This is a genomic window from Streptomyces sp. WAC06614, from assembly GCF_003949795.1.
Taxonomy (GTDB): domain Bacteria; phylum Actinomycetota; class Actinomycetes; order Streptomycetales; family Streptomycetaceae; genus Streptomyces.
The window spans coordinates 1-42,637 of record NZ_RPRY01000028.1; the positions used below are offsets into that span (position 1 = coordinate 1).

Genomic DNA, 42,637 nt, shown 5'->3' on the forward strand with positions numbered 1-42,637 from the left:
ATCCCGGGGCGCGGGCCCCGGACCCCGCTCCTCGCCGGGATTCCGGGGCCCGCGCCCCGGGATTCCGCGGCCCGCGCCCCGGGATTCCGCGGCCCGCGCCCCGGAGGGGCCTCCGGCGTCGGCGCGGGGGCCTCGGGCGGGCGGCCGGCCCCTTCCTATGGCCGTCGCGGACAAGGACACGTCGGCACCACTCCCGAACGGAGCATGCCGGAGGCCCCCCGCCGGGCCTAGCCTGCGGACAAAGACAACAAGTGCGTCCGAAAACGGCCCGCTAACCCCCAGGGAGCCCCCATGACCGCTGTCCCGCAGTCGCGCCACCTCGCCACCGCGATCCCCGGCCCGAAGTCGCAGGAGCTGCAGGCCCGCCGCCTCGACGCGGTCGCCGGCGGTGTGGGCTCCGTGCTGCCCGTGTTCACGACCCGGGCCGGCGGCGGCATCATCGAGGACGTCGACGGCAACCGTCTGATCGACTTCGGTTCCGGTATCGCCGTGACCTCCGTCGGCGCCTCCGCCGAGGCCGTCGTGCGCCGGGCGAGCGCCCAGCTGGCCGACTTCACGCACACCTGTTTCATGGTCACGCCGTACGAGGGCTACGTCGAGGTCTGCGAGGCGCTCGCCGAGCTGACCCCGGGCGACCACGCCAAGAAGTCCGCGCTGTTCAACTCGGGCGCCGAGGCCGTCGAGAACGCCGTCAAGATCGCCCGTTCGTACACCAAGCGCCAGGCCGTCGTCGTCTTCGACCACGGCTACCACGGCCGTACCAACCTCACCATGGCGCTGACGGCGAAGAACATGCCGTACAAGCACGGCTTCGGTCCGTTCGCCCCCGAGGTCTACCGCGTCCCGGTCGCCTACGGCTACCGCTGGCCCACCGGTGCCGAGAACTGCGGCCCCGAGGCCGCCGCCCAGGCGATCGACCAGATCACCAAGCAGATCGGCGCCGAGAACGTCGCCGCGATCATCATCGAGCCGGTCCTCGGCGAGGGCGGCTTCATCGAGCCGGCCAAGGGCTTCCTCCCGGCGATCGTGAAGTTCGCCAACGACAACGGCATCGTCTTCGTCGCCGACGAGATCCAGTCCGGCTTCTGCCGCACCGGCCAGTGGTTCGCGTGCGAGGACGAGGGCATCGTCCCGGACCTGATCACCACCGCCAAGGGCATCGCGGGCGGTCTGCCGCTCGCCGCCGTGACCGGCCGCGCCGAGATCATGGACGCCGCGCACGCGGGTGGCCTGGGCGGCACCTACGGCGGTAACCCGGTGGCCTGCGCCGGCGCCCTGGGCTCCATCGAGACGATGAAGGAGCTCGACCTCAACGCCAAGGCGAAGAAGATCGAGTCCGTCATGAAGGCCCGTCTGACGGCCATGCAGGAGAAGTACGAGATCATCGGCGACATCCGCGGCCGCGGTGCGATGATCGCGGTCGAGCTGGTCAAGGACCCGGCCACCAAGGAGCCGAACCCGGAGGCCGCCGGCGCCCTGGCCAAGGCCTGCCACGCCGAGGGCCTGGTCGTCCTCACCTGTGGCACCTACGGCAACGTGCTGCGCTTCCTGCCCCCGATCGTCATCGGCGAGGACCTGCTGAACGAGGGCCTGGACATCATCGAGGCTGCTTTCGCGGGCATCTGAGCGAGTGTCGGAACGGCGTGCTGATCGATACCACGGGTAACGGTCGGGCGTTGTGAAGAAGCTGTGGGGGGCCGATGGCAGGAGCGCGTTCCTGCTGTCGGTCCCCTTCTCGCTGCCGTACGGTTTCTGCAGATGAGTGAGAGACCCCGTCCTCGGGAGACCGGGGGCGACACCGGTGCCGGGCTTCCCCAGCTCCGTACCGGGCATGCGTTCGCGCACACTCCTCACCGATCGGACGGCCGCCCGCCCCAAACCCCCCGGGGCGCACGGCCCGCCGATCCGGGCGGCCGCCCCGGAACCATCCCCCCTGTTCCTGGGCGGCCGGCCACTTCCCGCCCCCTGGCCTTCCTGCTGTACGCGGTGCTGCTGCCGCTGCTCGGGCTCGCGCTGACGACCTGGCAGGTGCTGGCCGACGGGCCCCTGCTGGTGCCGGACGAGGCCCTCAGCCGCGCCGTGGTCCGTGCGGTCCCGGACGCCGTCACCGAACGCCTCGCCGACCTGGGCAACGTCCCGGTGGCCGTGCCGGTGCTGGTGCTGGCGATCGCCTTCGCGGTACGGCGCTCGGGCCGCTGGGGCCCGGCGCTGACGGCGGCCGCGGCCATGGCCCTGGTGCCCGCGGTGATCGTGCCGCTGAAGGAGTGGACCGCCCGCCCGGGCCCGTTGGAGCCCTGGGCGGCCGGCTACTTCCCCTCGGGCCACACCGCCACCGCCGCGGTGGCGTACCTGGCCGCGGCCCTGCTGGTCCGTCCGTACGTCCGCCACCCGGCCCGGGTGACGGCGGCGGCCGCGGTGCTCGCGGTGGCCACCGCCGTCGGTCTGGTGCTGCGCGGCTTCCACTGGCCGCTGGACGTGCTGGCCAGCGCGTTCCTGTGCGTGCCGCTGCTGGCGGCGGTCGGCCGGGCCGTCAGCCCTCCCCCGCCCCGGCGCGCTCGCGCAGGACGGTGGCCACGGCCTCGTGCATGGCGAGCTCCAGCACGGCCGGGTCCGTGAGGGTCCCCCGGCCGTCGGGGAGGACCAGCCAGCGCACCCCGCCGGTGGCCCGGCCGGGGTAGGGCACTACGATCCAGCTCCCGTGCCCGGCGCCCCGGACGCCCGTGCCGAGCCAGCGGGCGGCGGTGCCCGCGGGCACGAAGAAGCCCAGCCGGGCGGAGCCGAAGTCGGCGAGCACCGGACCGGGCCGTTCCAGCAGGCGGTGCAGCACGTCGAGGGTGGCCGTGCCCAGGTCGCCGGGGAGCACCAGGACGTCCCAGTGCCGGCCGGCGGGCAGCAGCGCCACCCCGAGGGGGCTGCGCTCCCATTCCCACCGGCAGGCGTCGGGGTCGGGCGCCACCGACACCAGCCACTCCACCGCGGTCTTGATCTCCGAGCCCTGCATCGCCCGGCCTCCGTTCCCCTGTTGGTGAGACGTCTCACCGGAGGGGAGCGGGGCGGGGGGCGATCATGACGCGGGTTCGGGCACCCCGTGGTGGTGAACCGGCTCGTACCGCCCCTGACGATGTGCGCCGGGGCGTACGTACGGGACCGGTCCCGTGGGCCGGTCCCGTGGGCCGGTCGCGGCTCAGCTGTCGAAGCCCAGGCCGAACTTGTCGAGGGTCTTCAGCCACAGGTTGCGCCGGCCGCCGCGGGCGTCGGCGCGGGCCAGCGACCACTTGGTGAGGGTGATGCCGGTCCAGGCGAACGGCTCCGGCGGGAACGGCATCGGCCGGGACCTGACCATCTCCAGCTCGGTCCGCTCGGTGCGGGCGCCGTCGAGCAGGTCCAGCATCACGTCCGCGCCGAACCGGGTCGCGCCGACGCCGAGCCCGGTGTAGCCGGCGGCGTAGGCCACCTTGCCGGAGTGCGCGGTGCCGAAGAAGGCGGAGAAGCGCGAGCAGGTGTCGATCGCGCCGCCCCAGGCGTGGCTGAAGCCCACCCCCTCAAGCTGCGGGAACGCCGTGAAGAAGTGCTGCGCCAGCTTCAGGTAGGTCTCGGGCCGGTGGTCGTACTCGGAGTCGAGCTTGCCGCGGTAGGGGTAGATGGCGTCGTAGCCGCCCCACAGGATGCGGTGGTCGGGGGTGATGCGGAAGTAGTGGAACTGGTTGGCGCTGTCGCCCAGGCCCTGCCGCTTCTTCCAGCCGATGGCGGCGAGCTGGTCGGCCGTCAGGGGCTCGGTCATCAGCGCGTAGTCGTAGACCGGGACCGTGAACGGACGGATCCGCTTGACCAGGGAGGGGAAGATGTTGGTGCCGAGCGCCACCCGGCGGGCGAAGATCCGGCCGTACGGGGTGCGCACGGCCATGCCGGCCCCGGACGAGGTGAGGGACAGGCCCCGGGTGTTCTCGTAGATCCGTACGCCCAGGCCCAGGCAGGCCTGCTTCAGGCCCCACGCGAGCCGGGCCGGGTTCAGCATGGCGACGCCGTCGGTGTCCCACAGGCCCGCGAGGAAGGTGGGCGAGTCGACCTCGGCCCGCATCTCGTCGCGGTCCAGCCAGCGCGCGCCGGAGGCCAGGCCCAGCTTCTGCGCCTGCTCGTACAGCTCGCGCAGTTCCTCGACCTGGTGCGGCTCGGTGGCCACGTCGATCTCGCCGGTGCGCTCGAAGTCGCAGTCGATGCCGTACCGGGCGACCGCCTCCTCGATGGCGTCGAGGTTGCGGGCGCCCAGCTCCTCCAGCTTGGCGAGCTCGCCGGGCCAGCGGGCCAGGCCGTTGGCGAGGCCGTGGGTGAGGGAGGCGGCGCAGAAGCCGCCGTTGCGGCCGGAGGCGGCCCAGCCCGCCTCCTTGCTCTCGATCAGGACGACGTCCCGGGCGGGGTCCCGCTCCTTGGCGATCAGGGCCGTCCACAGGCCGCTGTACCCGCCGCCGATGACCAGCAGGTCGCAGGCCTCGTCGGAGGTGAGGGCCGGCTGTGCCGCCGGCTTGCCGGGGTCGTCGAGCCAGTACGAGACCGGCAGCGCTTCGGAAAGGGATTTTGCAACACTACGCATGGCGACTGGGGCCATGGCTTCCAACTCCCTACAGAGTTCTTTCGGGGTTACTTGCGCTGGGCTTTCTTGCGGCGGGTGCCGACCGTCTGGCCGACGACCACCACCAGCACCGCGATGACGAACATCGCCGTGCCGATGACGTTGATCTGCACAGGCGTACCGCGCTGGGCCGATCCCCACACGAACATGGGGAAGGTCACGGTGTTGCCCGAGTTGAAGTTGGTGATGATGAAGTCGTCGAAGGAGAGCGCGAACGACAGCAGCGCACCGGCGGCGATGCCGGGGGCCGCGATCGGCAGGGTGACGCGCAGGAAGGTCTGCACGGGCCCGGCGTACAGGTCGCGGGCGGCCTCCTCCAGCCGCGGGTCCATGGACAGCACCCGCGCCTTGACGGCGGCGACGACGAAGCTGAGGCAGAACATGATGTGGGCGATGAGGATCGTCCAGAAGCCGAGCTGGACGCCCATGTTGAGGAAGAGGGCGAGCAGCGAGGCCGCCATCACGATCTCGGGCATGGCCATCGGCAGGAAGATCAGCGAGTTCACCGCGCCGCGCGCCCGGAACCGGTAGCGCACCAGGGCGAAGGCGATCATGGTGCCGAGGACGGTCGCGCCGATGGTGGCCCACAGGGCGATCTGGAGCGAGAGCGCGAGGGAGCCGCACAGGTCGGCGACCCCGCAGGGGTCCTTCCAGGCGTCGAGGGAGAACTCCTGCCAGGCGTAGTTGAACCGGCCGGTGGGGTTGTTGAAGGAGAACACCGTCACGACGACGTTCGGGAGGATCAGGTACGCCAGCGTGCACAGGCCCGCGATGACGACGAAGTTGCGGCGCAGCCACTGCATCAGACCAGGTCCTCCGTCCCCGCTCGGCGGATGTAGATGGTGACCATGACCAGCACCACGGCCATGAGGATGAACGACAGGGCGGCGGCCGTCGGGTAGTCCAGGATCCGCAGGTACTGCGACTGGATGACGTTGCCGATCATGCGGGTGTCGGTGGAGCCGAGCAGTTCGGCGTTGACGTAGTCGCCGCTTGCCGGGATGAAGGTGAGCAGGGTCCCGGAGACCACGCCCGGCATCGACAGCGGGAAGGTGACCTTGCGGAAGACCGTGACGGGCGTCGCGTACAGGTCGCCGGCCGCCTCGTGCAGACGGGTGTCGATGCGCTCCAGCGAGGTGTAGAGCGGCAGGATCATGAACGGCAGGAAGTTGTACGTCAGACCGCAGACCACGGCGAGCGGCGTGGCCAGCACCCGGTCGCCCTCGGTCATCCCGAGCCAGGCGGTGACGTCGAGGAAGCCGATCTTGTTCAGCACGGCGACCACGGGCCCGCCGTCGGCCAGGATCGTCTTCCAGGCCAGGGTGCGGATCAGGAAGCTGGTGAAGAACGGCGCGATGACGAGCACCAGCAGCAGGTTGCGCCAGCGGCCCGCGCGGAAGGCGATCAGGTAGGCCAGCGGGTAGCCCAGCAGCAGGCACAGCGCGGTGGCGGTACCGGCGTAGAGCAGGGAGCGCAGGAACTGCGGGTAGTACTCGGTGAAGGCGTCCCAGTAGGTCCCGAAGTGCCAGGTGACCTCGAAGCCCTCCTCGAGGGACCCGGTCTGCACCGAGGTCGAGGCCTGGTAGACCATCGGCAGCACGAAGAAGACCAGCAGCCACAGGATGCCCGGCAGCAGCAGCCAGTACGGGACGAGCTTCTTGCGGGTGGACGGCCGGTGGATCGGCGGTTCGGCGGGGGCGGGCGCCTGCGGGGGCGCGGCGGTGGCGCTCACGCGGACTCCTCGACCGTCTCGACCCCGGCGTCGCCCATCGTCCCTGCAAGCATGGACTGGGCGGCGTCGAGGCCGAAGGTGTGCTCCGGGTTCCAGTGCAGGATCACCCGGGCGCCGGGCACCAGGCGGGCGTCGCGCTCGATGTTCTGCACGTACACCTCCAGCTCCGGGCAGACCGCGCTGTCGATGACGAACTGGGTGGAGACGCCGATGAAGGAAGAGGCGACGACGGTGCCGGCGATCTTGTTGCGGCCGGTGCCGACGGTGTGCTCCTCCTCGGCCGGGACCAGCGAGATCTTCTCGGGCCGCACGCCCACCAGGAGCTTGCCGCCGCTGCGCGGCGTGGTCGAACATCGGGACGCGGGCAGCCGCAGCGTGGTGCCGGCGGCCGCGACGACCACGTCGTCGCCGGCGGCCTCCACGGAGGCCTCGATGAGGTTGGAGGTGCCGAGGAAGTTGGCCACGAAGGTGGTGCGCGGGTTCTCGTAGAGCTCGGCGGGCGCGCCGAGCTGCTCGACCCGGCCGGCGTTCATCACGGCGACGGTGTCGGCCATGGTCATGGCCTCCTCCTGGTCGTGCGTGACGTGCACGAAGGTGATGCCGACCTCCGTCTGGATGCGCTTGAGCTCCAGCTGCATCTGGCGGCGCAGCTTCAGGTCGAGGGCGCCGAGCGGCTCGTCGAGGAGCAGCACCTGGGGGTGGTTGATGAGCGCGCGGGCCACGGCCACGCGCTGCTGCTGGCCGCCGGAGAGCTGGTGGGGCTTCTTGCGGGCGTGCTCGCCGAGCTGGACGAGGTCGATCATCTCGTCGACCTGCTTGTCCACGGACTTGATGCCGCGCCGGCGCAGGCCGAAGGCGATGTTCTCGAAGATGTCCATGTGCGGGAAGAGCGCGTAGCTCTGGAAGACGGTGTTCACCGGCCGCTTGTACGGGGGCAGCTGGGTCACGTCCCGGTCGCCCAGGCTGACCGTACCGGTGGAGGGCTCCTCCAGGCCGGCGATCATCCGCAGCGTGGTGGTCTTGCCGCAGCCCGAGGCGCCGAGCAGGGCGAAGAACGAGCCCTGGGGGATGGTGAGGTCCAGCGGCTGCACGGCGGTGAAGGTGCCGTAGTGCTTGCTGATCCCGGCGAGGCGGACGTCGCCGCCCGCGGTGTTGTCAGTCATGGGTTCGAAGGTCCCGGGGGTGAGAGGGGTGGGCGGAGGGGCTGCGGCGGTCAGGAGCCGATGAGCTTGGCGAACTTCTCCTCGTACGCCGTCTCTTCCTCGGCGCTGAGCGAACGGAAGGCGTGCGCCTTGGCGGCCATCGCCTTGTCCGGGACGATCAGGGGGTTGTCCGCGAGCGCGGGGTCGATCTTCGCAAGCTCGTCCTTGACGCCCTCGACCGGGCACACGTAGCTGATGAACGCGGCGAGCTGGGCGGCGATCGCGGGCTCGTAGTAGAAGTCGATGAGCTTCTCGGCGTTGGTCTTGTGCCGGGCCTTGGCGGGGACCAGGAGGTTGTCGCTGGAGGTGATGTAGCCGGCGGCGGGGATGGCGTACTGGATGTCGGGGTTGCCCGCCTGGAGCTGGATGACGTCACCGGCCCAGGCCAGACAGGCGGCGAGGTCGCCCTTGTCCAGGTCCGAGGTGTAGTCGTTGCCGGTGAAGCGGCGGATCTGCTTCTTGTCCACGCCCTTCTGGAGCCGGCCGACGGCCTCGTCGTAGTCGGCGGTGGTGAAGGTGGCCGGGTCCTTGCCGAGGTCGAGCAGGGTCATGCCGACGGTGTCGCGCATCTCGGTGAGGAAGCCCACCCGGCCCTTGAGCGAGGGGTCGTCGAGCAGTTGGGTGACCGAGTCGACCTTCTTGCCGCCGGTGGCCTTCGCGTTGTACGCGATGACGGTGTCGATGCCGGTCCAGGGGTAGCTGTGGGCCCGGCCCGGGTCCCAGTCGGGGTTGCGGTACTGGGGGATGAGGTTGGCGTAGGCGTGCGGCAGGTTGGCCGGGTCCAGCTTCTGCGCCCAGCCCAGGCGGATGATGCGGGCGGCCAGCCAGTCGGTGACGACGATCAGGTCGCGGCCGATGTCCTGGCCGGCGGCGAGCTGGGGGCGGATCTTGCCGAAGAACTCGACGTTGTCGTTGATGTCCTCGGTGTAGTCGACCGTGATCCCGGTCCGCTTCTTGAACTCCTCCAGCGTGGGGTGGGTCTTCTCGTCGTCGCTGACGTCCATGTACTCGGTCCAGTTGGAGAAGGTGATCTGCTTCTCCTGGGCCGAGTGGTCGTCGGAGGCCGCCGCCGTCCCGCCCTCGCGCTTGGCCGGGGGGATGCCGCAGGAGGTGAGGGCGGACAGGCCACCGACGGTGAGCGCGCCGACGCCGGAGGCGCGCAGCAGCGAACGGCGGGTGAGGGCGCCGCGCCCGCTGAGGATGCTGCGCCGCATCGCGGCGGCCTGTGCGGCGGACAGGCGCTCGGGCTCGTTCTGCTCCATGGGCTGTGCCTTTCGGGAGGGAGGTGGCCGCTGGTCGGGCGGCGGGGCGGACGGGGACGCGGCGACGGGCCGCGTCCGGTCAGCTGCGGTCCCCGAAAATCGTGCGGTGCCAGTCCTTCGCGGCGACCGCCGTGTTGTCGTACATCACGTGCTTGACCTGCGTGTACTCCTCGAAGGAGTAGGCGCTCATGTCCTTGCCGTAGCCGCTCGCCTTGTAGCCTCCGTGGGGCATCTCGCTGATGATCGGGATGTGGTCGTTGACCCACACGCAGCCCGCCTTGATCTCCCGGGTGGCCCGGCCCGCGCGGTAGACGTCGCGGGTCCAGGCGGAGGCGGCCAGTCCGTACGGGGTGTCGTTGGCCAGGGCCAGGGCCTCGTCGTCGGTGTCGAAGGGCAGGGCGACCAGGACCGGTCCGAAGATCTCGGACTGGACGATCTCGCTGTCCTGGGCGGCGTCGGTGACCAGGGTCGGGGCGTAGTACGCGCCGTCGGCGAGGGGGCCGCCGGGGATCTCGCCGCCGGTGACGACGGTGGCGTAGCCGCGGGCCCGCTCGACGAAGCCGGCGACGCGGTCGCGCTGGGCGTGGGAGACGAGCGGGCCGAGGTCGGTGGCGGGGTCGAAGGGGTCACCGAGGCGGACCGTGCGCATCAGCTCGGCGACACGGGCGACGAAGGCGTCGTACAGCGGGCGCTGGACGTACGCGCGGGTGGCGGCGGTGCAGTCCTGGCCGCTGTTGATGAGGGAGGCGGCGACGGCGCCCTGGGCGGCCGCCTCCAGGTCGGCGTCGGCGAAGACGACGAACGGGGCCTTGCCGCCGAGCTCCAGGTGGAGCCGCTTGACGGTGGCGGTGGCCAGTTCGGCGACCCGCTTGCCGACCGCGGTGGAGCCGGTGAAGGAGGTCATGGCCACGTCCGGGTGGCCGACCAGGTGCTCGCCGGCCTCGCGGCCGGCGCCCGTCACGATGTTGATCACGCCGTCGGGGATGCCGGCCGCGGTGGCCGCCTGGGCGAACATCAGGGAGGTCAGCGGGGTCAGCTCGGCGGGCTTGAGGACGATGGTGTTGCCCGCGGCCACGGCCGGGAGGATCTTCCAGGCGGCCATCTGGAGCGGGTAGTTCCAGGGGGCGATGGAGCCCACGACGCCGATGGCCTCGCGGCGTACGTAGGAGGTGTGGTCGCCCGAGTACTCGCCGGCGGCCTGGCCCTGGAGGTGCCGGGCGGCGCCCGCGAAGAACGCCGTGTTGTCGATGGTGCCGGGCACGTCGAACTCGGTGGTCAGCTTGACCGGCTTGCCGCACTGCAGCGACTCGGCGTGCGCGAAGTCCTCGGCCTGCTCGGTGAGGACGGCCGCCAGCCGGTGCAGGGCGTCCGACCGCTCGCCGGGGGTGGCCGCGGACCAGGCCGGGAAGGCCCGGCGGGCGGCGGCGACGGCCGCGTCGACATCGGCGGTGGAGGCCAGCCGGTAGGTCAGGACCTCCTCGCCCGTGGCCGGGTCGACGACGGTGTGTGACGCGTCGGAGGTGCCCTGCACGAGCCGCCCGTCGATGTACTGCGCACCGTCCGCGAAGCGGTCCTTGGCCTGAAAGCGGTTACCCATCGCGCTCTCCGTTGCTCCAGCTCGAATTGAGTGCCGATCCTGACAGAGGTGCGGTACTCCGCCAAGTGATTCCGTTGTTGCCTTTTGATTACGCGACGGAATCGGTCGACCATGTGTCGAGGCGGACCGTAAATCCCGTACGAAGTGTCAGTGGCGGCTGTCAGACTCGCGTGCATGGACAAGATCGACGCACTGATCGAGCAGGTCAGCCGGGGTGAGCGGGTGAAGTTCCTGCCCTTCTGGGGGCACCGGCCGAGGGCGGACGGATCACTGGGCCCCAGCTGTCTCAGCCAGTGGTGGCCCGCACCCTTCACGGTGAGTGACACCCACTATGCCACCGCCGAACACTGGATGATGGCCGAGAAGGCACGGTTGTTCGGTGACGCCGAGGCCGAACGGGCCGCGCTGGAGGCCAGGACCCCGGCCGAGGCGAAGAAGGCCGGGCGGCTGGTGGGCCGCTGGGGTCAGACGTGTTCGGTCGGAGCCGGGTAGCCGGGGCCGTCCGGGTCCGGGAGCGGGCCGAGGTCCGCCAGCAGCCCGAACAGGGCGAGCACCGTGAGCAGGCCGAGCACCACGCCGACGATGCCCAGGATCAGCCCGGCGAGCGCCACGCCACCGTTGTCGGCCTCGCCCCGGTTCGCCTTGCCGCGGCCCAGGGCGCCGAAGATGATCGCCAGGGCGCCGGCCAGGACGCTGAAGAAGCTGAGGAAGCAGCCGACGACCGAGATGATGCCGAGCACCAGCGAGGCCACGCCGAGGCCGTTGTTCCGCGGGGCACCGGGGTACGCGCCGTACGGCGGGTACCCGCCGGGCTGCCCCGGGTAGCCGGGGTACGGGGTCGGCCCGGGCTGCGCCGGCTGCCCCGGGTATCCGGGGTACGCGGTCGGCCCGGGCCCGGGCGCCTGGTGTCCCGGCTGCCCCGGACAGCCGTACCCGGCCGGCGGCTGCGCGGCTGCTGCCGGGCCACCGGGGTAGGCCGGCCCCGGGTAGCCGTAGTGGGCGGAGGCCTGCGGGCCGGCCGGTGCCTCACCGGCCCCCGGCATCCCGGCGAGCGTCGCCTGCTCGTGCACGGACCCCGTCCCGTCCGCCTTCCCGAAGGACACCCCGCTCCGCCAGGCACCGTCGGCACCACCGGCACCACCGGCACCACCGGACCCGGCACCGGCCGGAGCCCCCGGCCCGGGCGCGGCCCACGCGTCCGGCACGGCGTCCGAGGGCGCGGCCTCGGCCGGCACGGCCTCGGCCGGCACGGCGTCCGGTGGCACGGCGTCGGACGGCACGGCCCCGGACGACGCACCCGGCGCGCCCGCCGCACCGGCGTGCGCCGGCCCGCCCTTGGTCAGGTCCACCGCCGGAGGCACCGGCGCGGCCCACGGGTCGTGGGGCTCGGGATTCTGGTCGGACATGATCGGCTCCCCCCTCGTACGGCCATGCTACGGGCCGCCTCCGGCCGCTCCCGCTCTGCCTACGATGAAGCCCGACCTGCCCGCAACCGCGTCACCCGGAGGCCCACCCCATGCCCGACCTGCACTCGTTCATCGCGGGGCTGCCCAAGGCGGAGCTCCACGTCCACCACGTCGGCTCGGCCTCACCCCGTATCGTCGCCGAACTGGCGGCCAGGCACCCGGACTCCAAGGTCCCCACCGACCCCGAGGCGCTGGCCGACTACTTCACCTTCACCGACTTCGCCCACTTCATCGAGGTCTACCTCTCCGTCGTGGACCTCGTCCGCACCCCGGAGGACGTCCGGCTGCTGACCTTCGAGGTCGCCCGCGACATGGCCCGGCAGAACATCCGCTACGCCGAGCTGACCATCACCCCGTACTCCTCCACCCGCCGCGGCATCGACGAGAAGGCCTTCATGGAGGCCATCGAGGACGCCCGCAGGGCCGCCGAGACCGAGCTCGGCGTCATCCTGCGCTGGTGCTTCGACATCCCCGGCGAGGCCGGCCTGGAGGCCGCCGCCGAGACGGCCCGGCTCGCGGTCGACCTGCGCCCGGAGGGCCTGGTCTCCTTCGGCCTCGGCGGCCCCGAGATCGGCGTGCCGCGCCCGCAGTTCAAGCCGTACTTCGACCGCGCCCGCGCCGCCGGCCTGCACAGCGTGCCCCACGCAGGCGAGACCACCGGCCCGCAGACGATCTGGGACGCGATCCACGAGCTGGGCGCGGAGCGCATCGGCCACGGCACCAGCGCCACCCAGGACCCGCAGCTGCTGGCGTACCTCGCGGAGCACCGCATCGCCCTGGAGGTCTGCCCGACCTCCAACATCGCCACCCGCGCCGTCACCGACCTGGACCAGCACCCCGTCAAGGAGATGGTGCAGGCCGGCGTGCTCGTGACCATCAACAGCGACGACCCGCCGATGTTCGGCAGCGACCTCAACAACGAGTACGCGGTCGCGGCCCGGCTGCTGGACCTCGACGAGCGGGGCCTGGCCCAGCTCGCCAAGAACGCCGTGGAGGCCTCCTTCCTCGACGCGGCCGGCAAGGCCCGGCTGACGGAGGAGATCGACACGTACACCGGGACCTGGCTGGCCCGCTGACGCCCACGGACAATGGGATCATGCGCACCCTGACGGCCGTCGGCCACCGCGGCGATCCCTACCGGTTCCGTGAGAACACCCTCGACTCCCTCCGTTCGGCGTTCGCGCGCGGGGCGGACGCCGTCGAGATCGACGTACGGCTGACCCGGGACGGCGTCCCGGTGCTGCTGCACGACGACACGCTGGAGCGGCTGTGGGGCCATGACGTACGGCTGGACGCCGTCACGGCCCCACAGCTGCGCGAACTGGCGGAGGGCAGGATCCCGACCCTGCGCGAGGCGCTGGCGGCGGCCGGCGCCGGCCGGGTCATGATCGACCTGCCGGGCGCCACGGCCGAGTCGGTGCGCACCGTGGTGGACGTGGTGCGGGAGTGCGGGGCGCGCGAGCGTACGTTCTACAGCGCGGGCCCCGCCACCATGCTCGCGGTCCGGGCCGCCGACCCCGGCGCGGAGATCGCCCTCACCTGGACCACGCTGAGCCCGCCGCGCCGGGTCCTGATCGACGCGGTCGCCCCGGCCTGGCTCAACTACCGCTTCGGGCTGGTCGACCGGGAGCTCGTGGACGCCCTGCACGCCGACGGCCTGCGGGTGTCTGCCTGGACGGCGGACACCCGGTGGTCGGTGCGCCGGCTGCTGGCGGCCGGGGTGGACTCGATCACCACCAACCGGATCGACGTCCTGACCGCCGAACGGGCCCGGGCCGGGCAGTGACGGGCACGCCGGTACGCGCCCGGCTCGCGGACCTGGGGCTGGCGCTGCGGGTGCAGGTGGGCGACGACGATCCCGTTCGTGGTGCCCCTCGACCCGGGCGAGCCGGCCGCGACCGGCATGGCGTACCTGCTGACCTCGCTGGGCGACGTCCCGCCGGTGTGGCGGCGGGCGCCGGTGCCTCGTCCTGCTCGCGGTGATCGTGGCGGGGACCGGCCACCGGCTCGCGCTCGACGGGCCGGGGCGCCGCTGCCGTACGCCGGACTGATCGCGTTCTGATCCTCGGGGTGCAGGACGACATCGAGGTGGGCGCGGAGGCGTTGCACGCGGGGGCGAGCACACGGTCAAGACGCACGTGGGAACGTGCCGGCGAAGCTGGGTCTGCGGGACCGGATCCAGGCCGTGATCCGCGCGTACGAGACCGGTCTGATCGAGGCGGGAGCGGGGGGCATGGGCGCCCGCCCGGCACTCGGCGGGGATGACCCGCTTCGACCACCCCGACGGCACGGTGGCCTGGGACCGGTCGCGCTGAAGCTGGTGCCGGCCGCGTTCGCCGAGCAGCCCGGCGGGCTAGAGGCCGACGAGGGAGTTCCAGCGGCTGGCCAGGGAGCGGCGTTCGGCCGAGGAGATGTCGCGGGCGACCGCGAGGCGCTTGCGCATCTCGTCGTCCGGGAAGATCAGCGGGTTCTCGGCGAGCTCGGCGGTCTCCCTGTCCTGCGAGCCGGCCAGCACCTCGCGGGCGGCCGGGACCGGGCAGACGTAGTTGACCGAGGCGGCGAGCTCGGCGGCGACCTGCGGGTCGTAGTAGTGGTCGATCAGTGCTTCCGCGTTGGCCTTGTGGCGGGCCAGGTTGGGGATCAGCAGGCTCTCGGCCCACAGTTCGGCGCCCTCTTCCGGCACCACGAACTGGATGTCGGGGTTGTCGGCCTGGAGCTGGACGGCGTCGCCCGAGTACGCCTGGCAGGCCAGGACGTCGCCCTTGCTCAGGTCGGAGGTGTAGTCGTTGCCGGTGAAGCGGCGGATGTGCTTCTTGCGCACCAGTTCCTCCACCTGGTCGCACATGCGGTGGAAGTCGGCCTCGGTCCACCGGGTGACGTCCACGCCGTTGCCCTGCATGAGGAGGGAGAAGGATTCGTCCAGGCCGGAGAAGAGGGTGACCTTGCCCTTGAGGTCCGGGTGCCACAGGTCCGCCGTGGAGCGGATCTCGCGGCCGAGCGCCTTGCGGTTGTAGGCGATGCCGGTGATGCCGGACTGCCAGGGCACGGTGTGCCGGCGGCCCTCGTCGAAGGCGGGCGAGCGGAGCTGGGGGTCGAGGTTGCGCGCGACGTTCGGCTGGGCGGGGCGGTCCATGGCCTGGGCCCAGCCCAGGTGGACGAAGTGGGCGGCCATCCAGTCGCTGACCACCACGAGGTCGTGGCCGGTGTCCTGGTGGTTCATCAGGCCGGGGCTGACCTTGCCGAAGAACTCGTCGTTGTCGTTGATCTCTTCGCTGTACCGGACGTCGATGCCGGTCCGCTCCGTGAAGGCCTCCAGCGTGGGGCGCCGGGTCTCGTCCTCGTCGTCGGTGTCGATGTACAGCGGCCAGTTGGAGAAGGACACCGTGCGGTCGCGCTCGGACCGGTCCGCCGCGCCACGGCGCTCCTCCGGGACGTAGGCGGCGGGGACCCCGCAGCCGGCGAGGGAGGCCAGCAGGCCGGCGGCGCCGAGTCCGCGCAGGGCGGTACGGCGGGAGAAGAGGGGTTCAGGCATGATCCTCAGACTGGGCGAAGGCGAAGAGGCGGGCAATAGACATGTTGTCTACCACCCGCCCCTTCAGCGATCGCTCGTGGCCCTGGGGCCGACGGCTCAGCCCAGGGAGGTCATCACGTGCTTGATGCGCGTGTAGTCCTCGAAGCCGTAGGCGGAGAGGTCCTTGCCGTAGCCGGACTTCTTGTAGCCGCCGTGCGGCATCTCGGCGACCAGCGGGATGTGGGTGTTGATCCACACGCAGCCGAAGTCGAGGTTCTTGGACATGCGCATCGCGCGGCCGTGGTCCTTGGTCCACACCGAGGAGGCGAGGGCGTACTCGACGCCGTTCGCGTACTCCAGGGCCTGGGACTCGTCGGTGAAGGACTGGACGGTGATGACGGGGCCGAAGACCTCGTTCTGGATGATCTCGTCGTCCTGCTTGAGGCCGGAGACGACGGTCGGGGCGTAGAAGTAGCCCTTGTCGCCGACCTGGTGGCCGCCCGCCTCGACCTTGGCGTGGGCGGGGAGGCGCTCGATGAAGCCCGCGACCTGCTTGAGCTGGTTGGGGTTGTTCAGCGGGCCGTAGAGCACGTCCTCGTCGTCCGGCTGGCCGGTCTTGGTGTCGGCGGCGGCCTTGGCCAGCGCCGCGACGAACTCGTCGTGGATGGACTGGTGCACCAGGACGCGGGTGGCGGCGGTACAGTCCTGGCCGGCGTTGAAGAAGCCGGCGACCGCGATGTCCTCGACGGCCTTGGCCAGGTCGCAGTCCTCGAAGACGACGACGGGGGCCTTGCCACCGAGCTCCAGGTGGACGCGCTTGACGTCCTTGGCGGCGCTCTCGGCGACCTGCATGCCGGCGCGGACCGAGCCGGTGATGGAGGCCATCGCCGGGGTGGCGTGCTCGACCATCATGCGGCCGGTCTCGCGGTCACCGCAGATGACGTTGAAGACGCCCTTGGGCAGGACCGAGTCGATGATCTCGGCCATCAGGACCGTGGAGGCCGGGGTGGTGTCCGAGGGCTTGAGGACCACGGTGTTGCCCGCGGCGATGGCCGGCGCGAACTTCCACACGGCCATCATCATCGGGTAGTTCCAGGGCGCCACCTGGGCGCAGACGCCGACCGGCTCACGGCGGATGATCGAGGTCATCCCGTCCATGTACTCGCCGGCCGAGCGGCCCTCCAGCATGCGGGCGGCGCCGGCGAAGAAGCGGATCTGGTCCACCATCGGCGGCAGCTCCTCGCTGGCCGTCAGGCCCAGCGGCTTGCCGGTGTTCTCCGACTCGGCCGCCACGAGCTCCTCGGCGCGCGCCTCGAAGGCGTCGGCGATGGCGAGGAGCGCCTTCTGCCGCTCGGCGGGCGTGGTGTCACGCCAGCCCGGGAAGGCGGCCGCGGCGGCGGCCATGGCGGCGTCGACGTCGGCCTGCCCGGAGAGCGGAGCGGTGGCGTACACCTCGCCGGTCGCCGGGTTGACCACGTCGGTGGTCCGTCCGTCGGCAGCGTCCTTGAACTCCCCGCCGATGTAGTTGCGCAGACGACGCAGTTCGGTGGTCACTACAGCCACTCTCCTGATCCCATGTCCAACGATTGAGACAACTCTCCCAGAGTAGCCCCTGTGGTGACGCTTTCGACAGGCCCAGCATGGATGAACTACGAAATCCGTGAGATCAAAGCAGCTCGACAACGGATTTCATCGATTCCGGGTTGCGGAACTGTCGACTCCTCGTGCACAGTGATGACGTGGTCAGTCGAAGCGCAGATACCAGGAACCGGCAGCCGTCCCCTTCGGTCGATGCTGTGTCGCTGGCGATCATCGAGCAACTGCAGGAGGACGGACGCCGTCCCTACGCGGCCATCGGCAAGGCCGTCGGCCTGTCCGAGGCAGCCGTGCGCCAGCGCGTGCAGAAGCTGCTCGACCAGGGCGTCATGCAGATCGTGGCCGTCACCGACCCGCTCACCGTGGGTCTGCGACGCCAGGCCATGGTCGGGATCAACGTCGAGGGCGATGTCGACCCGGTGGCCGACGCGCTGACCGCGATGGCCGAGTGCGAGTACGTGGTGATGACCGCGGGCTCGTTCGACCTGATGGTGGAGATCGTCTGCGAGGACGACGACCACCTGCTGGAAACGATCAACAAGAAGATCCGCGCGCTCCCCGGCGTGCGATCCACCGAAAGCTTCGTTTATCTGAAGCTGAAGAAGCAGACCTACATGTGGGGAACTCGATAACCGTGACCCAGGACCTGTCCAAGACCGCGTACGACCACCTGTGGATGCACTTCACCCGCATGTCCTCGTACGAGAACTCCCCCGTCCCCACCATCGTGCGGGGCGAGGGCACCTACATCTACGACGACAAGGGCAAGCGCTACCTGGACGGTCTCGCCGGACTGTTCGTGGTCAACGCCGGCCACGGCCGCAAGCAGCTGGCCGAGGTCGCCTACAAGCAGGCCCAGGAGCTCGCCTTCTTCCCCGTGTGGTCCTACGCCCACCCGAAGGCCGTCGAGCTCGCCGAGCGCCTCGCGAACTACGCGCCGGGCGACCTGAACAAGGTCTTCTTCACCACCGGCGGTGGCGAGGCCGTCGAGACCGCCTGGAAGCTGGCCAAGCAGTACTTCAAGCTCAAGGGCAAGCCGACCAAGTACAAGGTCATCTCCCGCGCGGTCGCCTACCACGGCACCCCGCAGGGCGCCCTGTCCATCACCGGCCTGCCGGCCCTCAAGGCCCCCTTCGAGCCGCTGGTACCGGGCGCCCACAAGGTCCCGAACACCAACATCTACCGCGCCCCGATCCACGGCGACGACCCGGAGGCCTTCGGCCGCTGGGCCGCCGACCAGATCGAGCAGCAGATCCTCTTCGAGGGCCCCGACACCGTCGCGGCCGTCTTCCTGGAGCCGGTGCAGAACGCCGGCGGCTGCTTCCCGCCGCCGCCCGGCTACTTCCAGCGGGTCCGCGAGATCTGCGACCAGTACGACGTGCTGCTCGTCTCCGACGAGGTCATCTGCGCCTTCGGCCGCCTCGGCACGATGTTCGCCTGTGACAAGTTCGGCTACGTGCCGGACATGATCACCTGCGCCAAGGGCATGACCTCGGGCTACTCCCCGATCGGCGCCTGCATCGTCTCCGACCGGGTCGCCGAGCCCTTCTACAAGGGCGAGAACACCTTCCTGCACGGCTACACCTTCGGCGGCCACCCGGTGTCCTCCGCCGTCGCCCTGGCCAACCTCGACATCTTCGACAAGGAAGGCCTCAACCAGCACGTGCTGGACAACGAGGGCGCCTTCCTCAAGACGCTGCAGAAGCTGCACGACCTGCCGATCGTCGGCGACGTCCGCGGCAACGGCTTCTTCTACGGCATCGAGCTGGTCAAGGACAAGGAGACCAAGGAGACGTTCACGGACGAGGAGACCGAGCGCGTGCTCTACGGCTTCCTGTCCAAGGCGCTCTTCGAGAACGGCCTCTACTGCCGCGCCGACGACCGCGGCGACCCGGTCGTCCAGCTGGCCCCGCCGCTGATCGCCGACCAGCAGCAGTTCGACGAGATCGAGCAGATCCTGCGCACCGTGCTCAGCGAGGCCTGGACCAAGCTGTGACAGCGGGCCGTACGGCCCCCTGAGCAACGGTCCCCCACCCGGCCCGGATCCTCCGTTCGAGTGAGAACGAGGGGTCCGGGCCGTGTGCTGCCGCTCCCGGGCAGCTTTGTCTCTTTACATCTCTTTACGGCGCCAGTGACCGATGCGGCTCCGCTTCGTTCCCCCGGACGGAGGTGTACGCCATGGTGGCTCCCCCGGACAACGATGTGCTCTGGGCACGGTCCCTGCACTACTCCCACAGCGGCTCCACGGGCCTGATCGCCGTCTCGGTGAGCGTCCGCGAGGGCGAGGTCCTCGCCGTCACCGGCCCCCGCGGCAGCGGCAAGACCACCCTGCTGCGCTGCCTGTCCGGGCAGTTGCTGCCCGAACAGGGCGAGGTGTGGTTCAACAGCGTCCCCGTGCACACCATGGGCCCCCTCGCCCGCGAGCGGCTGCGCCGCGACCGGTTCGGCTGGATCGGCCCGGAACCGCAGCTCCTGCCCGAGCTCCGGGTCTGGGAGAACGCCGCACTGCCCCTGCTGATCACCGGGGCCGGCCACCGTACGGCCAAGCGCGTCGCGACCGAGTGGCTGGAGCGGCTCGACATCGCCGCCTTCGCCGGCAAGCGCCCCTCCGCCCTGAACCGGGCCGAGGCCCAGCGGGTCGCCCTGGCCCGGGCCCTGGTCAACGAACCCTCGGTGATCTTCGCCGACGAACCCACCGCCCCGCTGCACCGTGCCGAGCGCGCCCTGCTGCTGCGCACCCTCACCACCGCGGCCCGCTCCCATGCCATCACCGTGGTCATGGCCACCCACGACGCCGACTGCGCGGCGGCCGCCGACCGGCGCCTGGCCCTGCTCGACGGACGCCCGGCCGAGACCGCCGGCCCCGTACCGCCGCACGGGCCGGAGGGGCAGGCAGCGTGCTCGCTCTCCGCCTAGTCCGCGGCTCCCGGCCCCTGGTCCAACTGCGCCGGCTGCTGGTCGCGGCGGCCTCGGCGGGTTCCGGGTTCCTGCTGCTGCACGTCCTGGCCGGCGCCCTCGACGACCCTGCCGGATCGTTCCCCCGCCTGCTGTGGGCCCTGGTCCCGCTCGCCCTGACCGTGCAGCTCGCCGTGGCCGTCGCCCGTACGGACCCGGCCACCCGGCCCCCCGAGGGACTGGACGCGGCCGGGCTGGGACCCCTCCGTCGGGCCCTGGTCGCGGCCGTCTCCACCGCCGTCTCCTGCACCCTGGGCAGCCTGCTGGCGCTGGCCGTCTTCCTGCACCTGCGCGGACAGCTGACCGGGCTGCCCTTCGACGGTGCCGGGACCCGACTGCTGCACGCCGACCGGCCGCTGCCCGTGGCCGCCGCGCTGACCCTGCTCGCCGTGCTGCCGCTGACCGCCTCCGCCGGCGCCGCCCTCGCCTCGCGGGTCCGCCCGCCGCGCACCCCGCAGGCCGACCTGCCCTGGGGCGTGGCCCTCACCGCGTGCGGGCTGGCCGTGGAGGCGTACGCGGGCCGCGGCACGGCCGGGATGCTGGCCGGCTGGTCCCTGACCGCCCTCGGCCTCGCCCTGGCTGGACCCGCCGTGGTCCACCTCGCCGGGGCCCTGGTGCAGACGGCCCGGCCCGGAGTGCTGCGCCTGCTGGCGGGCCGCGGCCTGCAGGAGGAGGCCGGCCGGCTGGGCCGGGCCCTCGGCGTGCTGTGCGCCGTCGCCGCCGGGGCGCTCGCCGTACCGGCGCTGCGCGAGCAGGGCGGCCTGGGGGCGCCGCTCGGCCCGCTGACCGCACCCGCCGCCGCCCTGGTCCTGCTCTGCGCCGCCGCCACCCTGCTGACCACCGCGGTCGAGGCCCGCCAGGCCCGGGCCGGCGCCCGCGAGGCACTGCTGGGCCTCGGCACCCCCGGGCGGGTCCTGCGGACGGCCGCCGCCCTGCGGGCGGGCGCGGTGCTCGTGGTGAGCGTCCCGCTGGCCTGGGCCGTGGCCCAGCTGACCTACCTGGCGCTGACCCGCTGAAGCCCACGCCGTAGGGTGTGCGGATGGCCGACCGAGACCACGCCGACTACGAGATCGAGACGCTCGCCGAGTTCGACCAGGTGGTCGCCCGCGGTTCGCTGAGCGGCTACCGCATCCAGTCGGTCAACCTGCTGGAACGCACCTTCGCCCTGCTGTCCGCCGACACCTCCGCGGCCGTCTTCCTCGGCTGCCCGATGGAGCCCGACGCCGCCGCCAAGGTCCGGGCCGACGGCGCGATGGTCTTCCCGCCGGTGCCGGACCTGCCCTTCGACCCGTACCGGGGGCTGCTGTACAGCCCCGAGGAACTGTTCACCGCGCTCCCCTCCGGCTACGACGCGACCCCGGACGCCCAGGCGTACGCCTGGTTCCAGGAGACCAGGTCCGACGGCGACGTCCTCGCGTCGATGCTGCGCGCCATCCACGACGACGCCGTCTCCGACGCCCTCGACGAGCACCTGCTCGGCGCCCGGGTGGTCGGAGTGATGGGCGGGCATGCGATGACCCGTGGCGGCGAGGACTACCGGGGCGCCGCCGAACTCGGCCGGACCCTGGCCCGCGCCGGTCTGACCGTGGCCACCGGCGGCGGTCCGGGCGCGATGGAGGCGGCCAACCTCGGCGCCTACCTGGCCCCCGCCCCGGACGCGGCGCTGGGCGAGGCCCTGCGCCTGCTGGCCAAGGCGCCGTCCTTCACCCCGTCGGTCACCGACTGGGCGCAGGCCGCCTTCGCGGTGCGCGAGCGCTGGCCCGGCGGCGGGACGTCGGTCGGCATCCCCACCTGGTTCTACGGGCACGAGCCGCCGAACGCCTTCGCGAGCCACATCGCCAAGTACTTCGCGAACGCCACCCGTGAGGACGGACTGCTGGCCCGGTCGAACGCGGGCGTGGTCTTCCTGCCCGGCGCGGCGGGCACCGTCCAGGAGATCTTCGACAACGCGACGCCCAACTACTACGAGTCCCGCGGCGAGCCGACCCCGATGGTGCTGGTCGACCGGAGGCACTGGACCGAGCACCTGCCGGCGTGGCCGCTGCTGCGCTCGCTGGCCCGGGACCGGTCGATGGAGGACCGGATCGCCCTGGTGGACTCCGTCACGGAGGTCCCGGAGGCGCTCACCGCAATGCGCCGGCCCTGAGAGGCAACTCCGCGGCCCGTTCTCACGTCTGGCAGAGGTACGCAAAACCTGCCACACGTGAACGGAGCCACGCGTGCTCATAGGCCTGCTGACCGCCATCGCGGCATCTCTCTGCTACGGAACGGGTTCCGTGCTGCAAGCCGTGGGCTCGCGCCGGGCCGCGCGCAGTTCCCCGGCCGCCGCCGGCGTGACCCAGCACGGCGGGCCCAATCTGGCGTCCACCGCCAAGGCCGCGATGACCTGGGAGTTCATCGTCGGCACCGTCCTGGACTTCGTCGGCTTCGGCCTGGGTGCGCTCGCCGCCCGGCTGCTGCCGCTGTTCCTGTCCCAGACGGTGATCAGTGCCAATCTGGTGATCACCGCCGTGCTGAGCGTGAAGCTCCTCGGCATCCGGCTGAACCGCAAGGAGTGGACCTCCATCGGCGTGGTCTGCGGCGCCCTGGTGCTGCTGGCGACCGCCGCGGGCGCGGAGGGCAGCGGACACACCCCGCTGTCGACGCACTGGTGGCTGCTGGCCGTGACCGTGCTGATCATCGTCGGCGGCACCGTGGCCGTCCGGCTGCTCGGTGGCCGGGCCGCGATCCTGGCCGGTCTGCTCTCCGGTCTCGGCTTCGGCGCACTGGGCGTCGGGGTGCGGGTGCTGAACGGCATCGACCCCTTCGACCTGGGCGCGCTACTCACCGACCCCGCGCTCTACGCGATCCTGCTGGCCGGCACCGGGGGCATGTACCTGCACACGGTGGCCCTGCAGATCGGCTCGGTGAACGGGGCCACCGCCGCGCTGGTCGTCGGCGAGACCGTGCTGCCCGGCGCGATCGGCGTGCTGTGGCTCGGCGACGCCTCCCGCCCGGGCCTGGCCTGGCTCGCGGTGGCCGGCTTCGTCCTGGCCGTGGCCGGCGCCGTGGCCGTCGCCTGGTTCGGCCAGCACGAGGCCGAGCCGGACCGGACACCGGAGCCGGAGCGCGAGCCGGAGCCGAATCCCGAGCCGACGCCGGTTCCGTAGCGTCGCAGGGCCGCCCGGCCCGTACGCGGCCGCGGGGGCGGGCTAGGCCGGCAGGACGACGACCTCGGCCGGGGCGAAGCGGGCGGTGACCCGGTCGCCGACGGCCGGGGCCGCGGCCAGGTCGCACGCGGCCTCCAGGACCGGCCCGGTCCTCGGCTCCAGGGTCAGGGTGACGTGCGTACCGCGGAAGGTGCGCGCCGCGACCAGGCAGTCCGGGCCGCGGTCCGAGCCGTCGTCCGCCGGGCCGCCGAGCAGCACCCCGGCCGGCCGGACCAGGAGCTGGTGGGCGCCCTGCGGGGATCCCGGCGGCACGGGGACCGGGCCCCAGTCGGTGGTGGCGACGGTGCCCTCGACCGTGGCGGGGACCACGTTCTCGAAGCCCAGGAAGCGCGCGACGAACGCCGAGGCCGGCCGCTGCCAGACCTCCAGCGGGCTGCCGGCCTGCGCGATCCGGCCCTCGCGCATGACCACCACCCGGTCGGCCAGCGCGAAGGCCTCGCCCTGGTCGTGGGTGACCGCCAGCACCGTCGTGCCGAGGCGGGAGAACAGCGCGCGCAGTTCCACCACCAGCCGTTCGCGCAGGCCCCGGTCGAGCTGGCCCAGCGGCTCGTCCAGCATCAGCAGCCGCGGCTCGGGCGCCAGCGCCCGGGCCAGCGCCACCCGCTGCTGCTCGCCGCCGGACAGCGAGGACACCGCCCGGCGCTGCGCGCCCGGCAGGCCCACCAGGTCCAGCAGTTCCGCCACCCGGGGCTCGTACGCCGCCCGCCCGGCGCCCCGGACGCGCAGGCCGAAGGCGACGTTCCCGCCGACGTCCCGGTGCGGGAAGAGCTGGTGGTCCTGGAACATCAGGCCCACCCCGCGCCGGTGCGGCGGCACGGCCGTGCGGTCGGCGCCGCCCAGCATGACCCGGCCGGCCGACGGGGCCTGGAGTCCGGCGACCACCCGGAGCAGGGTGGACTTGCCGCTGCCGCTGGGACCCAGGACGCACACGACCTCGTGCTCGGCGACGTCGAGGTCCACGGCGTCGAGGACCGCGCGCTCGCCGAAGCGGACGGTGATCTCCTCCAGCGCGAGCAGCGTCATCAGAACTCTCCCGAGGTCTTGTCGGATCGCAGTCGCTCCAGCACCAGCAGGGACACCGCGCACACCAGCATCAGAATCGTGCTCAGGGCCATCGCCTGGCCGTAGTTGAGCTCCCCCGCCCGCCCGAGCAGCCGGGCCACGGCCACCGGCAGCGTCGGGTGGTCGGGCCGGGCGATGAAGACGGTCGCCCCGAACTCGCCGAGCGAGACCGCGAAGGCGAAGCCGGCGGCGATCAGCACCGCCCGCCGCACCAGCGGCAGGTCCACCTCCCGCCAGGCCCGCAGCGGGGAGGCCCCGAGCACGGCGGCGGCCTCGCGCAGTCGGGCGTCGACCGCCCGCAGCACCGGCAGCATGGTCCGCACCACGAACGGCACCCCGACCAGGGCCTGGGCCAGGGGGACCAGGATCCACGAGGTCCGCAGGTCCAGCGGCGGCTCGTCCAGGGTGATCAGGAAGCCGAAGCCGACGGTCACCGCGGACACGCCGAGGGGCAGCATCAGCAGGGCGTCGAAGCCCCGGACGAACGGGCCGCCCGGCCGCGACAGCGCGGCCGCGGCCAGACCGCCGACGACCAGGGCGATGGCGGTGGCCGCGAGGGCGTACCGGAGCGAGTTCCCGACGGCCTCCAGCGGCGGCACCAGGAAGGTGCCGGTGGCCCCGGCGTCCGTCAGGGCCCGGTAGTAGTCCCAGCCGTAGCCGCCGGGCGCGTCGAAGGACCGTTCCACCAGCACGGCCAGCGGCAGCACGATCAGCAGGGCGACGGTCAGCAGCACCCCGCCCAGCAGGATCCGCTGCCCGGCCCCGCGCGGCGGGCGCGCCGTGCGGGCCGGGTCGACCAGCTTCAGCGCCGTCTCGCGCCGGCGCACCGCCCACGCGTGGATGCCGAGGATCGTCCCGAGGGCGGCGAACTGCACGAGGGTCAGCACGGCCGCGGTCGACAGGTCCAGCAGTTGGGCGGTCTGCCGGTAGACCTCCACCTCCAAGGTGGCGTACGAGGGCCCGCCGAGGATCTGGACGATGCCGAACGAGCTGAAGGTGAACAGGAACACCATCAGCGAGGCGGCGGCCACGGCGGGGCCGAGGGCGGGCAGCGTCACCCGGCGCCAGGCCGCGAACCGGCCGGCGCCCAGGACCCGCGCGGCCTCCTCCTGCCGTGGGTCGAGCTGGGCCCACAGGCCGCCGACCGTGCGGACGACGACCGCGTAGTTGAAGAAGACGTGCGCGAGCAGGATCGCCCACACGGTGGTGTCCAGCCGCCCGCCTCCCAGCTCGTCGAGCAGTCCGCCCCGCCCGACCAGCGCCAGGAAGGCGCTGCCGACGACCACGGTCGGCAGCACGAACGGCACGGTGACCACGGCCCGCAGCACCTGCCGCCCGGGGAAGTCCAGCCGGGCGAAGACATAGGCGCCGGGCAGCGCGATCACCAGGGTGAGCGCGGTGGAGGCCAGCGCCTGCCAGGTGGTGAACCACAGCACCTCGGCGATGTCCGGCCGGGTCAGCACCTCGCCGATCCGGCCGAGCTGCCAGCCGGTGTCGCCCCGGAGGCCCCGGCCGACGATGGCGGCGACGGGGTAGGCGAAGAACAGGGCGAAGAAGGCCAGCGGCACCGCCATCAGGGCGAGCCGCACCGCCGTCGCCCGGCCCCGGCGGCCGGTCACCGGCCGGCCGGCCGGGGGCGAGCCGGCCGGCCGGGGTCCGGTCGGCCGGCCGCCGGCCGGCCGGGAGCCCGCTACTTCACGACGAGCGAGGTCCACGCCTTGACCCACTGCTCACGGTTCTTGGCGATCGCGTCCGGAGCGACGGTCTCCGGCTTGTCGATCACCACGCCGTGCTTGGTGAAGACCTCCGGGAGCTGCGCGTCCTTGAGGACCGGGTTCACGAACATCTTCAGCGGCATGTCCTCCTGGAACTTCTTGCTCACCAGGAAGTCGATCAGGGCCTTGCCGCCCTCCTCGTTCGCCGCGCCCTTGAGCAGGCCCGCGAACTCCACCTGGCGGAAGCAGGTGCCGGTGGCCACGCCCGTGGGGGCCTCGGCCGGCTGCGGCTCGCCGTAGAGGACCTCGACCGGCGGGCTGGAGGCGTAGGAGACCACCAGCGGGCGGTCGCCCTTGGCCTTCTTGCCGCCCGCGGAGCCGGAGAAGCGCTCGTTGTAGGCCTGCTCCCAGCCGTCGACGACCTCGACGCCGTTGGCCTTGAGCTTGCTCCAGTAGTCCTTCCAGCCCTCCTCGCCGTACTTGCCGACGCTGGCGAGCAGGAAGCCCAGGCCGGGCGAGGAGGTCGCGGCGTTCTCGGTGACCAGCAGGTTCTTGTACTCGGGCTTGACCAGGTCGTCGAGGGTCTGCGGCGGCGCGATCTTCTTCTCGGCGAAGTAGGCCTTGTCGTAGTTGACGCAGATGTCGCCGGAGTCGACCGGGGTGACCCGGTGCTGCGCCTTGTCGAGCTGGACGTCGTCCTTGACGCCGGCCAGGCCCTTGGCCTCGTACGGGGTGAAGAGCCCGTTGTCGAGGGCGCGCGAGAGCATGGTGTTGTCGACGCCGAAGAAGACGTCGCCGCGCGGGTGGCCCTTGGTGAGGATCTCCGCGTTGAGGGCGGCGCCCGCGTCCCCGCTCTTGAGCACCTTGACGGTGTAGCCGGAGGTCTGCTCGAACTCCTTGAGGACCGCGTCGGTCACGTCGAAGGAGTCGTGGCTGACCAGGGTCACGGTCTTCGAGTTCGGGGACCCGCTCGCGGCGTCCTTGTCCTGGGCGTCGCCGCCGCCGCACGCGGCCAGCGTCGTCACACCGAGGGCAGCGGCGAGCGCCGTGCCCGCCAGCTTCTTGGTGGTGCTCAAAGTGATTCCTCCTGGAGTGGACCAGGAGAAGACGCGGCCCCGCCCGGGCGCTGACGATCTGACGATACGGAGCGGACGCCCGGGCAGGGCGCAACAGCTTGAGGTGATGACCGAACTTCCTACCCAGAATGACCTGGGCAAGGTTCTGAGGGTCTGCGGCTGACGGTTGCCGCACTCTCAGCGCTGTGGCGCTCCCCTGTCGGAATATGTGGATGTACGGCTGCCAGATTACCGCTCGCTCGCCGCGAGCTGGCCGCAGGCTCCGTCGATCTCCTGTCCGCGGGTGTCCCGGACCGTGACGGGCACGCCGTGGTTCGCGATGGCCTGCACGAACGCCCGCTCGTCCTCGGGACGGGAGGCGGTCCACTTCGAGCCGGGGGTCGGGTTCAGCGGGATCAGGTTCACGTGGACCCGCTTGCCCTTGAGGAGGCGGCCCAGCAGGTCGCCGCGCCAGGCCTGGTCGTTGATGTCGCGGATCAGGGCGTATTCGATGGAGATCCGGCGGCCGGACTTCTCTGCGTACTCCCAGGCGGCGTCGAGGACCTCGCGGACCTTCCAGCGGGTGTTGACCGGGACCAGGGTGTCGCGCAGCTCGTCGTCGGGGGCGTGCAGGGAGACGGCGAGGCGGCACTTGAAGCCCTCGTCGGCGAACCGGAGCATGGCCGGGACCAGGCCGACCGTGGAGACGGTGATACCGCGCTGGGACAGGCCCAGGCCGTCCGGCTCGGGGTCGGTCAGCCGGCGGATGGCGCCGACGACCCGCTTGTAGTTGGCCAGCGGCTCGCCCATGCCCATGAAGACGATGTTGGACAGCCGCGCCGGGCCGCCGGGAACCTCGCCGTCGCGCAGGGCGCGCATGCCGTCGACGATCTGGTGGACGATCTCCGCGGTGGACAGGTTGCGGTCCAGACCCGCCTGGCCGGTGGCGCAGAACGGGCAGTTCATGCCGCAGCCGGCCTGCGAGGAGATGCACATGGTCACCCGGTCGGGGTAACGCATCAGGACGGACTCCACGAGGGTGCCGTCGTGCAGCTTCCACAGGGTCTTGCGGGTGGTGTCCTCGTCGCAGGAGATGTGCCGGACGACCGACATCAGGTCGGGCAGCAGCTCCTGCTGGAGCTTCTCGCGGGAGGCGGCGGGGATGTCGGTCCACTCCGCCGGGTCGTGGGCGTAGCGGGCGAAGTAGTGCTGGGAGAGCTGCTTGGCCCGGAACGGCTTCTCGCCGATCGCGGCGACCGCCTCGCGGCGCTCGGCGGGGCTGAGGTCGGCGAGGTGCCGCGGGGGCTTCTTGGCTCCGCGCGGGGCGACGAAGGTGAGCTCTCCCGGTGCGGGGCGGGCCATGGCAGGTACTCCTCGGAAGACGAAAGGCGCGCCGCATGCAGCAGCGCGCCCTTCCAGGGTACCGGCAGTGCCCGGGCCCGGCCCCGGACCCGGACGGCGGACGGTCTCAGCCCGTGCCGACGAAGGCCGCCAGGAGCAGCCACACCACGGGGGCCGTGGGCAGCAGCGAGTCCAGGCGGTCCATGATGCCGCCGTGGCCCGGCAGCAGGGTGCCCATGTCCTTGATGCCCAGGTCCCGCTTGATCATCGACTCGCCGAGGTCGCCGAGCGTGGCGCTGACCGCCACGGCCAGGCCCAGGATCAGGCCCTGCCACCAGCTTCCGCCGTCGATCAGGAACTGCATGCACAGCGCGCCGGCGGCCATGGCGAACGCCACCGCGCCGAACAGGCCCTCGCGGGTCTTGCCGGGGCTGATGCGCGGGGCGAGCTTGTGCTTGCCGAAGCGCCAGCCGACCGCGTAGGCACCGGTGTCGCTGACCACGGTCAGCACCAGGAAGGTGACCACGCGCTGCGGGCCGTCGTCGGCGGTGAGCATCATCGCCACGAACGTGGCCAGGAACGGCACGTAGAACGCGGCGAACACACCGGCCGTGACGTCCTTGAGGTAGTCCTCCGGCGGCTCGGTCATCCGCCACACGAGCACGGCGAGCGCCGTGAGGGCCATCGCCACCCAGGCGCCCTCGGCCCCGCGGACGTACCCGGCGATGACCATGGCCGCGCCACCGAGGGCGAGCGGCACCAGGGGCGCCTTGATTCCCTTGCGCTCCTGCAGCCGCGAGGTCAGCTCCCACAGGCCGACGACGACCGCGACGGCGATGACGCCGACGAAGACCGCCTTGACGATGAACAGCGAAGCGAAGATCACCGCACCGAGGCCGACGCCGACCCCTATGGCCGCACGCAGGTCGCGCCCCGCCCGCTTCTTGGGCGGCGGCGGGGAGGAGGCCTGCGGGGCCTGCGAAGGTGGCGTGGGCATGGGCTCCTGCGGCGGCAGCTCGGTAGGGACCGGGGGGCCGCCCGGAAGGGCAGCTCCCCGATCATAAGCCGCACCCACGGGAACCGGCTCCGCGGCCCAGGGAGAGTCGTTCATCAGACCTCGAGCAGCTCGGCTTCCTTGTGCTTGAGCAGCTCGTCCACCTGCGCGACGTACTTCGCGGTGGTGTCGTCGAGCTCCTTCTCGGCGCGGCGCACCTCGTCCTCGCCGGCCTCCTTGTCCTTGACCAGCTTGTCGAGGGCGTCCTTGGCCTTGCGGCGCACGGAGCGGATCGACACGCGCGAGTCCTCGGCCTTGCCCTTGGCGACCTTGATGTAGTCGCGGCGGCGCTCCTCGGTCAGCTCGGGGAACACCACGCGGATGATGTTGCCGTCGTTGCTCGGGTTGACGCCCAGGTCGGAGTCGCGGATGGCCTGCTCGATGTTGCGCAGGGCGCTCTTGTCGAACGGGGTGACGACGGCCATGCGCGGCTCGGGCACGGAGAACGACGCCAGCTGGTTGATGGGCGTGATGGCGCCGTAGTAGTCCGCCACGATCTTGTTGAACATCGCCGGGTGCGCACGGCCGGTGCGGATCGCGGCGAAGTCCTCCTTGGCCACCACGACGGCCTTCTCCATCTTCTCCTCGGCCTCGAGGAGGATTTCTTCGATCACCACGTGCTCCTGCATGTCTTGAATGGATGGTTCAGGCGGGCGGGCGTGCCGGGCCACGGGGGCCCGGCGGAGCGCTCAGGCCCGGGTGCCCTGGTCGCTCACGAGCGTGCCGATCTTCTCACCCTTGACGGCACGGGCGATATTGCCCTCGGCGAGCAGTTCGAAGACCAGGATCGGCAGCTTGTTGTCGCGGCACAGCGTGATGGCGGTGGCGTCGGCGACCTTGAGGTCGCGGGCGAGCACCTCGCCGTACTCCAGGGCGTCGAACTTGACGGCGTCCGGGTTGGCCTTCGGGTCGGAGTCGTACACGCCGTCCACGCCGTTCTTGCCCATGAGCAGCGCCTCGGCGTCGATCTCCAGGGCGCGCTGGGCGGCGGTGGTGTCCGTGGAGAAGTAGGGCATGCCCATACCGGCGCCGAAGATCACGACGCGGCCCTTCTCCAGGTGCCGGACGGCGCGCAGCGGGATGTACGGCTCGGCGACCTGACCCATGGTGATGGCGGTCTGGACGCGGGAGTCGATGCCTTCCTTCTCCAGGAAGTCCTGGAGGGCGAGGCAGTTCATGACCGTGCCGAGCATGCCCATGTAGTCGGAGCGGGCACGGTCCATGCCGCGCTGCTGGAGCTCGGCGCCTCGGAAGAAGTTGCCGCCGCCGATGACGACGGCGATCTCGGCGCCGTCACGGACGACGCCCGCGATCTCGCGCGCGATGGCGTGCACGACGTCGGGGTCGACACCCAGCCCGCCGCCGCCGGAGAAGGCTTCGCCCGACAGCTTCAGCAGGAAACGGCGGACGCCCTTGCGGTCGTGGTCGCTCTGGTCGTGGGATGCGGTGTGGGGGTCCACGCCCTGATTCATGGGATCTCCTCGTGCACATACGAAGAAGGCCATTGCCGGTGGGTCCTTGCGGTTCCCTCTACGGCAATGGCCTCCTCGTCAGATCTGCGGTCGTCCTGCGCGAACGCGGACGACTGCCTCAGACCCTACCGGGGTCCGGGTGTCCGTCGCGTACGGACGGACTCAGATGCCGACCTTGATGCGGGTGAAGCGCTTCAGGGTGACACCGGCCTCGTCCAGGATCTGCTGGACGGTCTTCTTGTTGTCCAGCGCGTACGGCTGGCCGAGGAGGGTGGCCTCCTTGAAGAAGCCGTTGATGCGACCCTCGACGATCTTCGGGAGCGCAGCCTCGGGCTTGCCCTCGGCGCGGGTGGTCTCCTCGGCGACACGACGCTCGGTCTCGACGACCTCGGCCGGGACGTCGTCCTTGGAGAGGTACTTCGGCGCGAAGGCGGCGATGTGCTGGGCGACACCGCGGGCGACGTCGCTCTCCTTGTCGAGCTCGACCAGGACACCGATCTGCGGGGGCAGGTCGGGCATGGTGCGGTGCATGTAGGCGTGCACGTAGCCGTTGTCGTACTGCGCGAAGCGGTCCAGGACGATCTTCTCGCCCAGGTTCGCGTTGGCCTCGTCCACGAACGCCTGGACGGTCTTGCCGGCCTCGATCTCGGAGGCGAGCAGCGCGGCGATGTCGGCCGGCTTGGTGGCGGCGACGTGCGCGGCGATGGCCTTGGCGACGTCCTGGAACTTGTCACCCTTGGCGACGAAGTCCGTCTCGCACTTCAGCTCGACCAGGACACCGGAGGTGGCGTCGTCGGCGATGAGGGACACGACGGCACCGTTCTCGGCAGAACGGCCCTCGCGCTTGGCGACGCCCTTCTGACCCTTGATGCGCAGCGCCTCGACGGCCTTGTCGACGTTGCCGTCGGCCTCGTCCAGGGCCTTCTTGCAGTCCATCATGCCGGCGCCGGTGAGCTCGCGGAGCTTCTTGACGTCAGCGGCGGTGTAGTTCGCCATGAGTCTGTGATTCTCTCTCGAAGTCGTAGATCTACGGGTGAACGGCGGAGGAGTCGCGCTCGTGGCACGCCTCCCCCGCCGTCATCGTCCGTGCTGCGAGTGCCCGGAACGTGAACGCCGGGCGCTCTCAGTGGGTCAGGCCTGCTCGGCCTCGGCGGCCGGAGCCTCCGCAGCGGGGGCCTCGGCGGCGGCCGGGGCCTCGTCCGCCTTCTTCTCACCCTCGAGCAGGTCGCGCTCCCACTCGGCGAGCGGCTCGCCGGCGGCCTTGTCGCCCGGCTTCGAGTCACCGGCGGCAACGCCGGAACGGGCGATCAGGCCCTCGGCGACGGCGTCGGCGATCACGCGGGTGAGCAGGGTGACGGAGCGGATCGCGTCGTCGTTGCCCGGGATCTTGTAGTCGACCTCGTCGGGGTCGCAGTTGGTGTCGAGGATCGCGACGACCGGGATGTGGAGCTTGCGCGCCTCACCGACGGCGATGTGCTCCTTCTTGGTGTCGACGATCCAGACGGCGCTCGGCACCTTCTGCATCTCGCGGATACCACCGAGGGTCTTCTCCAGCTTGGCCTTCTCGCGGGAGAGGACCAGGAGCTCCTTCTTGGTGAGGCCGGAGGCGGCCACGTCCTCGAAGTCGATCGCCTCGAGCTCCTTCAGACGCTGAAGGCGCTTGTAGACGGTGGAGAAGTTGGTGAGCATGCCACCCAGCCAGCGCTGGTTGACGTACGGCATGCCGACGCGGGTCGCCTGCTCGGCGATCGCCTCCTGCGCCTGCTTCTTGGTGCCGACGAACATGATGGAGCCGCCGTGCGCGACGGTCTCCTTGACGAACTCGTAGGCGCGGTCGATGTACGACAGCGACTGGAGCAGGTCGATGATGTAGATGCCGTTGCGCTCGGTGAAGATGAAGCGCTTCATCTTCGGGTTCCAGCGACGGGTCTGGTGACCGAAGTGGACGCCGCTCTCCAGCAGCTCCCGCATCGTGACGACGGCCATGGCCGTATCTCCTTGGTTTCTCGGTTTCATTCCTGACGCCCCGGCGCGTCCTGCCCCCGTCGAAGGGGACCGAGGGACGCTGCCGCCTGACCGTGAGACCGGCCGGCGCTGGGGCGTGCGAAGTCGACCCGGTGACCCGGATCGCCACAAGAAGTGTACGGGACCCGTACCCGTGCCGGGTGACGCGGCCGTCCACAAGCCGCCGGTCGTCCACAGGCCGGAGCGGGCGGCGGGGGTCCTGCGGGACGCTGCGGGCATGACGACGATGCTTCTGATCATGCTGCTGGCCGTGCTCCCGGGGCCCGGCCCGGCGCCCTTCGTACGGCCGCTCCCGGCGCCGCTGGAGGTGCTGCGCTGGTACGACCCGCCACCCACCCCGTACGCCGCCGGGCACCGGGGCGTGGACCTGGCCGCGCGTGCCGGGGACGGGGTCCGGGCGGTGGGACCCGGGCGGGTCCATTACGCCGGACAGGTGGCGGGGCGCGGCGTGCTCTCGCTCACCCTCCCGGGCGGCCTGCGCACCACGTACGAGCCGGTGCGGGCCCTGGTGGCCGAAGGGGCCGAGGTGAGCGCCGGCCAGGTGGTGGCCGTGCTCACCGAGGGCGGCCACTGCGGGGCGTCCTGCCTGCACTGGGGGCTGCTGGCGGGCGAGGCGTACCTCGACCCGCTGGCCGTGCTGCCGCGCACGGTGCCCCGGCTGCTGCCGCTGGCCGTGCTGCCGCGCACGGTGCCCCGGCTGCTGCCGCTGGCCGGCTCAGCCCCGTACGCCGCGCAGGGCCATGGCGACGGCCACCTCGGTGACCTCGGCGGGGTCCTCGGCGGCGCCGAGCTCGATCCGGCGGACCGCCGCGTCCACGACGCCCTGGAGCAGCATGGCGGCCAGCGTGGGCCGGGCGTGGCCGAGCGCGGCGAGCGCCTCGACGACCATGGCCACGAGCCCGCCGTGGGCGGCCCGGATCTTCTCGCGGGCGCCGGCGTCCAGCTCGCTCGCGGAGATCGCCACGACCGCGCGGTGCCGGCGGTCGCCGACCAGGGCGAGCTGGCTGCGCACATAGGCCTCGATCTTGGCCTGCGGCTCCTCGACGGCCTCCATGGCGGCCTCGATCTCGGCCGCCCAGACCGGGAAGTCCACGGCGCACAGTTCCTCGACCACGGCGGCGCGGGAGCGGAAGTACTCGTAGACGGAGGACCGGGCGAGCCCGGTCCGCTCGGCGAGGGCGGGGAAGGTCAGGGCCTCCGTCCCGCCGTCGGACAGCAGGGACCGCGCGGCGTCCAGCAGGGCGGCGCGCTGCATCGTCCGGTGCTCGGCCACGGAGGCCGCTCGAATCCTGGGCACCCGTCCACTGTACGGAGCGGGCGCAAGGTCAGCGGCCGACATCCGCCAGCTTTGCCCGGAGTTGCAGCACGGACTTGGTGTGGATCTGGCTGACCCGGCTCTCGGTGACGCCGAGCACATGACCGATCTCGGCGAGGGTGAGCCCCTCGTAGTAGTAGAGGGTGACGACGGTCTTCTCCCGCTCGGGCAGCGTGTTGATCGCCCGGGCCAACAGCCGGCGCAGCTCACGGTCCTCGGCGACCTCCTCCGGGTCGTCGGCGGCGGTGTCCTCCAGGGTGTCCATCAGGGACAGCCGGTCGCCGCCCTCGCCGCCGACGTGCAGCAGCTCCTCCAGCGCGACCACGTTGGCCAGGGACAACTGGCTGAAGACCGTGTGGAGTTCCTCGACGGCGATGCCCATCTCGGCGGCCACCTCGGTCTCGGTGGGGGTGCGCCGGAGCTGGGCCTCCAAGGTGGCGTAGGCCCGTTCGACGGCCCGCGCCTTCTGCCGCACGGAGCGCGGGATCCAGTCCAGGGCCCGCAGCTCGTCGATCATCGCGCCGCGGATCCGGGTGATCGCGTACGTCTCGAACTTGATGGAGCGGTCGATGTCGAACTTCTCGATGGCGTCGATCAGCCCGAAGACCCCGGAGGAGACGAAGTCGGCCTGTTCGACGTTGGGCGGCAGGCCCACGCTGACCCGGCCGGCCACGTACTTCACCAGGGGTGAGTAGTGCAGGATCAGCTGCTCGCGCAGCCGCTCGTCCCCGGTGTCCTTGTACGAGCGCCACAGCGTGTCCAGGGACGAGGGCGCGGTGGACCGCACGCTGCCACGGGCAGCGGGGGGCACCGCAGCGCGGTCAGACCCTGAGGTGTGCTGGGGCATGCTTCGCCTTTGTGGGGGCCGGATTCGTGGGGAGCGTAGCGTGACGGAACAGTCGCGGTGCGCGAAGAGTACGGGATCGTGCGGGGCCGCCGAGGCTGTCCCCGTCGCACGGGAGGTCCGGGACCGGCGCCCCGCGCACGGTCCCGGCGGCTGCCACCGGAAGGACGGCTTCTGTCATCGGCTTCACTCTTTCACCGGAACACCCCTGGTCAATGACCGCCTCGCCGGGCGCCACCGGTTCGAGTGGCCCCCTCCTCCGGCCGAGGGGTCAACCTCCAGCCCTCGCCCTGCCGTTCGACGAACCCCAGAGAGTGAAGTTCGTACAGTCTGCCGATGGCTTCATCGGTCCCGGTGCCCGCGGCCGACGCCACCTCGCCGACCCCGGCCGGGCGCCCGGCGGGCAGTGCTTCGAGCACCCGCGCCGCGGCCGGGGCGAGCAGGTCCCGGGCCAGCACCGGCCCCCGGCGCTCGGGGGCCAGCTCGCCGATCCCGCCGACCAGTTCGACCACCTCCGCGGCGTCGCCGACCAGGGTGCCCTCGGCCCTCAGCAGCTCGTGCACCCCGGCCGACAGGGCGCTGGTCACGGGGCCGGGCACGCCCATGGTGTACCGGCCGAGGTCGCGGGCCCGGCGCACGGTGACCAGCGATCCGCTGCGCAGCGCGGCCTCCACCACGACCGTGCCGCGGGTGAGGGCGGCGATGACCCGGTTGCGCAGCACGAACCGGCTCCGGGTGGGGTGGCAGCCGGGCGGCAGCTCGGCGAGCAGCAGTCCCTGTCCCGCGATCCGGCCCAGCAGGGCGGCGTGCCCCCGCGGGTAGGGCACGTCCACCCCGCAGGCCAGCACCGCCACGGTGGCCCCGCCGGCGGCCAGCGCCCCGCGGTGCGCGGCCCCGTCGACCCCGAAGGCACCGCCGGAGACCACCACCCAGCCCCGCTCGGCGAGCCCGGCGCCGAGCACCTGCCCCATGTGGGCGCCGTACGGGGTGCAGGCCCGGGCCCCGACGACCGCGACCGAGCGCAGGGCCCAGGTCCGCAGGTCGGGTCCGCCGCGGAGCCACAGGCCGAGCGGCCGGGCGTCGCCGAGGTCGTCGAGCTGGCTCGGCCACTCCGCCGAGCCGGGGCAGACGAACCGCCCGCCCAGGCCCGCGATCAGCTCCAGGTCCCGGTCAGGCCGGGCGGTGGCGGCCCGTGCCCGGTACCCGGCGAGCCCCTGCGGGGTCACCCCGTCCAGCGCCCGGGCGGCCTCCTCCTCCGGCCCGGTCAGCAGCCGTATCACCTCGGCGGCGCCGCGCTCGCGCACCCAGCGCCCGGCCCGCTCGTCCCCGGGCTCGGCCACCCGGGTCAGCGCGGCCCGCGCCCGCACCTCCGCCCCGACCCGGGCCCCGTCCTCGCCCTCGCCCTCGCCCTGGTACGTCATCGCGCACCTCCCGGGCCGACCGGCACCCCTCGGGCGATACCGGTGCGCAGTTCCAGGGCGACGGCCACGTCCAGGGCGTCGGGCCGGTCCTTGCCGCCGAGGTCGGCCACGGTCCAGGCGACCCGCAGGACCCGGTCCAGGCCGCGGGCGGTGAGCAGCCCGCACTCCAGGTCCCGTTCGGCCTGGGCGAGGGCGCCGGGGGCAGGCTGCCAACGGGTGCGCAGCTCGTGCCCGGGGACCTCGCCGTTGACGCTCCAGGGGGTGCCCGCGAGCCGGGCGGCGGCCCGGGCCCGCGCCGTGGCCACCCGTGCGGCGACGGCGGCGCTGGCCTCGCCCTGCCCGCCGCGCCCCATCAGGTCGGACCGCGCGACGGGGTCGACCGCGACCCGCAGGTCCACCCGGTCCATGAGCGGTCCGGAGAGCCGCCCCTGGTAGCGCCGGACCACCGAGGGCGGGCATTCGCACCCGGCCCCGACCAGGCCGTGCCGGCCGCACGGGCAGGGGTTGGCTGCCAGGACCATCAGGAAGCGGGCGGGGAGCCGGACCACCCCGGCGGCCCGGGCCACCACCACGTGCCCGGACTCCAGCGGCTGCCGCAGCGCGTCGAGCACCCGGCTGCTGAACTCGGGCGCCTCGTCCAGAAAGAGGATGCCGCGATGAGCCAGCGAGACCGCCCCCGGTCTCGGCAGGCCCTGGCCGCCGCCGATCAGCGACTGGAGGGTGGCCGAGTGGTGCGGGGCGCAGTAGGGCGGCCCGCCGACCAGCGGCTCCCCGGGAGGCAGGGTCCCGGCGACCGAATGGACGGCGGTGACCTCCAGGGACTCCTGCCGGGTGAGCGGCGGCAGGATCCCCGCCAGCCGCTCGGCCAGCATGGTCTTGCCGGCGCCGGGCGGCCCGCTGAGGTACAGGTGGTGGCCGCCGGCCGCGGCCACCTCCAGCGCCCGCCGGGCCAGCCGCTGCCCCGCGACGTCGGCGAGGTCGGGCAGCCCGGGCGGGCCCGGCTCCCCGTCGCCCCGGCCGCCGTCCGGGCGCGTCCCGGCCGGATACCGGGCCAGCCCCGTGCCCAGGCCCGCGCCGGGCAGCACCAGCCCCGCCACCATGGGGTCGGGCCGGCCCGGCAGGACCGGAGGCTCCTCCTCGGGCACCTCCCCGTCGGTGAGGACCGCGAGGAGCTGGCGCAGGCTGCGGACGCCCAGGACCGAGACGTCCGGGACGAGGGCGGCCTCGGCGGCGCACTGCTCGGGGACGACGACCTGCCGGTACCCGGCGTCCGCCGCGGCGAGCACCGCGGGCAGGATCCCCCGCACCGGCCGGACCCGGCCGTCGAGCCCGAGCTCGCCGATCAGGACCAGGTCGGCGATCACGGCGGGGTCGATCCGCTCGGCCGCGCTGAGGATCGCCGTGGCCACGGCGAGGTCGAATCCCGAACCGGACTTGGGCACGGAGGCCGGGCTCAGGCCCACCGTGAGCTTCTTCTGCGGCCAGGGCGCACCGGAGTTGACCACCGCCGCCCGGACCCGGTCGCGGCTCTCGACCAGGGTCTTGTCCGGCAGGCCGACCAGGGTGAAGGCGGCCAGGCCGGCCTCCAGGTCGGCCTGGACCTCGACGACCACGCCCTCGACGCCGACCAGCGCCACCGAGCACGTCCGTGCGAATCCCATCAGGCCACCCCCCTGATGTGCTCCACCACGGCCGCGCCGCGGCGTGGCAGCACCACGGTGACCAGGTCGATCCGCACCCCGCCCGGCGGACTTCCGCCGTGGTCGGCCAGCCAGCCCTCGGCGAGCCGGCGCAACCGCTCGACCTTCGTCGGCGGCACGCCCGCCGCCGGATGCTCGAAGCCCTCCGACCGGCGGGTCTTGACCTCGCAGATCACCAGGGCGTCGCCGTCACGGGCGACGATGTCGACCTCACCGCCCCGGCCGCGCCGCCAGTTCCGTGCGACGACGGTCATCCCGGCGCGGGTCAGCCGCCGCGCGGCCAGCTCCTCGCCGTACCTGCCCAGTGCCCCTCGTGCGTCCATCCGGCACCACCTCCGGTACCGAAGGTGCCGCACCGGACAGCCACGAGTGGATCTTGGTGGACAACCCGGCCGTTGTGGACAACGCCGTCACCCACAGGGGTGAAAGCACGAGGGGAGGGCAGGGCCGACGGCCTAGCTGCCGGGGAGCTCCAGGTCGCTCTTGTTGAGCTCCTCGATGTTCACGTCCTTGAAGGTCAGCACCCGGACCTGCTTGACGAACCGGGCCGGCCGGTACATGTCCCAGACCCACGCGTCGGCCATCGTGACCTCGAAGAACACCTCCCCCTGGACCGAGTGCACCTGCATCTCGTAGTCGTTGGTGAGGTAGAAACGGCGTTCGGTCTCGATCACGTACTTGAACAGCCCGACGACGTCGCGGTACTCGCGATAGAGCTTCAGCTCCATCTCGGTCTCGTACTTCTCGAGGTCCTCGGCGCTCATGGCATGTTCCCCTTCAGCCGTGCGTCCCCCTATTGTGCGCCAGGCTCGTGCGCCCCTAAACGATTTCGGGGGCCAGGACCACCGGCGCACCCGGGGGGCCTTCGTCGAGCAGCTTGCGGAACAGCTCGGCGAGTCTGGTCGGGTACACCGTCTCATGGGCCGCCGACAGTTCCTCGGAGGTCCACCACCTGGTCCCGGTGACGCTGCGCCGCTCCAGCTCGGTCAGGCCGCCCAGGACGGTTTCGGTCTGCCGGGTGCGGGCCAGGAAGTACCACTCGTCCTGCTCCCAGCGGCGCCCGTCGAAGGGGAAGGCGCAGTACCGGTGCCAGAGCACCGGGCCCAGCTCCACGTCCGTGATCCCGGTCTCCTCGGCCAGCTCTCGGAGGGCGGCCTGCTCCCGGCTCTCGCCGGGCTCCAGCCCGCCGCCCGGGGTGAACCACCAGTCGCGGCCGGGGTCGGCCGGCTCGAAGCCGTGCAGCAGCAGGATCCGGTCCGCCGGGTCGAGCAGGATCACCCGCGCCACCTGCCGCGGCCCACCGGACCCGGCCCCGCCGTCGGCGCCCTGGTCGGCGCCGCCGTCAGCACCCTGGTCGGCCCCGCCGTCACCACCCTGGTCGGCCCCGCCCTCGGCGCCGGCCGCGCCGGCGTCCCCGGCGGTGCCCCGGTCCGGCACCTCGTGCTCAGCGTCCACCGACCGCCTCCGCGGTCCGCCTCCGGCGGCGCCCCGCCAGCCGCGCCAGCGGCCCGTACGCGCACCCGGCCGCCACCAGCACCGCGCCCAGCCCCACCGCGGCGAGCTGGAGCTTCAGCGGCCCCGGCTGCGAACCCGGCTCGCCCAGCACGGCGTAGGTCGCCCCGGGCCGGTCCAGCATGTGCACCGACGGCCACACCCGGGCGTCCACCCGGCCGGTCACCGCACCGCGCGGCACGGTGCCCTGGCCGGCCTCCTGGAGGTGGGCGCGGGAGTCCAGGGAGGCGGCCCGGCGGTCGCCGAGCAGGAAGAGGTTGTCCTCGGGCACGGTCACCTCGAACGGCGTGTCCGAGGCGGCCCCGGACGGCCCGGTCTCCAGGTACGGCTCGTCCAGCTCCTTGCCGTTCACGGTCAGCCGCCCGCCCTGCCCGCAGCAGCGGACGGTGTCGCCGCCGACGGCGACGACCCGCTTGACCATGGGGGCGTTGCTCCACACGGCATCAGTGAAGATCACCACGTCGCCGCGGCGCACCTGCGCGCCGTCGACGCGCTGGGCGAGCACCCGGTCGCCGGGCCGTACCGTCGGGACCATCGAGTCGGTCGGCACCGTGAACGGCTGGTAGACCAGCGCCCCCCAGACGAAACCGCCGAGGAACAGGGCAAAACCGATGGCCACGGCGATCCCGGAGAGCACGTTCCCGAGACCACCGCGGCCATCCGCACCACGTATGGGGCCCTGTGTGGACCGCTGTGTTCCGCCCATGCCTGGTCCCCCGCGTCAGGAGTACGTCGATGGGCGGCACCCTACCCGGCGGTACGTCCCCCAGCCAGCTTCCGCCGGCGCAGCAGGACCAGCGGCACCGCACCGGCCACGCCCAGGGCGGCCGGGGCCACGCCGACCGCGGCCGCGGCCGGGGCGGGCTGCTTGTCGAGGCCGGGCTGGTCGAAGGTGTCCGGGACCGGCAGGGTGGCCCAGCGGGTCACCGGCCAGGCGATGACGACGGCGCGGCCGACGACCTTGTTCACCGGCACGAAGCCGCCGGTGGAGTCCTGCATGTGGTAGCGGGAGTCCTGCGAGTTCTGCCGGTGGTCGCCCATCACCCAGATCTTGCCCTTGGGCACGGTGAGCGGGCCGAACGGGGCGTCGTCGCAAGCGGTGTTGCCGGGGAAGATGTACGGCTCGTCCAGCTCCTTGCCGTTGACCTTGACCGGGCCGCCCTTCTTGCACTCGACGGTGTCGCCGCCGACCGCGATGACCCGCTTGATCAGGTCCTTCTCGTCCGCCGACGGCATCAGGCCGATCTTGCTGAGGACCTGCTGCACCAGGTTCGGCTGCGGAGTGGGCTCGCCCGCGAGCCAGTTGGCCGGGTCGTGGAAGACCACGACCTCGCCGCGCTCGGGCTCGGAGCCGAACCACGGGGTGAGCTTGTCGACCAGGACCCGGTCACCGCGCTGGAGCGTGTCCTGCATGGAGTCGGACGGGATCGAGAACGCCTGGACCAGGAAGGTCTTGATCAGCAGGGCGAGCAGCAGCGCGATACCGATGAGGAGCGGCAGCTCCTTCCAGAACGAGCGCTGCGGACGCTCTTCGGCGTCCTCCGCGTCCTCGCCCCCCTGGCCCTCGGTCTCGGGCTCGACGGCATCCTCCGGCCGCTTCTCGGGTTCGTCGCGTCCGGATCGCGCGCCTACTGCCACATCCCCCACATCCACTCCTCAACCTCGCAATGCGTCGTCGCCCGCGCCCGAACGGCACGGGTCCTCCCCTCCCTTAACGACCGGGAGTTCCCAAGGGCGCGGGAGACCGAGGACACACTATGCGACGGGTGGGCCCCTCCGGCGCCGTCGCCGCGCGCGATCCGGAACCGAGCCGAAGGTCGCCGGACGCTCCAGCCGCTTCCAGTGGTCGTACGGCCAGGCGATCACCACGGCCCGTCCGACCACGCCGCTCTCGGCGATGGTGCCCTGGAACGCCTCGTCCAAGTGGTAGCGGGAATCGGCGGAGTTGGAACGGTGGTCGCCCATCACGAACAGCCGGCCCTGCGGCACCCGCACCTCGAAGCGGATCTCGCTGGGCGGGTCGCCCGGGTTCACGTACGGCTCATTCAGGGGCGTGCCGTTGACGGTGACCCGGCCCTCGGCGTCGCAGCAGGCGACGGTGTCGCCGCCGACCCCGATGGCGCGCTTGATCAGGTCCTGCTCGTCCGCGGAGGGCAGCAGGCCGATGAACGTCAGCACCTGCTTGACCTGTTTGACGCCCACCGGGTCGGGCTCCGGCCGGGCCGCCTCGCCCGTGAGCCAGCCGCCGGGGTCCTTGAAGACCACGACGTCGCCCCGTTCGACCGTGGCGCCGAACCACGGGGTGAGCTTGTCGACCAGCACCCGGTCGCCGATCCGGATGGTCTGCTCCATCGAGCCGGAAGGGATGAAGAAGGCCTGCACCAGGAAGGTCTTGAGCACCAGCGCGATGCACAGGGCCACGGCCACCAGCAGCGGGAGCTCGCCGGCCCGGCGGGTGCGCCGGCGCCGGCGCAGCCGGCGCAACTGGATGCGCCGGTGCGCCCGGCCGCCCTCCAGGGTCTCGAAGCTGGGTTCGGGCCGGTCGCGCCGGTCCCGCCCCCGGCTACCCATGCCCACCGCCGCGCCGGTCGGCCGCGCCCCACCGGGACGCCGGCCAGCCGATCCAGTCGGCCCGGCCGATGACCTTGTCCACCGGCACCATCCCCCCGCCCGGCTCCCCGAGGTGGTCCCGCGAGTCACGGGACTGGGAGCGGTGGTCGCCCATCACCCACAGGGTGCCCAGCGGGACGACGATCCGGAAGGGGACCGCCGAGGGGGCATCGCCGGGATACAGGTACGGCTCGTCCACCGGGGTCCCGTTGACCGTGACCCGGCCGGCGGCGTCGCAGCAGACCACGTGGTCGCCGCCGACGCCCACGACGCGCTTGACGAAGTCGGTGTCGGAGGGCTCCGCCACGCCGAGGGCCGAGGCGGCGCCGCGCAGCAGCGAGGCGACCGGGCCGG

40 protein-coding genes, 4 pseudogenes and 1 riboswitch are annotated in these 42,637 nt (G+C 72.3%); of the genes and pseudogenes, 14 read left to right on the top strand and 30 right to left on the bottom strand.

Going from position 1 to position 42,637, the window contains the following annotated elements; genetic code table 11:
* Positions 1–291: 291 nt before the first annotated feature.
* Positions 292–1,626: a 4-aminobutyrate--2-oxoglutarate transaminase gene (gabT, locus tag EF918_RS06220; protein WP_125642037.1), complete on the top strand. Its 1,335-nt coding sequence runs from the start codon at positions 292–294 to the stop codon at positions 1,624–1,626.
* A 360-nt stretch (positions 1,627–1,986) separates the two neighbouring features.
* Positions 1,987–2,616, top strand: coding sequence for a phosphatase PAP2 family protein (locus tag EF918_RS06225; protein ID WP_312847813.1), 630 nt, complete (start codon positions 1,987–1,989; stop codon positions 2,614–2,616).
* Here the strand turns inward: EF918_RS06225 and EF918_RS06230 are convergent.
* The 7 genes from EF918_RS06230 to EF918_RS06260 all read right to left on the bottom strand — a co-directional run bounded on the left by EF918_RS06230 (position 2,531) and on the right by EF918_RS06260 (position 10,420).
* Positions 2,531–3,001, bottom strand: coding sequence for a hypothetical protein (locus EF918_RS06230; protein WP_125642043.1), 471 nt, complete (start codon positions 2,999–3,001; stop codon positions 2,531–2,533). The two genes, EF918_RS06225 and EF918_RS06230, sit on opposite strands and share 86 nt — an antisense overlap.
* Before the next feature lie 183 nt (positions 3,002–3,184).
* The gene (locus EF918_RS06235) at positions 3,185–4,603 is read right to left on the bottom strand and encodes an FAD-binding oxidoreductase (protein WP_125642046.1); all 1,419 of its coding nucleotides are present in this window, start codon (positions 4,601–4,603) and stop codon (positions 3,185–3,187) included.
* A gap of 32 nt (positions 4,604–4,635) precedes the next feature.
* On the bottom strand, positions 4,636–5,430 hold the full coding sequence (locus tag EF918_RS06240; protein ID WP_125642049.1) for an ABC transporter permease: 795 nt from the start codon (positions 5,428–5,430) through the stop codon (positions 4,636–4,638).
* The gene (locus EF918_RS06245) at positions 5,430–6,359 is read right to left on the bottom strand and encodes an ABC transporter permease (protein ID WP_125642051.1); all 930 of its coding nucleotides are present in this window, start codon (positions 6,357–6,359) and stop codon (positions 5,430–5,432) included. The genes EF918_RS06240 and EF918_RS06245 overlap by 1 nt, the downstream gene beginning before the upstream one ends.
* Complete coding sequence (locus tag EF918_RS06250; RefSeq protein WP_125642054.1) at positions 6,356–7,522, bottom strand: ABC transporter ATP-binding protein; 1,167 nt, start codon at positions 7,520–7,522, stop codon at positions 6,356–6,358. Before EF918_RS06250 ends, EF918_RS06245 begins: the two co-directional genes overlap by 4 nt.
* A 50-nt stretch (positions 7,523–7,572) precedes the next feature.
* Positions 7,573–8,823: a spermidine/putrescine ABC transporter substrate-binding protein gene (locus EF918_RS06255; RefSeq protein WP_125642057.1), complete on the bottom strand. Its 1,251-nt coding sequence runs from the start codon at positions 8,821–8,823 to the stop codon at positions 7,573–7,575.
* 79 nt (positions 8,824–8,902) lie between these two features.
* On the bottom strand, positions 8,903–10,420 hold the full coding sequence (locus EF918_RS06260) for a gamma-aminobutyraldehyde dehydrogenase (protein ID WP_125642060.1): 1,518 nt from the start codon (positions 10,418–10,420) through the stop codon (positions 8,903–8,905).
* 174 nt (positions 10,421–10,594) lie between these two features.
* Here EF918_RS06260 and EF918_RS06265 point away from each other — a divergent pair.
* A pseudogene (locus EF918_RS06265) lies at positions 10,595–10,873 on the top strand (NADAR domain-containing protein); the annotation flags it as partial.
* 11 nt (positions 10,874–10,884) lie between these two features.
* Here EF918_RS06265 and EF918_RS06270 read toward each other — a convergent pair.
* Positions 10,885–11,826, bottom strand: coding sequence for a DUF4190 domain-containing protein (locus EF918_RS06270; RefSeq protein WP_125642063.1), 942 nt, complete (start codon positions 11,824–11,826; stop codon positions 10,885–10,887).
* Positions 11,827–11,936: 110 nt separating this feature from the next.
* Here EF918_RS06270 and EF918_RS06275 point away from each other — a divergent pair, with 110 nt between their 5' ends.
* The 4 genes and pseudogenes from EF918_RS06275 to EF918_RS37990 form a co-directional block, all read left to right on the top strand.
* The gene (locus EF918_RS06275) at positions 11,937–12,962 is read left to right on the top strand and encodes an adenosine deaminase (protein ID WP_125642066.1); all 1,026 of its coding nucleotides are present in this window, start codon (positions 11,937–11,939) and stop codon (positions 12,960–12,962) included.
* A 20-nt stretch (positions 12,963–12,982) separates the two neighbouring features.
* The gene (locus tag EF918_RS06280; RefSeq protein ID WP_125642069.1) at positions 12,983–13,672 is read left to right on the top strand and encodes a glycerophosphodiester phosphodiesterase; all 690 of its coding nucleotides are present in this window, start codon (positions 12,983–12,985) and stop codon (positions 13,670–13,672) included.
* 78 nt (positions 13,673–13,750) lie between these two features.
* Entirely contained in the window at positions 13,751–13,948 is a 198-nt protein-coding gene (locus tag EF918_RS06285; protein WP_125642072.1) for a hypothetical protein, read from the top strand.
* Positions 13,949–14,003: 55 nt separating this feature from the next.
* Positions 14,004–14,110: pseudogene (locus EF918_RS37990) on the top strand (DNA-binding response regulator); the annotation flags it as partial.
* A 129-nt stretch (positions 14,111–14,239) separates the two neighbouring features.
* Here the strand turns inward: EF918_RS37990 and EF918_RS06295 are convergent.
* Complete coding sequence (locus EF918_RS06295; RefSeq protein WP_125642075.1) at positions 14,240–15,418, bottom strand: PotD/PotF family extracellular solute-binding protein; 1,179 nt, start codon at positions 15,416–15,418, stop codon at positions 14,240–14,242.
* 96 nt (positions 15,419–15,514) lie between these two features.
* Positions 15,515–16,951 (bottom strand): gamma-aminobutyraldehyde dehydrogenase, encoded by a 1,437-nt coding sequence (locus tag EF918_RS06300; RefSeq protein WP_125642078.1) that lies wholly within the window; start codon positions 16,949–16,951, stop codon positions 15,515–15,517.
* A gap of 170 nt (positions 16,952–17,121) precedes the next feature.
* Here EF918_RS06300 and EF918_RS06305 point away from each other — a divergent pair, with 170 nt between their 5' ends.
* The 6 genes from EF918_RS06305 (at position 17,122) to EF918_RS06330 (ending at position 23,097) form a co-directional block, all read left to right on the top strand.
* Positions 17,122–17,625 carry an Lrp/AsnC family transcriptional regulator gene (locus EF918_RS06305; protein WP_125642081.1) on the top strand — a complete coding sequence of 168 codons (504 nt, stop codon included), beginning with the start codon at positions 17,122–17,124 and terminating at the stop codon, positions 17,623–17,625.
* On the top strand, positions 17,610–18,989 hold the full coding sequence (locus tag EF918_RS06310; RefSeq protein ID WP_185921608.1) for an aspartate aminotransferase family protein: 1,380 nt from the start codon (positions 17,610–17,612) through the stop codon (positions 18,987–18,989). The genes EF918_RS06305 and EF918_RS06310 overlap by 16 nt, the downstream gene beginning before the upstream one ends.
* Before the next feature lie 182 nt (positions 18,990–19,171).
* Complete coding sequence (locus tag EF918_RS06315; protein WP_125642084.1) at positions 19,172–19,909, top strand: ABC transporter ATP-binding protein; 738 nt, start codon at positions 19,172–19,174, stop codon at positions 19,907–19,909.
* Positions 19,891–20,964 carry a hypothetical protein gene (locus tag EF918_RS06320; protein WP_125642086.1) on the top strand — a complete coding sequence of 358 codons (1,074 nt, stop codon included), beginning with the start codon at positions 19,891–19,893 and terminating at the stop codon, positions 20,962–20,964. The genes EF918_RS06315 and EF918_RS06320 overlap by 19 nt, the downstream gene beginning before the upstream one ends.
* A 23-nt stretch (positions 20,965–20,987) precedes the next feature.
* A complete protein-coding gene (locus EF918_RS06325; RefSeq protein WP_125642089.1) occupies positions 20,988–22,094 on the top strand; it encodes an LOG family protein in 1,107 nt (368 codons plus the stop codon).
* 73 nt (positions 22,095–22,167) lie between these two features.
* Entirely contained in the window at positions 22,168–23,097 is a 930-nt protein-coding gene (locus EF918_RS06330) for a hypothetical protein (protein WP_260609907.1), read from the top strand.
* A gap of 42 nt (positions 23,098–23,139) precedes the next feature.
* Here EF918_RS06330 and EF918_RS06335 read toward each other — a convergent pair whose 3' ends face one another.
* The 9 genes from EF918_RS06335 to rpsB all read right to left on the bottom strand — a co-directional run bounded on the left by EF918_RS06335 (position 23,140) and on the right by rpsB (position 32,842).
* A complete protein-coding gene (locus tag EF918_RS06335; protein ID WP_185921609.1) occupies positions 23,140–24,180 on the bottom strand; it encodes an ABC transporter ATP-binding protein in 1,041 nt (346 codons plus the stop codon).
* Positions 24,180–25,793, bottom strand: a complete 1,614-nt coding sequence (locus EF918_RS06340) for an iron ABC transporter permease (RefSeq protein ID WP_125642140.1) — start codon at positions 25,791–25,793, stop codon at positions 24,180–24,182. The genes EF918_RS06335 and EF918_RS06340 overlap by 1 nt, the downstream gene beginning before the upstream one ends.
* A gap of 116 nt (positions 25,794–25,909) precedes the next feature.
* Positions 25,910–27,010 (bottom strand): thiamine ABC transporter substrate binding subunit, encoded by a 1,101-nt coding sequence (locus EF918_RS06345; RefSeq protein ID WP_125642093.1) that lies wholly within the window; start codon positions 27,008–27,010, stop codon positions 25,910–25,912.
* A 98-nt stretch (positions 27,011–27,108) separates the two neighbouring features.
* A riboswitch (TPP riboswitch) is annotated at positions 27,109–27,218 on the bottom strand.
* Positions 27,219–27,238: 20 nt separating this feature from the next.
* Complete coding sequence (gene rlmN, locus EF918_RS06350; RefSeq protein ID WP_125642096.1) at positions 27,239–28,351, bottom strand: 23S rRNA (adenine(2503)-C(2))-methyltransferase RlmN; 1,113 nt, start codon at positions 28,349–28,351, stop codon at positions 27,239–27,241.
* 106 nt (positions 28,352–28,457) lie between these two features.
* Positions 28,458–29,441 (bottom strand): phosphatidate cytidylyltransferase, encoded by a 984-nt coding sequence (locus EF918_RS06355; protein WP_125642099.1) that lies wholly within the window; start codon positions 29,439–29,441, stop codon positions 28,458–28,460.
* Positions 29,441–29,998: a ribosome recycling factor gene (gene frr / locus EF918_RS06360; RefSeq protein WP_125642143.1), complete on the bottom strand. Its 558-nt coding sequence runs from the start codon at positions 29,996–29,998 to the stop codon at positions 29,441–29,443. Before frr ends, EF918_RS06355 begins: the two co-directional genes overlap by 1 nt.
* A gap of 75 nt (positions 29,999–30,073) precedes the next feature.
* Complete coding sequence (gene pyrH, locus EF918_RS06365) at positions 30,074–30,856, bottom strand: UMP kinase (protein WP_125642102.1); 783 nt, start codon at positions 30,854–30,856, stop codon at positions 30,074–30,076.
* Positions 30,857–31,018: 162 nt separating this feature from the next.
* Positions 31,019–31,852, bottom strand: coding sequence for a translation elongation factor Ts (gene tsf, locus EF918_RS06370; RefSeq protein WP_125642105.1), 834 nt, complete (start codon positions 31,850–31,852; stop codon positions 31,019–31,021).
* Positions 31,853–31,987: 135 nt separating this feature from the next.
* Positions 31,988–32,842: a 30S ribosomal protein S2 gene (gene rpsB, locus EF918_RS06375; protein WP_125642108.1), complete on the bottom strand. Its 855-nt coding sequence runs from the start codon at positions 32,840–32,842 to the stop codon at positions 31,988–31,990.
* Positions 32,843–33,119: 277 nt separating this feature from the next.
* Between rpsB and EF918_RS06380 the strand changes: the two are divergent.
* A pseudogene (locus tag EF918_RS06380) lies at positions 33,120–33,449 on the top strand (peptidoglycan DD-metalloendopeptidase family protein); the annotation flags it as partial.
* Between the two features lie 147 nt (positions 33,450–33,596).
* Here the strand turns inward: EF918_RS06380 and EF918_RS06385 are convergent.
* The 11 genes and pseudogenes from EF918_RS06385 to lepB (EF918_RS06435) form a co-directional block, all read right to left on the bottom strand.
* Positions 33,597–34,136, bottom strand: coding sequence for a TetR/AcrR family transcriptional regulator (locus tag EF918_RS06385; RefSeq protein ID WP_185921610.1), 540 nt, complete (start codon positions 34,134–34,136; stop codon positions 33,597–33,599).
* A gap of 70 nt (positions 34,137–34,206) precedes the next feature.
* Positions 34,207–35,043 (bottom strand): RNA polymerase sigma factor WhiG, encoded by an 837-nt coding sequence (gene whiG / locus EF918_RS06390; RefSeq protein WP_125642112.1) that lies wholly within the window; start codon positions 35,041–35,043, stop codon positions 34,207–34,209.
* 209 nt (positions 35,044–35,252) lie between these two features.
* A complete protein-coding gene (dprA, locus tag EF918_RS06395; RefSeq protein ID WP_125642115.1) occupies positions 35,253–36,461 on the bottom strand; it encodes a DNA-processing protein DprA in 1,209 nt (402 codons plus the stop codon).
* Positions 36,458–38,122: a YifB family Mg chelatase-like AAA ATPase gene (locus EF918_RS06400; protein ID WP_125642119.1), complete on the bottom strand. Its 1,665-nt coding sequence runs from the start codon at positions 38,120–38,122 to the stop codon at positions 36,458–36,460. The genes dprA and EF918_RS06400 overlap by 4 nt, the downstream gene beginning before the upstream one ends.
* Positions 38,122–38,484, bottom strand: coding sequence for a YraN family protein (locus EF918_RS06405; RefSeq protein ID WP_125642122.1), 363 nt, complete (start codon positions 38,482–38,484; stop codon positions 38,122–38,124). Before EF918_RS06405 ends, EF918_RS06400 begins: the two co-directional genes overlap by 1 nt.
* Before the next feature lie 132 nt (positions 38,485–38,616).
* A complete protein-coding gene (locus tag EF918_RS06410) occupies positions 38,617–38,925 on the bottom strand; it encodes a DUF2469 domain-containing protein (RefSeq protein ID WP_006139554.1) in 309 nt (102 codons plus the stop codon).
* A 55-nt stretch (positions 38,926–38,980) separates the two neighbouring features.
* Positions 38,981–39,448, bottom strand: a complete 468-nt coding sequence (locus tag EF918_RS06415; protein WP_260609921.1) for an NUDIX hydrolase — start codon at positions 39,446–39,448, stop codon at positions 38,981–38,983.
* A gap of 157 nt (positions 39,449–39,605) precedes the next feature.
* On the bottom strand, positions 39,606–40,379 hold the full coding sequence (lepB, locus tag EF918_RS06420) for a signal peptidase I (RefSeq protein WP_125642125.1): 774 nt from the start codon (positions 40,377–40,379) through the stop codon (positions 39,606–39,608).
* A gap of 41 nt (positions 40,380–40,420) precedes the next feature.
* Positions 40,421–41,311, bottom strand: a complete 891-nt coding sequence (lepB, locus tag EF918_RS37995) for a signal peptidase I (RefSeq protein WP_125642127.1) — start codon at positions 41,309–41,311, stop codon at positions 40,421–40,423.
* Positions 41,229–42,244, bottom strand: a pseudogene (gene lepB, locus EF918_RS06430) (signal peptidase I); the annotation flags it as partial. The gene lepB (EF918_RS37995) and the pseudogene lepB (EF918_RS06430), both read right to left, overlap by 83 nt.
* A partial coding sequence (lepB, locus tag EF918_RS06435) for a signal peptidase I (RefSeq protein ID WP_125642130.1) occupies positions 42,237–42,637 on the bottom strand: 401 nt, incomplete at its 5' end. The pseudogene lepB (EF918_RS06430) and the gene lepB (EF918_RS06435), both read right to left, overlap by 8 nt.

What these genes read in the sequence shown, in the direction of transcription:
- gabT (WP_125642037.1), top strand. Translation starts at nt 292, where the DNA reads ATGACCGCTGTCCCGCAGTCGCGCCACCTCGCCACCGCGATCCCCGGC.
- EF918_RS06230 (WP_125642043.1), bottom strand. Translation starts at nt 3,001, where the DNA reads ATGCAGGGCTCGGAGATCAAGACCGCGGTGGAGTGGCTGGTGTCGGTG.
- EF918_RS06235 (WP_125642046.1), bottom strand. Translation starts at nt 4,603, where the DNA reads ATGGCCCCAGTCGCCATGCGTAGTGTTGCAAAATCCCTTTCCGAAGCG.
- EF918_RS06240 (WP_125642049.1), bottom strand. Translation starts at nt 5,430, where the DNA reads ATGCAGTGGCTGCGCCGCAACTTCGTCGTCATCGCGGGCCTGTGCACG.
- EF918_RS06250 (WP_125642054.1), bottom strand. Translation starts at nt 7,522, where the DNA reads ATGACTGACAACACCGCGGGCGGCGACGTCCGCCTCGCCGGGATCAGC.
- EF918_RS06255 (WP_125642057.1), bottom strand. Translation starts at nt 8,823, where the DNA reads ATGGAGCAGAACGAGCCCGAGCGCCTGTCCGCCGCACAGGCCGCCGCG.
- EF918_RS06260 (WP_125642060.1), bottom strand. Translation starts at nt 10,420, where the DNA reads ATGGGTAACCGCTTTCAGGCCAAGGACCGCTTCGCGGACGGTGCGCAG.
- EF918_RS06270 (WP_125642063.1), bottom strand. Translation starts at nt 11,826, where the DNA reads ATGTCCGACCAGAATCCCGAGCCCCACGACCCGTGGGCCGCGCCGGTG.
- EF918_RS06275 (WP_125642066.1), top strand. Translation starts at nt 11,937, where the DNA reads ATGCCCGACCTGCACTCGTTCATCGCGGGGCTGCCCAAGGCGGAGCTC.
- EF918_RS06280 (WP_125642069.1), top strand. Translation starts at nt 12,983, where the DNA reads ATGCGCACCCTGACGGCCGTCGGCCACCGCGGCGATCCCTACCGGTTC.
- EF918_RS06295 (WP_125642075.1), bottom strand. Translation starts at nt 15,418, where the DNA reads ATGCCTGAACCCCTCTTCTCCCGCCGTACCGCCCTGCGCGGACTCGGC.
- EF918_RS06315 (WP_125642084.1), top strand. Translation starts at nt 19,172, where the DNA reads ATGGTGGCTCCCCCGGACAACGATGTGCTCTGGGCACGGTCCCTGCAC.
- EF918_RS06325 (WP_125642089.1), top strand. Translation starts at nt 20,988, where the DNA reads ATGGCCGACCGAGACCACGCCGACTACGAGATCGAGACGCTCGCCGAG.
- EF918_RS06335 (WP_185921609.1), bottom strand. Translation starts at nt 24,180, where the DNA reads ATGACGCTGCTCGCGCTGGAGGAGATCACCGTCCGCTTCGGCGAGCGC.
- EF918_RS06340 (WP_125642140.1), bottom strand. Translation starts at nt 25,793, where the DNA reads ATGGCGGTGCCGCTGGCCTTCTTCGCCCTGTTCTTCGCCTACCCCGTC.
- rlmN (WP_125642096.1), bottom strand. Translation starts at nt 28,351, where the DNA reads ATGGCCCGCCCCGCACCGGGAGAGCTCACCTTCGTCGCCCCGCGCGGA.
- EF918_RS06355 (WP_125642099.1), bottom strand. Translation starts at nt 29,441, where the DNA reads ATGAACGACTCTCCCTGGGCCGCGGAGCCGGTTCCCGTGGGTGCGGCT.
- pyrH (WP_125642102.1), bottom strand. Translation starts at nt 30,856, where the DNA reads ATGAATCAGGGCGTGGACCCCCACACCGCATCCCACGACCAGAGCGAC.
- tsf (WP_125642105.1), bottom strand. Translation starts at nt 31,852, where the DNA reads ATGGCGAACTACACCGCCGCTGACGTCAAGAAGCTCCGCGAGCTCACC.
- rpsB (WP_125642108.1), bottom strand. Translation starts at nt 32,842, where the DNA reads ATGGCCGTCGTCACGATGCGGGAGCTGCTGGAGAGCGGCGTCCACTTC.
- EF918_RS06385 (WP_185921610.1), bottom strand. Translation starts at nt 34,136, where the DNA reads ATGCAGCGCGCCGCCCTGCTGGACGCCGCGCGGTCCCTGCTGTCCGAC.
- whiG (WP_125642112.1), bottom strand. Translation starts at nt 35,043, where the DNA reads ATGCCCCAGCACACCTCAGGGTCTGACCGCGCTGCGGTGCCCCCCGCT.
- dprA (WP_125642115.1), bottom strand. Translation starts at nt 36,461, where the DNA reads ATGACGTACCAGGGCGAGGGCGAGGGCGAGGACGGGGCCCGGGTCGGG.
- EF918_RS06400 (WP_125642119.1), bottom strand. Translation starts at nt 38,122, where the DNA reads ATGGGATTCGCACGGACGTGCTCGGTGGCGCTGGTCGGCGTCGAGGGC.
- EF918_RS06405 (WP_125642122.1), bottom strand. Translation starts at nt 38,484, where the DNA reads ATGGACGCACGAGGGGCACTGGGCAGGTACGGCGAGGAGCTGGCCGCG.
- EF918_RS06410 (WP_006139554.1), bottom strand. Translation starts at nt 38,925, where the DNA reads ATGAGCGCCGAGGACCTCGAGAAGTACGAGACCGAGATGGAGCTGAAG.
- lepB (WP_125642125.1), bottom strand. Translation starts at nt 40,379, where the DNA reads ATGGGCGGAACACAGCGGTCCACACAGGGCCCCATACGTGGTGCGGAT.